This is a genomic window from Roseitalea sp. MMSF_3546 (assembly GCF_030732865.1).
Classification (GTDB): domain Bacteria; phylum Pseudomonadota; class Alphaproteobacteria; order Rhizobiales; family Rhizobiaceae; genus Roseitalea.
On record NZ_JASHKB010000027.1, the window covers coordinates 1 to 51,639 of the forward strand.

Here is a 51,639-nt window from a genome sequence, read left to right on the forward strand (position 1 = left end):
CCGACGGTGCCGGTGGGCACCGAGCGGCTGAGGATCACGCCGACCCCGTTCCACAGCGATGCCGACATCGCCCATCTCTCGGGCGCGCTGTGCGACCTGTGGAGCCAGTGCGCGCTCGCAAGGGCCGTGGCGTAGGGGGCAGAGCGCGCGGATCGCCCATTGTCCTGGCCTGCGCCTGCCCTCGTCCCGCGTGCGGCAAGGTCAGATGAAGTGTATGCGGAGGCTCTCGCTCACCGGAAAGTCTGACTTTCATTGCGTAAGGCATAGGCTACGTTTGGTGGGCCGGCACTGTGGGTCCCCCAAACGAGCGGCAAGGAGCAGCGCACATCGGCATGCAGATCGTCACGCTTTCGCTTTTCCGTTTTTCCTCGCCGACGGGCAGGCTCTGGGCCTTCGCGCAGATGGGCCTGATGCATCCGGCGATAGGGCGCCTTGAAGGCCTGTGCTTTTACAAGCTGCTGGGCACGGGCGCCGGTGCGGGGTTTTCGCTCAAGCCCGATTTTTCGACCTATGCCCTGATCTGCGTGTGGCAGGACATGGCGGCCGCGCGCCGGGCGGTCGGGCAGGGAGAGGTCCATGCCGCCTATCGCCGGCATGCGTCGCAGATGGCGACGCTTTATCTGACGCCCACGCGCAGCCGCGGACAGTGGGCCGGCCAGGCGCCATTCACCGTCGATCCGGAGACGGTGCCGCGGCGACCGATCGTGGCGCTCACCCGCGCCACCTTGCGACTGAAGAAGCTCGTCCCGTTCTGGTCGCAGGCGCCGGGCATATCCGACGAGATCGAGACCGATCCGCACCAGCGCTTCATGATGGGGCTGGGCGAGGTGCCCTACAAGCACATGATGACGTTTTCGATCTGGGACGATGAGGCCGCCATGCGCGCCTTTTCGCTCGACAGTGCCAGCCACGGCGTTGCGGTGCGTCGCGCCTGGCAGGAGGGCTGGTTCGTCGAATATCTGTTCGCCCGCTTCAATCTCATCGCCATCGACGGCGCCTGGCCGGGCCTTGAGCCCTTCGCGCAAAGGGCGCAGGAGACCGCGCCGGCGGGCGCGCGCGAGGCCGCATAGCCATGGACAAGATCAGCGACAACGATATCGTCATCCCGGCCATTGCGGTCGATGGCTCATACTACCCGGTCGGCAAGCTGCAGGCGCATCGCGAGGGGATATTGCACCTGGCGGTGTCGGTGTTCGTGTTCTCGGGCGAGCACCTGCTGATCCAGCGGCGCGCATTGGGCAAGTATCACTGCGGCGGACAATGGGCCAATACCTGTTGCACGCATCCGCATTGGGACGAGCCGATGGCTACCGCCGCGGCGCGCCGCCTGCGCGAGGAGCTCGGCTTCGGCGTCGCGCTGGCCGAGCGCCACGAGGTCGAATACACGGCCGATGTCGGCCACGGCCTGCGCGAGAACGAGCGTGTGACCATGTATGTCGGTCAGGCCGACCGGTCCCGGCTGGAGATCAGGCCGGATCCCGAAGAGGTGGCCGAGGTGCGCTGGGCGACGGCGGAGGAACTGCGCGGCGAGATCGCCGAACGCCCCGAAGACTTCACGCCCTGGTTCCGCATCTACTGCGACCGGTTTCCCGATCTGAAGATCTGAGTGTCCCGGCCAATCGTTGTCGCCTTTCGGCCGGCGATCGGCGTGCCCGGCGCGCGCGCCGCGACGGACCCCATTGCACGGATGCAAAAAACCTCCGCTTCGGAGAAGCGGAGGTCGGGCCGGCCTTCGACGGAGGGGCGAGACCGGCATGTTCGCCGCGTGTGCGGGGCGGACGATCCGTGCACCATGGCATGCACGGATCGTGGAGCCCGCAGGCGAGCGGAGCGGCGGGCGCCCGCTAGCTGCCGTCCTGGCCCCAGGTGGAGACCGTCGAGTCGGGCGTGACCGGCCACCAGTTCGGATCCTCCGGCACGATGCCGTGCTTGATCCCCCACGACGTCCAGTCGTCGACCACGGTTCCGGTGATCAGGATGCCGATCCCACCGGTCAGCACCGTCAGCATGGCGAACCACCAGGCCCAGCGGTGGATTGATTCCATGGTGGCGTTGAAGCCCATGGTCCACCTCCAGAACAGGGCGGCACGCTCGGAGGCGGTGCCGCGGTCGGTGATCTGCTCGATCTCGCGCTCGCCGCCATAGCGGCTGACCGCAAGGATCGTCGCGCCATGCATGGCAAACAGCAGCGCCGAGCCGTAAAGGAAGACGATCGACAGCATGTGGAACGGGTTCCAGAACAGGCTGCCGCCCCAGATCAGCGAGAAGTTGTTGGTCCAGTCCAGATGGGTCAGGATGCCGAAGGGCACGCCCTCGCTCCACGAGCCCATCAGCAGCGGGCGGATGAAACCCAGCACCAGATACAGCCAGATCGCGGCGGCAAAGGCGGCCGGAACATGCAGGCCCAGGCCGAGTTCGACCGCGCGGCGATACATGCGGAACCACCACAGGATGATCGACGCGGTGATGAAGAAACCGGCCAAGAGCCACCAGCCGCCTTCCTCGAGGGGCGGAAGCACCTTGGTGCCATGCTCGGGCAGGGGCGGATCGAGCGACAGCCAGGGCATTTCGAGCACGAAACGCACCGGGTTCCAGTCGACCTGGGCCCAGTAGTTCAGCCCGATGATGACGAAACCGATCGTGAAGGTGATCAGCGAGGCCACTCCCAGAAAGCCCAGATAGATCGGGCCGAGCTGGGCGTTGCCTATCTTGCCGAGCCACCAGGAAAAGGTCGCCGTCTTGGTGCGGTCGATCTGGCTTTCGATCGGCACGCCCATTTCCGGCGCCGTGCGAACCTGGATGGCGGTGAAGATGTTCTGATATTCGCGAAACATGATCGTGCCTCCTCAGCCGGCCCAGCGCAGTGACAGGTTGCGCAGCGGCTCCCACCACTCGATCCACGAGCCGCCATAGATCGGCCCGGCCGAGATGAAGATGCACACCGCACTGAAGAAACCGGACGCCAGCGCCAGGAAAAGCCCGAGCCTGTGGATGCCCAGCGTCCCGATCGAATAGCCGATCGTGTCGCGGAAATAGGTGTCCTCGTATTCGGGCGTCTTGACCTCGACGCGCTCGCCGGCCCGGCGCATGCCCGGCTTGCGCGGGTTGACCGCCGACAGCACCAGACCGCCATGCAGCGCCAGCGCGAAGGTGGTGGTGAAGAAGAACGTGATGGCGACCATATGCGCCGGGTTGTAGTGGAAATTGCCGTACTGATAGCCGGTGTCCCACACCCATTGCAGATGGCTCATGATGCCATAGGGGAAACCATGTCCCCACGCGCCCAGCAGCAGCGGTCGGAAGACGACCAGCGTGACATAGGCGAACACGGCCACGCCGAAGGCGAACGGCACGTGATAGCCGATGCCGAGCTTGCGGCAGATTTCCACCTCGCGCAGCAGCCAGGAGCCGAACGCCCCGATCGCGCAGATTGTTATGATCTGCCACAGCCCGCCTTCCTCCAGCGGGGCCAGGCCAAGACCATACTCGATGGGCGGCGGATTGATCGATATCAGCCAGATGTTCCAGGTCGGGCCAAGCGCTGCACCATAGATGATGAGCACCGTGCCCAGAGCGGCAAAGAACGCCGTGGTGACGCCGAAGAAGCCGACATAGAACGGCCCGACCCAGAAGTCGAACAGATCCCCGCCGATCAGCGTGCCGCCACGAACGCGATATTTGCGCTCAAAGCTTAGCATTGCCATGGGTAACCCTCCGATGGCGGGCCGATGATGGCCGGCCCGCATATTCGAATGCATCGATCGGCGGCGGGCAGGCGCTTCAAGCCGGAGCTCGCAGCGCGGTTGCCCGCCACCATTGGTGAGCCGTCGTCAGCCAAAAAGGCGCGGCGTATCCACCGTGCCTTCCATGGACTGCTCCACGGCAGCGCCGCCGACGGGATTGCCTTCGAGCCAGTTGTAGCGCTCTGTGCTCAGCAGTACGAAGTGAATCAGAACTGCCAGCGAGAAGAGGAAGACGCCTTGTACGACCAGCGTTTTGCGCGGGTCGAAGACCATCCAGATTCTCCACATGTCGCTTCTCCTTTACGAAAGCATTGGCAGGAGTGCCGACACCGTCTGGTTGACGCTCTCAAGGGATGCGTAACCTTCCGGCCCCGGAATCCACGGACGCCAGAACCACACAAGGAGGTGGGCAACCACCGCGATCGCGGTGAAGATGCCGAATCCCTGCATGTAGTATCTGTGGAACTCCTGGGCTTCGCCTTCCGACATGCCGGAAAGCGAAACGCTTTGTGGACTAGACATTGATGGACCTCCTAGTCACGAGTGCCGCGGAACCCCGCGGCCGGGTGCTTCCGGACACGGCCAGGCCGCGCCCTTCCGCTTCCACCGGCTGTCAGGCCGGTGAAGGGTGCACGGTCATGCGATCAGCGCATAACCGGCGGCGGCGCGGGCCGAAGACAGCGCCTCCGCAAAGATCGTCTCGCCCGCCGGGCGGTGCGGTGCGCTCTCGCCGAGGCGTCCGAGCGTCGCCACGACCAGGCAGGGCAGGAAGGACACGGCGACCAGCGCACGATATTCCAGGCGGTCGCGACGCCGGTCGGCGCGATGGTGCCGCGGTGCCTTGATCGAGGGCATGTGTGTCGTCATCTTCGGTCTCCTTTCGTCCGCAGGGGGCGGACAGTTGGCTGGCCGCTACGCGGCCTTGCCCGCCACGATCTGCAGTCGCGCGCGTTCGACATGGCTTTGCTCCACGCGCGGCTGGTTCTCGTTTTGGGCAATGGTTTCGGCGGCATCGCGCAGGCTCTTTGCTGCGGAGATGCGCACCAGAACCGGTTGTGCCTCGACGATCCGGTCGAGGTCGGTCTGTGCCTGCACGCTCCAGGGCATGGAGCGCTCGGCGCGCGCCGGCGTCGCCTCGACCGAGTCGAGATCGGTGGCGAGCGGCAGGATGTTGAACAGCGCGTCGAACAGCCCGTTGCAGACCTCCTGGATCATCCAGGACGCGCCCGAATAGCCCATCACCGGCGTGCCGGTGTGCCGGCGGATGATCGCGCCGGGGAAGGAAAGCGGGATGTAGATCGCCTTGCCGCCGGTCTCGGCCAGATACATGCGCTCGTTGTAGGAGCCGAACAGGATCAGCGGCGGGGTGTCCTTGATCGCCTGGCGGATCGCCTCGTTGTCCGGCTTGACGCCGGCGCGGCGCTGGAACGAGAAGGTGCAGGGCAGGCCCATTTCGTCGGCCAGGAAGTGCCTGACGCCGCGCTCATAGGTCTCGTTGGCCACGATCGCGAAAGAGGCGGTGGCAAAGAAGTCCTGCGTCACCGAGCGCCACAGATCCCACATCGGTTTGAGCGTGGTGTGCTTTTCGCGTTCGATGAACGGTTCGGGATCGAGCCCGAGCATCTCGCCGAGCGTGCGCAGGAAGGCGGTGGTCGAATGGATGCCGATGGGCGCCTGCAGATAGGGCCGGTCGAGCGCCTCGCACAGGCCCCGGCCGAACTCGCGATACATGCACACATTGGCGTGGGCGTTGGCGAGCTTGGGCACGTCGGCCAGATGGCTGCCGAGCGGGAAGGTCATGTTGACCTCGGCGCCGATGCCCTCGATCAGCCGGCGGATTTCGGCCAGGTCCGAGGGCATGTTGAAGGTGCCGTAGATCGGGCCGATGATGTTGACCTTGGGCCTTTCGCCTTCCTTGACCGGCTTGGCGGCGCGCACCTTGCCCTTCTTGGGCCCGTACTCGGTCCACAGCCACTTGATGGCGCGGTCGGCCGACTCCCACTGGTCCTCGTCGATGGTGCGCGGCAGGAAGCGCTGGATGTTGGTGCCCTCGGGGGTCACGCCGCCGCCGATCATCTCGGCGATGGAACCGGTCACGACGACGGCCGGCAGGTCCGCATCGAGCACGGCGCGGGCGTTCTTCATGGCCTGTTCGGTGCCGGTCTTGCCGAGCTCTTCCTCGGCCAGGCCGGTGACGACGATCGGCAGCTCATGCGGGGGAAGGGCGTCGGTGTAGTGCAGGACCGAAGTGACCGGCAGGTTCTCGCAGCCCACCGGGCCGTCGATGATCACCTGCAGGCCCTTGATCGCCGTGAAGGCGTAGACCGACCCCCAATAGCCGCCGGCGCGATCGTGATCGATGATCAGGGTCATGGGGTGGCTCCTGCGACGAAGGGGCCGCCTCCCCCCTGAGGGGAGGCAGCAGAGCCAAGCGGAGCGCAGGCGATGCGGTGGGGGTATCGATCGAGCGCGATGCCGGCTCTTACCCCCACCCGGCTCTGTCGCGCTTCGCGCGCCACTCGCCGACCTCCCCTCAAGGGGGAGGTTGGGAGCGATGTCTTGACCATCCTCATGTCCCCACCGCCTCGCCGGCATCGACGGCGTTCTTCGAGATGTTCATGCGGGCCGCGTACTTCTTGCGGAAGGCGGTGTTGACGGTCGGCTTGTCTTCCCAGACCCCGGCCGTGTCGCCCGTGCCGACGCCGTCGAAGAACTCGGTCATCTTGTCGAAGCGCGCCTTGTTGGCGATGGCCGCGTTTATCACGGTGGCGATCGAGCCGGCGCCGGCCGGTCCCATCAGCGGGCGCGCCGAGATCAGGTTGGTGAAATAGAGCGCCGGGGTCGAGGCCTGCTTGGCGTGCTGGACCACGGGCGTGGTGCCGATGGCCAGATCGGGCGCGAACTCCTCGAAGGCGGCGATGTCCTGTTCGAGCGAGGCGCGATAGCGCACCTCGACGCCATGGGCCTTGAGCCAGTCGGCGTCGTCTTTCGAGAAGGGGGTTCTGGGGCAGGCGGTGCCGACATATTTGAGGTCCGCGCCCGCCTCGACCAGCAGCCGGCCGACGAGCAGTTCCGAGCCCTCATAGCCGGACAGGGTGATGCGGCCCGTGATCGGGTTGGCCGCGAGCGCGCCGCGCGTGGCACCCACGAAGGCGTTGCGCGCCGCGTCGATCTTGCCCCTGGCGACATTGGCCTTGTCGCCGATCGCAGTCAGCCAGGCATCGACGCCGTCGGCGCCGACCGGCGCCGAGCCGACGACGGGGCGGCCGGCGGCGGCGAATTCGCGGAAGCTTGCGGTGTAGAACGGATGGATGCCGGCGACCACGGCGCAGTCGAGCGCCGCATACAGCTCGCGCCATTCGCGCACGGGCACGACCGGGCCGGCGGCCAGACCCATCGGTTCGAGCATCTGGCCGATCACCACCGGATCGGCGGGGAACATCTCGCCGACCAGCGTGACGGTCGGCCGTTCGGAAACGCCCTGGCGCGGCGCCATCACCGGGCCGGCGGCCGCCTCGCCTCGGGCATATTTGAGCATGGCGCCGGACAGCACGTCCTTGGCCTCGGCATGGGTCGGCACGCCGAAGCCGGGCACGTCGATGCCGACGATGCGCACGCCGTCGATCTCCTTGGGCAGCGCGCCCAGCGGAATGCCCGAAGCGGTCGGCACGCACAGATTGGTGACGACGACCGCGTCATAGTCCTCCGGCTTGGCCATCTCGTGAACGGCGTCGCGGATGTCCTCGTAGAGCTTGCCGGTGACGAGCGTTTCGGAGTTGAACGGCACGTAGCCGACCGAGCGGCGCGCGCCGTAGAAGTGACTGGTGAAGGTCAGCCCGTAGACGCAGCAGGCGGACCCGCTGAGAATTGTGCCGACGCGGCGCATGCGAAGGCCCACGCGCAGCGACCCGAAGGCCGGGCACATGGATTGCGGCTGCTCGTGCGGGCCCTTGGGATAGTCGCGCTCGAACCCTTCCATGAGTTCGGCATTGCCGGCGGCCTTGGCGGCCGCCTTCATCTGCTCGGGGCCGGCATGGCAGCCGGCACCGTCGATGGCCGATTGCGCGGCGGCCTGGCGCGCCAGTTCGGCGTCCTGGTCGGGCGCCTGATCGGGCGGCGCGTCGAGATGCGGATTCCTGATCAGCGTTTCCGTCATCTCACACCTCGTCGTAGATCACTTCGAGGGAGGGCTTGTCGATCTTGCCGGCCGCGCACATGTCGGCCTGGGTCGCCGGGGTGAGAACGAAGTCGCCGCCGGTCTCCTCGGTGTCGAACAGGGCAAGCAGGCCGTCCTGGCTCAGCGGTGCGGGCTGATGGGGCGGGGCATCGCAAAGGTTTGTCGCCAGTTCACCGAACAGGTCGCCCCAGCGCCCTTCGGGATAGCCGATGATCTGATAGTTGGCGCTCTTCTTGCGGATGTCGTCGTTCTGCGGGATCGCGGCGAGAACGGGAATGCCGACCGCCTCCGCGAAGGCCTTGGCCTCGCCGGAACCGTCATCCTTGTTGACGACCATGCCGGCGACCCCGACATTGCCGCCCAGCTTGCGGAAATATTCGACCGCCGAGCAGACATTGTTGGCCACGTAGAGCGATTGCAGGTCGTTCGAGCCGACGACGACCACCTTCTGGCACATGTCTCGGGCGATCGGCAGGCCGAAGCCGCCGCACACCACGTCGCCGAGGAAATCGAGCAGGACATAGTCGAAATCCCAGTCGTGGAAGCCCAGCTTCTCCAGCGTCTCGAAGCCGTGGATGATGCCGCGCCCGCCGCAGCCGCGGCCGACTTCGGGGCCGCCGAGCTCCATGGCGAACACGCCGTCGCGCTTGAAGCAGACATCGCCGATGACGACCTCTTCGCCCGCTTCCTTCTTGGCCGAGGAGGTGGCGATGATGGTCGGGCAGGCCTTGCCGCCGAACAGAAGCGAGGTGGTGTCGGACTTGGGATCGCAGCCGATCAGCAGCACCTTCTTGCCCTGGCGGGCGAGCATGTAGGAAAGGTTGGCCAGCGTGAACGACTTGCCGATCCCGCCCTTGCCGTAGATCGCGATGATCTGCGTTTCCTTCTTCACCTCGCCGGTGGGGACGGCATCGGGTTCGTGGCTCGCCTCCTCGCGCAGGTTTTCGTACATTTCGGCGCTTGGCCGGCCGCTTGCGTCGGTCATGCGTCTTGCTCCCAATCAAGGATCATCTTCGTGCAGCCCGGATCATCGAAGGCCGTCCGGTAGGCCGTGTCCGCGCTTCGTGCCGGCGCGGTGTGGGAAATCAGGCCGGAAAGATCGAGCCGGCCGGCCGCCACCAGTTCGAGCACGGCGCGCACGTCGGCCGGCTGGAACTCGGCGGCGATGGCAATCTGCGCCTCGCGCATGAAGGCGGGCGGGAACGTGAAGCTGAGCGGCCTGGCGTAGAAACCGGCGAGGACGATCTCGCCGCGGCGCCGCAGCCGCGAGACGGCCAGATCGAGGATGCCGACATCGCCGCTGGCATCGATGATGCGGGCATAGTCGCGCCGATCGTCGTCGTCGGCATTGGTCAGGGCATAGCCGCGCGCGCCATCGAGCCGGGCCGGGTTGATCTCCCAGAGCGTCGGCGCATCGCCGCCCAGCGCGATCGCGATACGCGCGAGCAGCCGGCCCAGAACGCCATGGCCGACGATCAGATCGGGCAGCGGGCCGCCGCCGAGCACGAGCGCGTGATGGGCCGTGGCGGCGAGCGCCAGCAGGACGGCGTCCTGGCCGAGCGCATCGGTGACCGGATAGACCTTGCCCGCATCGACGACCAAGGTGGCGGCGGTCGCGCCGAACAGCGGGCGCACATCGTCATAGCAGCGCGCGCCGGGCACGAAGACCAGAGTGCCTTCTTCAAGCGCGCAATCCTCGGCGGCCTCGACGACACGGCCCACCGATTCGTAGCCCGGAACCAGCGGATAGCCCATGCCGGGGAAGGTCGGCATGGTGCCGTCCCACAGCATCTTCTCGGTGCCGGTGGAAATGCCGCTCCAGTTGACGTCGACAACCGCCTGGCCCGCCTGCGGGTGCGTCAGCGCCACGTCGCGCAGGGCGATGTGCCTTGGCTGTTCGAGTACGATCGCGGTCGTTTCCATTGCCTTGGGCCTGGCGCCATTTTGTGGCGTCGGCGCTTCCTCCGAGCGTCATCCTAAAATGACAGGCTAAGGTGTCAACTATTTTTTACACCTATTTGTCCGAAGATGCTTCAGATTTGGGCAGAGACCAGGCTCGCCACGACCGGCATTGTCGTTGCGTGGCTGCGCATGCGGATGAAGCCGGCCGCGCGCAGCAATGCGAAGATGTCCGCGGGCGTCCGGCAGCGGCCCGAGCGCATGGCGAGCAGATAGAAGGTGAAATAGGCCGCCACGAGCTTGCCGCCGGGTGTGTCGCCGGCCATGGGCTCGCCGATGATCAGCGTGTCGCCGGGATCCATGGCGCGGCGGATGTTGGTCAGGATGCGAAGGGCCGCCTCGTCGTCGTGGTCGTAAAGGACGCGGATCAGGGCGTAGCAATCGGGCTCGCCAGGAATCGGATCGTCGAAGAACGAGCCGCCATGAATGGTCAGGCGCGGGCCAAGGATGCCGCGGCCGAGGCGATCGCGGGCACGGTTGGCGACCGCCGGCAGGTCGAACAGGTCGAGCTCAAGGTCCTTCCAGCGTTCGCCCGCCGCGGCGATGAAAGCGCCGTCGCCGCCGCCAATGTCGATCAGCCGGGCGTGGCCGGCCATGGAATAGGCATCGAGCACCTCGGCGATGACCATGTCCTGGCTGACGCGCATCAATTCGGAATAGGCGGCCGCGTCCGGGGCGCCCGGCTCGCCGCCGACATAGGACCAGAAGCGCGAGGTCGCGGTCTCGGCCGGCGGGTCGCGCAGCAGCGCCACCGGATCGGCAAGGTCGCGATAGACCATGGCGTGATGGCGGACCATGGCGGCGATGCCGGGGCTGGCCGCGACGACGGCGCCATGGTCGGCGAGCGTCCATCGGCCATCGCCTGTTGTGCAGACGAGATCGAGCCCTTCGGCGGCGCGCAGGAGACGTTCGGTGGCCTCGGGCGTCAGCGCGACCTGCCGGGCGATCTCCGCCACGCCCAGCGGGGCTGGCGCGAGCCGTGCGAACAGGTCCAGCTCGACGCAGGCGAGCAGGATCTGCGCATTGGCAAAGCCGGCGGTGATGGCGAACAGACCGTTGGCGCGGCGATTGGCGATGCGGCGCAGGCCGGGCAGGCGCCGCGACAGGCGCCGGAAGCCCGGATCGCCGATCATGCCGTTGCGCCAGAGCCGGAAGCGGTCGCGATAGGAAAGGGAGCCGGGGGCCGGTTTCGTCGATGGCATGGGCGGGTCGCGCGGGGCGATGCTTGCGCCGCGTTCGTCAAGTCGGGCGGCGTCGGTCACGGCGCTCAGGCGGCGTTGGAGGCCAGGCCCTTGGGCATCAGCCGCTTGGCCTCGCCGGCGATGAGCTGGCGCAGGAGCGGCGCGCCGGGACAGTCGGGAACGGCGGCAACGGTCTGCAGCACCATGTCCTGCAACCTTGCGACCGTCGCGGCGATGCCACCTTCGGCGACCGCGTTGGGCCGGCCATTATGCGCATCCTGGCCGACCGGCTTGCCCAGTTCGGCTTCGGTAGCGGCGGCATCGCGCAGATCGTCGGCCACCTGATAGGCGGCGCCGAGCCGGTCGCCGACGGCCCGCCAGGGCTGCGGATCGGCGCCGGCCGCGATGGCACCGGCCACGGTTGCGCCGGTGAACAGCGAGGCCGTCTTGGCCCGATGGTATTCGGCGAGCGGGGCGTCCTGCTCGCTCTCCCAGGCCTGTCCGGCGACGAGCCCGTGCGGCATGCCGGCGGCGCGCGCCACCGTGCCGACCAGCGGGGCGATCAGGTGCGGGCTGGCCACGCATTCGCGCGCGATCGTCTCGAATGCGGCGATGATCAGCGCATCGCCCGTCAGCAGCGCCAGCGCTTCCGAATAGGCGGCGTGCACCGAGGGCTTGCCGCGCCGCGTCGCCGCATCGTCGAAACACGGCATGTCGTCATGGACGAGCGAGGCACAGTGGATCAGCTCGACGGCGACGGCGGCGGCGTCGGCCGCTTCCGGGTTGTCATCGCCGCAGGCCATCGCCACGGCCAGGCACAGCCGCGGCCGGATGCGCGCGCCGCCCGGAAAGACGGCGTAGCGCAGCGCTTCGGCGATCCGCGGCGGCTGGCCGCCGGCGGTGGACAGCTTTATGCTTCGCTCGAGCGCACGCTCGATCCGCGCGTTCATATCCATGGAGCGTTCTCCCGCGGTTCGCCGAAACGTCAATTTACATCGACATTCGATACTGTAAAATCAAATTGACACATCGAGGCCAAATGTCAACGCGGTACAGCGCAAAGGCAGCATGAACACGATCGGACAGCGCCAGCGAATTGTTGTCATCGGCGCCGGCATGGGCGGGCTGGCGGCGAGCATCCGGCTCGCCGGCCATGGCTATGACGTGCTCGTCATCGAGGCGCAGGAGAGCCCGGGCGGCAAGGCGCGGCATGTGGCGGTGGACGATGCGCACATCGATGCCGGGCCGACGGTGTTCACCATGAAATGGGTGTTCGACCGGCTGCTGGCCGAAAAGGGGCTGGCGCTCGAGGACGAGGTCGAGCTTGGCCAGGCCGGCACGCTGGCGCGGCATGCCTGGCCCGACGGCTCGATGCTCGACCTGCATGCCGACATAGACGCTTCGGTCGAGGCGATCGCCGAATTCTCCGACCGTGCCAATGCCGAGGGCTATCGCCGCTTCTGTTCACACTCGCGGGCGATCTTCGAGACGCTCAAGGAGCCGTTCATCGCCGGCCAGCGGCCGAGCATGGCCGGGTTCATCGCCCGGCTCGGGCCGCTGTCGATCCGCCGGCATCTGATGCTCAAGCCGTTCACCATGCTGTGGCCGGCGCTGGGACGGTACTTCACCGATCCGCGCCTGCGGCAATTGTTTGCGCGCTATGCGACCTATGTGGGCTCCTCGCCCTTCATGACGCCGGCGACGCTGATGCTGATCGCCCATGTCGAGCAGGACGGGGTGTGGACCGTCAGGGGCGGCATGCACGCGCTGGCGCAGGGGCTGGTGCGGCTGGGCGCGCGCTGCGGCGTGCGCCACCGGTTCGGCGCGCGGGTCGAACGCATCGTCACCCATGGCAGCCGTGTCACCGGCGTGGTGCTCGAGGACGGCGAGGCGGTCGAGGCCTCGGCGATCGTCTTCAATGGCGATGTGTCGGCGCTCGCCGGCGGGCTGCTGGGCAAGGCGGCGACGGCCGCCGGCGCCAAGCCCGTGCCGCCGGACAAGCGGTCCATCTCGGCGATCGCGGTGGCCGGGCTGATGGCGCCGCCCGATTTCCCGCTCGCCCATCACACCGTCTTCTTCGGCAGCGACTATCGGGACGAGTTCGCGGCGATCTTCGAGCGGCGCACTGTCACCGCCGAGCCCACAACCTACATCTGCGCGCAGGATCGCGCGTCGGACGGAACGCTGTCCGAGGCGGCCCGCAAGGCCGGGCGGGAGCGCTTCCTGATGCTGATCAACGCGCCGGCGGACGGCGACCTGAAAGACTATACGGCCGGGGAGATCGACCGATGCATGGACAAGGCCATGACGGTGCTGCGCCGGGGCGGGCTGACCCTCGATCGGGCGGCGATGCGCGTGCACACGACCGCGCCGGACGGGTTCGCCCGGCTGTTTCCGGGCAGCGGGGGCGCGATCTACGGGCGGGCGTCGCACGGGTGGATGGCGTCGTTCAAGCGGCCGGGGGCGCGCACGAGGATATGGGGCCTGTACCTGGCGGGCGGCAGCGTGCATCCGGGGCCGGGGGTGCCGATGGCGACCCTTTCCGGGATGCTGGCGGGGGACGCGTTTCTGTCGGACCGGTTTTCGACAGCGCGGTTCCAGGACGCGGCTATCTCTGGTGGTATGTCGACGGAATGAGCGATTGCGGCCGCTACGGCGTGTCGGTCATCGCGTTCGTCGGCTCGGTGTTCTCGCCCTATTACGCCTGGCGCGGCCGGCGCGATCCGGACGATCATGTGTGCATCAACGTGGCGCTCTACGCGCCGGGCGGCAATCGCTGGACGATGACCGAGCGCGGCCGGTCGGCGCTCGATCGGGGGCCGGGCCATTTCCGGGTCGGACCGAGCCGGCTCGACTGGGACGGCCGGGCGCTGACCATCGCCTTTGACGAGATCGCGGTGCCGCGGCCACCGCGCCAGTTCCTGCCGCAGCGCGTGGCGGGGCGGATCACGCTGGTCCCGCACGCGATCACGGGGCGCACCTTCGACATCGACCTGGCCGGCAGGCAGCGCTGGTGGCCGATCGCGCCCTCCGGCGACATCGCCGTCGAGTTCGACAAGGGCGGCATTCCCGACTGGACCGGGCACGGCTATCTGGACAGCAATTGGGGGACGGTCGGGCTCGAGCACAGTTTCGTGCGCTGGGACTGGGCGCGCGGTGCCCTGGCCGACGGCGAGTCGGTGATCCTTTATGACGCCGATCTGATCGACGGGCGCAAGGCCTTTCTCGTGCTGCGGATCGATGCCGAAGGGCGGGTCGCCGAAAAGGGCGAATTGCCATGGAGCGCGCTCGAGCGCGGGTTCTGGGGCGTCGGCCGGGGCGCCCATGCCGATCCCGGACATCGCCCGGTGATCGCGCGGACGCTCGAGGACGGCCCGTTCTACATGCGCTCGCTGGTCGACACCGTGCTGTTCGGCCAGAAGGTTCGGCTGATGCACGAAAGCCTGTCGGGCACGCGCTTTGCCAATCCGATCGTCAAGGCGATGCTGCCGTTCCGCATGCCGCGCCGGGCACACTATCAGCCGCGCGCATGAGGTGCCTTGTCGCCGGCGGCGTCGCGCTCGGCCTCGCGCGCCTTGCGCGCCTTGACGTCGCGGTTCAGCGAGCGCATCTGCCAGACATAGAAGATGGCGAATGCCACCGCGCCGAAGATCACCTCGATGATGCCGACATATTCCATCGAGCGTTCCCCCTTCAGCGCTGGACCGCTTCGAGCGCCTGGCGGCGACTGTGCGCCTCGGCCATGATTTCCAGCATGCGTCCGAACTTGGCATCGAACCCGCGCGGCGCGCTCGGGTCGCGGTCGGCCGCCCATTCGACCAGGCTCTGCACGGACGGGTGGGGCGGATCGGACATGGGCGGGCGCAGCGGAAACGGCGCCAGCGCGGCGACGGCGATCAGCTCGCCCTTGCGACGCGCGGTGGTGTAGGCCCGCGCATCGATGCTGTTGCATCCGGCCCGCCGGATCTCGCGGCCGATCTCCTGATAGATCAGGGCCGCCGAGCGGATGGCGGGGCGACAGTCGAGCGGCAGGCCGGCGACGCCCGTCAGCGCACGGTCATAGAGCTGGTCGGCGATGTCGAGCAGCCGGGAAACGACGGCGCCCAGCGCTGGCGTGAAACGCGGCGCGGCGCGCAACCGGTCCGGATCGATGCCGGCCTCGTCGAGCCATCGCAGCGGCAGATAGATGCGCCCGCGGCGGGCATCCTCGCCGACATCGCGGGCGATATTGGTCAGTTGCATGGCAAGGCCGAGATCGGCGGCGCGGGCCAGGACGGCGCGCTCGCGCGTGCCCATGACCAGCGTCATCATCACGCCGACGGTGGCGGCGACGCGGGCGGCATAGTCCATCAGCGCGTCAAGCGTCTCGTAATCGCGACCGGCCTCGTCCCAGCCATAGCCCTCGATCAGGGCGAGCGGGATCTCGCGCGGGATGCGATATGTGCGGGCGACGGCGGCGAAGGCCCGGTCGCAAACCAGGTCGATCGGCCGGCCGTCATAGATCAGCTCGATACGCCGGCGCAGGCGGTCGGAGGCATGGCCGTCATTGTGCGCGTCGTCGACGAGATCGTCCGAGGAGCGGCAGAAGGCATAAAGGGCGCGCGCGGCCAGCCGCTCGTTGCGCGGCAGCAGGCGCGAGGCGGCGTAAAACGACTTCGAGCCCGCCCGGATGCTCTCATGGCACAGGCGCCGGTCATGGGCGCTCAACAGCGGCGGGCTAGACGCGCTCATGGGCATGGGGGACGAGCTTGTCGAGAATGGCGGCCGAGGAGACGACGCCAGGCAGGCCGGCACCGGGATGAGTGCCGGCGCCGACAAGATAGAGGTCGCTGATCTCCTCGGAGATGTTGTGCGGCCGGAACCAGGCGAGCTGGAAGATGGTCGGCTCCATGCCGAAGGCCGCGCCCTTGGTCGACAGCAGCCGGTCCCGGAAATCGAGCGGCGTCATCATCTTCGAGGTCACCACCGCCTCGGGCAGGCCGGGCAGCAGGGTGCCCGCGAGGTAGGTCTCGATGCGCTTGCGGTAGGGCTCGGCCATTTCGGCCCAGTCGATATCGGCGTCAAGGTTGGGCACGGGCGCCAGCACGTAGAAGGCGTCGCATCCTTCGGGGGCGACCGAAGGATCGGTCGCCGAAGGCCGGTGAAGATAAAGGCTGAAATCGTCGGCGAGCACCTTGCGGTCGAAAATGTCGGCGAGCAGGCCCTGATAGCGCGGTCCCATCAGGATGGTGTGGTGGTCGACATCGTCATAGCGACGGTTCGTGCCGAAATACCACACGAGCAGGCTCATGGAATATTTCATCCGGGCCAGCTTGCGGTCGGTCCAGCGCTTGCGGGTGTGGTTGCGCAGAAGGTGGCTGTAGGTCCAGCCGGCCTCGGCATTGGACACGACCAGATCGGCGCGCAGGCTGTCGCCATCGGAAAGGCGCACACCGCGCGCGGCGTCGCGCTCGACGACGATCTCGTCGACCTCGGTGGCGAGCCGGAACGTCGTGCCGTGGCGCTCGGCGAGATCGGCGATGCCGCGCGCCAGTGCACCGGTGCCGCCCATCGCGTAGTGGACGCCGTATTCGCGCTCGAGATAGGAGATCAGGCTCATCACGCCCGACGTGCGCATCGGATTGCCGCCGATGAACAGCGGATGAAAGCTCAGCGACTGGCGCACCTGCTCGTTGCGCACATATCGGGAGACCAGGCCATGCACGGACCGGTCGGCGCGCCGCGCGATCAGGCCCGGCATGGACCCGATCATCGTCGTCAGCCTGTTGAACGGCCGGTCGATCATCTTCTGAAAGCCGGTCTTGAAGCATTTGTGGCTTTCGACGAGGAATTCCTCGTAACCGCTGACGTCGCCGGGCTCGAAGGCGGCGATCTCCTGGCGCATCTTGTCGCCGTCCGACCAGCAGCGGAACTGGCGGCCGTCATCGAAGCGGATGGTGTAGTAGGGCTCCATCGGCTTGAGCGTGACGTGGTCGGCCATGCGTTCGCCGCACAGCGACCACAATTGCTCGAAGATGAAGGGCGCGGTGATGATGGTCGGCCCGGCATCGAAGGTGAAGCCGTCCTGGCGATGCACATAGGCGCGGCCGCCGATCCGGTCGAGCTTGTCGATCACGGTGACGCGGTAGCCGCGCGCGCAAAGGCGCACGGCCGCGGCCAGCCCGCCGAAGCCGGCGCCGATGACGATGGCATGGGGACGAGCGTCGGTCTGAGCGGGAGCGGCGGTCGGCGGCGGCTGGTGAACGGTCATCATGGCGCGGAAGTAAAAACTGCGGGTACTGGTTTGGCAAGCTGGCCCGAGCCGGGAAGCGGCCTTCACCTGGCGTTGGCGGGCGTCGTCAGGACGCCGGCATCGGTCGCAATTTTCTCAATGATTTCAGAAAATTGCCGTGGATCGCTTTCATGGGCGACATGTCCTCCCTTCGCAAGGGACAAGACCGACGCCGAGTTTGTCTGCCGCGCGGCCTGCCGCGAGACGCGCGCCGGCACCATCGGATCGTCCTCGTTGACCACGAGCGTCAGCGGCGTCTGCAGCGTGTGCATACGGGCGCGGAGCGGCTTCAGATCCCAATTGGCCATCATGCCGAGTGCGCCGGCGACATGGTCGGGCATGCGCATGAGCGTTTCGTACTGGCCGATGCCCGCTTCGTCGAGCTCGGAACCGGTGCGTTCGAGCAGACGGCGGGGCAGATTGGTGTGACGCGCCTGAAACGCCACGGTCTGCGCGGTGAAGGGGTTCAGAAACAGCGCCTTGGCCAGCGGCGACAGGAGCGCGTTGCCCTCGATCGGCTCGAGCGCGGCGTTGAGCCCGACGATGGCGGCCGGATCGATCGATCCGTTCAGGGCCATCTCGATCAGGATGGCGGCGCCGGCGGAGTGGCCGACGGCGATGGCGGGGCGAAAGGAAAGCCCATCGAGCACGATTGCAAGTTCGGCCGCCATGCCGGGCAGGGTGAGCGCCTTGCCGCGCGCGCCGGTGGTGAAGCCGTGGCCGGGCAGGTCCATGGCGAGCACGTCGAAGCGGTCGGCCAGTTGCGGCATCAGGTCGCGATAGGAATGGGTCGAGGCGCCGGTGCCGTGCACGAGCAGGCATGCGGGCGCGGTGTCGGCCCCCATGCGCTGGATGTGCCATGTCAGATTGCCGGCGCGCAGGAAACGGCTGTGTTCGGCATTGGGCCATGTGGCCGCGAGATCGGGCCAGTGCGCGGGCGGCTCGGCGGGCGTGGGGGCGGTCACGGTCACGGCGCCTTGAGATAGCTTGCGACGACCTCCGACATGGCGCCCGCATCGGCGCGCGGCAAGGTGACGTAGTCGGCATGCATCGTTTCGGCGAGCGTGCGGGCGCCCTCGCGCGGGCGCCGGGCGATGTCGATGATCACCGACCGGATGCCGAGCGCGGCGCTCTGGCGGGCCAGATCGAGCGCATCGGCGCGGGCGCCGGCGCGGTCCTGCGTGCCGTCGAGCGCGACATTGCCCTTGCCGTCGGTCAGCATGACCAGCAGCGGCGACTGGCCGCGGCGCTTGGCGCGCACGGACAGGTCCAGGGCAGCCTTGATGCCATGGGCGAGCGGCGTCGGCCCGCCGCCGGGCAGGGCGGTCAGGGCGCGCTTGGCGCGCACCAGCGAGCGCGTCGGCTCCAGAAGCGTTTCGGCGCCGGCACCGCGGAAGGCGACCAGCGCCACCTGGTCGCGGCGCACATAGCATTCGGCGAGCAGCATCTCGACGCAGCCCTTGGCCTCGGCCAGCCGTTCGAGCGCGGTCGAACCGGATGCGTCGACGGCGAAGATGGCCGTCGATTCGGTGTTGTGGGCGTAGCGCGTGTAGCGGAAGTCGGACGGGCGGACATCGAGCGGCTCGCCCGGCGACCACGGGCCGAGCCCGCGCGCCTTGCGGCGGATGGCCTGCCAGGGCGCAGCGGTGCGCAGCGTGGCGGTGACGTTGGGCCGGGCGCCCGGAAAGGGCGGGCGCGCGACGAGCCCGGAGGGACGGCCGCGCCGGGCACCCTGGCGCAGGGCGCCGGACTTGCCCGCCGCGCTGTCCCCGCGGGTGCGCGTCATGCCGGTCTTCTCGAAGGCTTGAAGATCGAGCCCGGCCGACCGGGCCGCATTGACGAGGATGTCGTTGAGAAGGTCGGGATCGAACTCGGGCGCCTCGCGCTCATCGGCGTCGCCCCGATCGGCGCCTTCGGCGGGCGGGGGCGGCTCGGGCGGCGGCGCGTCATCGCCATCGCCGGAGGTCTCGGCCTGGTCATCGGCGTGCTCGGGCGCCTCGATCGCCGCGCCGCAGGTCAGGCGGAGCGCGACGGCCACATCGGCCTCTTCGGCGGCGCTTCGGCCGGCCATGGCCGCATGGATGCGGGTCGCCAGCATGGCCTGGACCGGCGCGCGCATGGAGGCGCCGCGCAGCATCGCGGTGGCCTTCACGACGGTGTCGGCCAGCGGTGCGGCGACCGCGACATCGGCGATGGCCGCCGCGTCGGGCAGCGCGACGCAGCCCGGATCGGCGATGGCGCCGCGCAGGGCGATGCCGTCGAGCCGGATCCGCAGTCCGAGCCGGTCGGCGATGGCGCCGGGCAGGTGATGGTCCTCGTCATGATCGTCCGATTCGTCGAGCGCGATCAGGCCGAACCGGGCCGGCCGTCCGCCGTCGAGCGCATGGCTGTCCATGGCGCGCGCGATGATGCCGGCAAGGGCCGGGGTCATGCGCTCGGCCATGGCGACGATCAGCCAGCCGCCATCGAGCGTTTCGAGCAGGCCGGCGTCGCGCACCGGCCGGCCCTTTGCAAGCGTTGCGGCGACATCGATGCCGCCGGTCAGCCGGGCGGGCGCGATGGACGGGGCGATGCGGCGGACCGGCGCGTCGCCGGGCCGGCAGCGTCCTGCGACATCGAGCCACCGGTCGCGCACCGGCGAGGCGCGGCCGAGGACGTGAATGCCGCCCATGGCGACCGGCGCGCAGGCGAAGATCCGGGCGGCCAGGCACGCATCGGCAAACGCCGCGTCCGGGGCGTCGCTGCGTGCCGCGGTCCCGGTCGCGGACGCTGTGTCCGCGCTTGCCACCCGGTCAAGCATGGCCGGCGGCGCCGTTGGCGACCTCGCCCACCGCCCGCTCGACACGGGCGGCCGAGCCGGCCTCGTCGAGCGGGTCGCGGCGCAGGCGATGGCGCAGCGCCATGGGCGCGATGGCGACGATGTCGGCCTTTTGCGTCTCGGTGCGGCCGGCCAGCGCGGCGCGGGCGCGGGCGGCGCGCATCAGCGTCAACTCGCCGCGCAGGCCGTCGACGCCGAGCGCCATGCAGATCCGGGAGGCAAGCTCGAGCACATCGTCGGGCACCGAAACGTCGTCGATCAGGCCGCGCGCCTTGTCGATCTTGCGCCGCACGGCCGCATCCTTGCGCTTGTAGGTGTCCACGAAGCCGTCCCGGTCGCGCTCATAGGCCTCGCGCCGGCGCACGACCTCGACCCGGTCGGCGAGATTGCCGGGCGAGGCGACATCGACGGCGAGACCGAAGCGGTCGAGCAGTTGCGGGCGCAACTCGCCCTCCTCGGGGTTGCCCGAGCCGATCAGCACGAAGCGCGCCGGATGGCGTACCGACAGGCCCTCGCGCTCGACGACGTTGACGCCCGAGGCGGCGACATCGAGCAACAGGTCGACCAGATGGTCTTCGAGCAGGTTCACCTCGTCGATGTAAAGAAAGCCGCGATGGGCGCGCGCCAGAAGGCCGGGCTCGAAGGCCTTTTCGCCGGCGATCAGCGCGCGTTCGAGGTCGAGCGCGCCGCACACGCGATCCTCGGTCGCGCCCAGCGGCAGGTCGACGACCGGGGCCGGCCGCTTCTTCGGCCGGCCGGGCGTGTCGGCATTGCATACCGTGCAGATCTCGACCGGCCTGTCGGGCTCGCAATTGTAAAGGCAGGACGGCCGTGTCTGGATGCCGGGCAGAAGCGCGGCCAGGGCGCGGATGGCTGTCGACTTTCCGGTTCCGCGATCGCCGAAGACGAGCACGCCCCCAAGAAGCGGGTCGACGGCCGTCATCAAAAGGGCCTGTTTCATTTCCTCTTGGCCGACAATGGCGGCAAAGGGGAACGGCGCTGACATCGGTTTCTCCTTCAAGGTGTCAATTCCGGTTGACATTGTGGCATGGTGCCGATGCGATTTCCACGGCGTTTTTCGCAACCCCGGTCGCCATGCAACCGGCCGTGCGCGTGCGTGCCGGGCGCCTGGCGTCAACCACGCCGGACCAGTCCGGTTGACGGGCACATTTGACATGCTAAGTCATTGCGGCGAAGGGCTCGATTTGGAGGAAACCACGTGAAATCGTTCAATATATTGATTTTGGCGGCGGGGGCTGTCGTCGCCTCGACGGCCGCTTTCGCATTTGAAGATGGCGATCCGGAAGCCGGCGAACAGGTCTTCCGGACGTGTTCGACCTGCCACAACGTCGAAGACGAGCGCAACAAGGTCGGCCCGCATCTGGTCAACGTGATCGGGCGGACGCCGGGCACGGTCGAGGGATTTCGCTATTCGCGGGCGATGACGCAGTTCGGTGAGGAAGGCAATGTCTGGGACAAGGAGACGATCGCCGCCTATCTCGCCGATCCGCGCGGTTACGTTCGCGGCAACCGGATGGCTTTTGTCGGTCTTCGCAGCGACGAGGAGATCGCCGACGTGATCGCCTATCTGGCGCAGTTCTCCGAAACGCCGGCCGAGGAGGAAGCCGCCGAGGCGGAGGACGCCGAGGACGCCGGCGCGCAGGACGATGCTGCCGCACAGGAAGGCGACGAGGAGGCGAGCGACAGCCAGTAGGCTTTCGCGTCCTGATCGCATTGAAAAGCCCGCCGCTGGTCCGGCGGGCTTTTTGCTTTGCAGCGAAAAATGCCGCAATGCGGCGCCGCCGACCTACGACTCATGTCTAATGCGGCGAATGCCGGCCGGGACGGTGCGGCGCGCCCGAAATCGGGCTCGCGGCAGTCGCCGGATGGCGCGTTCGGGGCGTGGCCACATGGCAGCAACGCTCTGTTTTCCTTGCGGTTCCGGAAACGGTGGCAAGGCGGTGCGAAGCCGTGTGCAGGTGCGCCGTCCACAACCTCACCGGCGCGCCGAAATCGGTGCGACAACCCTCGCCAGCGGCGCCAATTCGCCCTATCATGGCCGACGGATGAGGAGTTATCCGCGTGTGAGGAGGCACGATGTCAGGTCACCGGGACGGGCCGGATGACCCAGTGGGTGCCAGCGACCAGCCGGGGAGACCGGCGCCGGATTTTCGATATTCGGTGGTCGCCACGCCCACTGTCGATCGTCGGCTGGATACAGATCTTCTCGAGCGCGCCATCAGACGTCATGTGGCCACCCAGGTCGTCGCCACCAACAACGGGGCCAGAGAGGGAACCGCCGCTGCCGGCAATGCCCGCAGCGAGGAGGTCAAGGGCGTGGCCGGCATAGAGCCCGACACGCTGCTCGAGGCGTTCCTTGTCTCCGATCAGACCTTTCTGGACACTGTGGTGCCGACGCTGTTGTCGCACTCGGTCAGCCTGCTGGTGTTCTACCGGGCCATCGTCAGGCCGGTCGCCACGCGGCTTGGCGACATGTGGTGCGAGGACGAAATCGACTTCGTGAAGGTGGAGGTGGTGTCGACGCGGCTGCGCCTGATGTGCAACCAGCTCGTCAGCCGCCGGATGACCGGTCACGCGCCATTGCTGGAATCGCCCGACAAGCGCGTCCTGCTGGCCAATGCCGGCGGCGACCAGCATACGCTCGGCTTTTCGCTGGCCGAGGCGTTCTTTCAGGATGCGGGCTGGTTCGTGGGCGGGGGCTTCACGCTCACGCCGGGGGAGGAGTACTTCGATGCGCTGGCCCAGGGTGACTACTTCATCGTGGCGCTGGCGCTCAATCGCGACGATGTCTGCGATCCCGCCGATCTGGTCGCGCGCAGCCGCGCCGCCTCGTGCAACCGCGATATCCTGATCTGCCTTGGCGGAACGGCGGTGAGCGGCAATCCGGACCGCTACCGGGTGGCCGGCGCCGACGTCGTTGCGGTGGACGCGCCCGATGCGGTGCGGCAGGCCGAGGCGGCGCTGGGGCGCCGGTCAGGGGCCGGCAACGAGGAGCGGGTCGGCGAGCCGATGCTCGACAAGGTTGTCTCCGGGGCCGATGCGGTCGACGACCGCAAATAGGCCCGGTTCGCCCAGCGGCGTGAGCACGCCGTGCCAGACATTGCGGCCGATATTGATGCCCTGGCCGGGGCTGGCGAGGAAGGCGCGCGGGGCGACCGGCTTGTCGCTTTCGTCGCTGGCGACGCAGACCAGATAGGGCGAGGCCGCCATGGGAATGAAGGCCTGGCTGCCCAGCGGATGACGCTCGAACAGGGCGAGCGTGTAGGGCAGGGACCGTGGCCGGGCCTTGAATATGCTGATGCCGGCGCGGCCGTTTGGATCGAAATCGAGCGCGGCGCGATCGTGCCAGCGCCCGCAATTGCCCTGATTGATGATCAGGTCCGCCTCGCCGCTTGCCTCGAGCACCTCGCCATAGGGCGCAAAGGCGGCCGCGGTCAGGGGCATGCCGATCAGGTCGGGCGCGCTCAATCGGCCAGTCCGAACAGGCGCAGGCGGCTGACGCCGCCATCGGGATAGATGTTGAAGCGCACATGGGTCACCGAGCCCAGATCCGCCAGGTCGGCGAAGACGTGCTCGGTATTGGCGCTCAGCGCGGTCTCGTCGAGCACAGTCGGCCAGAACATGGAATCGGTGACCAGCGCATCGCTGAGCAGGTCGCCGAAGCTGCGCATGTCGGCGGCCTGAATCGAGCAGCGGTCAGGGTAGTTGCCCTTGAAATGCAGCGTGTCGACGATGGCGCGGGTGATGCGGCCGCGCGCGCCGAGCGCGACGATGATCCAGTCATAGCCCGGCTCGCGGCGGCGGCGGGTCTCCCAGGCATCGCCCATATTGTGCGCCCGGCCGGGCGCCAGAAGCCGCTCATAGGCGCCGAAATGGGCGTCGGAATAAGCCAGGATCCGGCCGCCATTGAGCGAGGCGGCCAGGTCGATCTCGCCGCTCGGCCCGTCCCGGTGCAGGTCCGGAACGCCATAGGCGCGAAAACGCGCAATGCCGCCATCGGGGAAGATGTGCACGCGCAGATGCGTCCAGGTCTCGTAATTCTCGCAGGCAAAAAAGTGGTGCGCGCTCGGCCCGAGCGGCTTGTGCGGCAGGATCGTCACCCAGTTCGTGGTCTCGTCGGGATCGCCGTCCGAAAGGCAGGCCTCCACCATGGCGGCGGGCGCATAGTTGCCGGTGAAATGGGCGGTGTCGACGTCGAACCCCAGAATGCGGCCCGAGGTGGCGAGCGCGATCACGCAGTGGTCGTGGCCGCCATCGCGGCGCCGGCGCGTCTCCCAGCCGTCCATCCACTTGCCGTTGTCGTCGAACCGGTCGGGGATGAAGACGGGCGGGGTGTCCGCAAGCATGCGCGCGAGCGGCGCGAAGAACTCGTCGGTGGCATGGATGCCGCGGGCGCCCAGCCCCGCCGAGGCGAGATTGATGCCGGTGCGCACGAAGAGCGGCTTGTCGGGCTGGAGACTTTCGATGGTCGGCATGGCGGTGGTGATGTGGTGAATGGTGAATGGTGAATGGTGAATGGTGAAGGTGGTCAGGTCTCTGGCAGCAACGATGACAGGCGCAGCAAGGCGATCCGCTCGACCTGCCGGCACGCCTGTGCGAACTCGGTTGCCCGGTCATTGGCGATGCGGCGCTCGAAGGCGGCCAGGATCGACGCCTTGTCGTGATCGCGCACGGCGATGATGAAGGGAAAGCCGAACTTGTCGGTATAGCGGTCATTGAGCGCGGTGAATCGGGCGCGCTCGGCATCGGTGAGCGCATCGAGCCCGGCCGAGGCCTGCTCGGCGGTGGACTGAGCCGTCAGGCGCCGTGCGGCGGCGAGCTTGCCGGCGAGATCGGGATGGGCCTTGAGGACAGCGAGGCGCTCGTCTTCGCTTGCGGCGCGGAACTTGTCGGCGAGCGCGGCGTGCAGGCCGATGGCGGTGTCGTTGGCCGGGCCGAGTTCGCCATCGAAGGCGCGCTCGGCGATGAAGGGCGAATGCTCGAAGATCGACCCATAGGCATCGACAAAGGCCTGCCGATCCATCGTCGAGGGCCGGTTTGCGCGCGCGGGCGGCGGGAAACGGGCGATCCAGTGCTCGGCGATATCGATGCGGCGGGCGAACCAGACATCGGGCTTGGCGCTTGCATGGTCGATGAAGCGCCTGAGCGCCATGATGCGGCCGGGCCGGCCGGCCAGGCGGCAATGCAGGCCCACCGACATCATCTTCGGGCGGCCGGCCCGGCCCTCTTCGTAAAGCGAATCAAACGCATCGCGCAAGTAATTGAAAAACTGATCGCCTGCGTTGAAGCCCTGTGCGGTGGCAAAGCGCATGTCGTTGGCATCGAGCGTATAGGGCACGATCAGCTGGTCGCGCCCGCCATGATGGTGCCAGTAGGGAAGATCGTCCGCATAGCTGTCGGCGAGATAGGCAAAGCCGCCAAGCTCGGTCGCGATGTCGACCGTGTTCACCGAACAGCGGCCGGTATACCAGCCGCGCGGCGGGCTGCCGGTGACGTGCTCGTGCAGCGCGATCGCCTGACGCATATGGGCGCGCTCGTCGTCGGGCGAAAAGTCCTTGTACTCGATCCATTTCAGGCCGTGGCTGGCGATCTCCCAGCCCGCTTCGGCCATGGCCGCTACCTGCGCCGGCGCGCGGGCGAGCGCGGTGGCGACGCCGAACACCGTGACCGGGATCCCGGCTTCGGTGAAAAGCCGGTGCAGCCGCCAGAAACCGGCGCGGGCGCCATATTCGTAGATCGATTCCATGTTCCAGTGACGCTGGCCGGGCCAGGGCGCAGCGCCGACAATCTCCGACAAAAAGGCCTCGGACGCCGCATCGCCATGCAGGAGGTTGTTCTCGCCGCCTTCCTCGTAATTGACGACGAACTGCACCGCGATCAGCGCGCCGCCGGGCCATTGCGGGTCGGGCGGGGTCTGGCCATAGCCATGCATGTCGCGCGGGTAGCGGATCAACGGGCGGTGTCCATTGCCTCGGAGACGGGTTCACATCGACCGGCGATGCTGTCAGATAGGGCTCTGTTTGCCGTTTTTTGGCGGCGCTGACAAGCGAGAGGCGGCCTCGACCATGAGCCAAGGCGGGTTTCTGACCACCCATGTGCTCGACACCGCGCGCGGCGTGCCGGCGGCGGGCATGGGCATCCGCCTTTATCGGATCGAGGGCGGAAGCGTGGAACTGCTCGCCGACACGGCAACCAACCAGGACGGTCGCACGGACACGCCGATCCTGCCGGCCGACAATTTCGCGGCCGGCGAATACGAACTCGTCTTTTCGGTCGGCATCTATCTGAGGGCGATTGGCCTGGCCGGCCCCGAACCGATGTTCCTCGATGTGGTGCCGATCCGCTTCGGCATCGCCGACCCGGCGGCGCACTACCACGTGCCGCTGCTGGTTTCGCCCTATGGCTATTCGACCTATCGGGGGAGTTGACCGCGCGTTTCGCCAAACGCGCGCTGCTGCGCACGATTTGCCCTTCCAACATGCGTCGAACCGGCTAGCTTGGCGCGGTCGGAAGGGACGAAGGCATGTACGATTTCGCCGTCATCATGGAGTGGATCGAGTTCGCGGTGCGCTGGGCGCATGTCATCACCGCGATCGCCTGGATCGGCTCGTCTTTCTATTTCATCGCGCTCGATCTGGGCCTGAACCGGGACATTGCCGGCCCCGCCGATGGCGAGGAATGGCAGGTCCATGGCGGCGGGTTCTACCACATCCAGAAATATCTGGTCGCGCCCGACGCGCTTCCCGAACACCTGACGTGGTTCAAGTGGGAGGCTTATTCGACCTGGTTGACCGGCTTTGCCATGCTGGTGCTGGTCTATTATCTGGGCGCCGATCTGTATCTGGTCGACCCGAACGTCGCCGACATTCCGATCTGGCTGGCCATCGCCGTCTCGGCGGCCTCGCTCGGCCTTGGCTGGGTCATTTACGACCAGTTGTGCAATTCGCCGCTGGGCGAGCGCCCGACCGTGCTGATGGTGCTCTTGTTCGTGCTGCTGGTCGCCATGGCCTGGGGCTACACGCAGGTGTTCTCCGGCCGGGCGGCGATGCTGCACCTTGGCGCGTTCACCGCCACGATCATGAGCGCCAATGTGTTCTTCACGATCATCCCCAACCAGCGGATCGTCGTCGCCGACCTGAAGGCTGGGCGGACGCCGGACGCCAAATACGGCAAGATCGCCAAGCTGCGCTCGACGCACAACAACTATCTGACGCTGCCGGTCCTGTTCTTCATGCTGTCGATCCATTATCCGCTCGCGTTTGCCAGCGAATACAACTGGCTGATCGCGGCGCTGGTATTCCTGATGGGCGTGACGATCCGGCACTATTTCAACACGCGCCACGCGCGCGCCGGCAACCCGACCTGGACGTGGCTGGCGACCGCGATCCTGTTCATCGTGATCATGGCGATCTCCACCTGGCCGCTGTTTTCGAACGATCCGGAGAACCCCGAGAACGCCAGGGCAACGCCCCGTCAGGCGCGCATCATGGCGTCCGAAGGGTTCGACCAGGTCGCCTCGATCGTGCAGGGGCGCTGCGCCATGTGCCATGCCAGAGAGCCGTTCTGGGACGGTGTCGTCTTTCCGCCCAACGGGGTGCGGCTGGAAACCCATGCGCAGATCGCCGCCCATGCCCACGACATCTACATCCAGTCGGGCCTTACCCATGCCATGCCGCCGGCGAACGTGTCGTGGATGGAGGACGACGAGCGCCGCGCGATCGTCGAGTGGTACCGCTCTATCCGTTGAGCGCCTGGCCGACGGCGCCCGCCATCACCGCTTCCTCGTCGGTCGGCATGACCAGCACGCGCACGCGGCCGGTGCCGATGTCGCGGGCGTTGTCGCCGTTTGCGACCGCGTCGACGGAAAGGCCGAGCCAGTCCATGCCGGCGCAGACCTTGCGGCGGATCAGCACCGAATTCTCGCCGATGCCGCCGGTGAAGACCAGCGCGTCGAGCCCGCCGAGCACGGCGGTCATGGCGCCCAGTTCGCGCCGTATGCGGAAGACGAAATAGTCGATCGCCTCGATGGCGCGCGGGTCGTCGCTTGCCTCCAGCGTGCGCATGTCGTGGCTGATGCCGGACATGCCCTTGAGCCCGCTCTGCCGGTAGAGGAGATCGGATATGGCGTCCGCGTCCATCCCCTCCTGCTGCATCATGTACAGCAGCACGCCCGGGTCGATCTGGCCGCAGCGCGTGCCCATGGGCAGGCCGTCGAGCGCGGTGAAGCCCATGGTCGAGCCGACGCTGCGCCCGTCCCGGACCGCGCACATGGAGGCGCCATTGCCCAGATGGGCGATCACCAGCCGGCCTTGCGCGAGAGCCGGCTCGGTGCGTGCGATCTCGGCGGCGATGTACTGGTAGGACAGGCCGTGGAAGCCGTAGCGGCGAACGCCCCTGTCATACCACTGCCGGGGCAGGGCGAAGGTGTCGTTGACGAAGGGATGGGTGCGGTGAAAGGCGGTGTCGAAGCAGCCGATCTGCACCGCAGCCGGGAAGGCGGCGATCGCCGCTTCGACGCAGGCCAGATTGTGTGGCTGGTGCAGCGGGGCGAGCGGTTCGAGCGCGCGCAGCGCGGCGATGGTGTCGGGGTCGAGCCGCGCCGGTTCGGTGAAGCCGGTACCGCCATGGACGATGCGGTGGCCGATGCCGGCAACGGCGGCGCCGTCGAGCAGATCGTCGGCATTGTCCAGGATCGCGGCGAGCGCGCCGGCATGGTCGTCGGCCTCGATGTCGGTTGTCAGGTCCTCGCCGTCCCTGTCCACCGTCAGCCGTGCCTGCCGGCCCGGCGCGATGCTTTCGACCTGGCCGCGCGCGACCGGTTCCGGCGCGGCGGGATTGCGATAGATGGCGAACTTGATCGAGGACGAGCCGGCATTGAGCGTGAGGATCACACGGGCCATCGGTCAGCGGCCCGCCGCCTGCTGGTGCTGCCATGTGTGAAACAGCGCCGCCACCGCGCAGGAGGCAAGGCGCGCCTTGTCGTCATCGGCGCGCGAGGACAGGATCACCGGGCACTTGGCGCCGAGCACCAGCCCGCCCGCCTCGGCATGGGCCAGGAAGGTCAGTTGCTTGGCGATCATGTTGGCCGATTCAAGGTTCGGTGCCATCAAAATGTCGGCATGGCCGGCGACCAGCGAGCGGATGCCCTTGGTCTTCGCCGCTTGCTCGTCGACTGCATTGTCCATGGCGAGCGGGCCGTCGACCACGCCGCCGCGGATCTGGCCCCTGTCGGCCATCTTGGCGAGCGCGGCGGCCTCGATGGTCGAGGGAAGCTTGGGGTTGACCGTCTCGACCGCCGACAGGACGGCGACCTTGGGCACCTCGACGCCGAGCGCGCGGGCGAGATCGATCGCGTTCTGGATGATGTCGATCTTCTCGTCGAGGTTCGGCGCGATGTTTATCGCCGCATCGGTGATCATCAGCAGGTGGTCGAGGCCCGGCACGTCCATGACGAAGACATGGGACAGCCGCCGGCGCGTGCGCAGCCCGCCATCGGATTTCACCACCGCGCGGAGCAGGTCGTCGGTATGAAGATGGCCCTTCATGACGGCGCCGGCCCTGCCTTCGTTGACGAGCGCGACGGCGCGCATGGCGGCCATCGCCTCGTCGGGCTCGTCGATCAGCTCATGGCCCGTCAGGTCGGCGCCGATCTTGTCGGCCGCCGCCCCGATGCGCGCCTTGTCGCCGATCAGGATCGGCTCGATCAGCGTATGGCGGTGAGCGAGCAGGGCGCCGCCGAGCGAATTGGGATCGTCGGGAGCAACGACGGCCGTCGGCAGGGCAGGCAGCGGCTCGGCCAGTTCGAGAAGCCGGTCGAAGTGGACGTGACGCTGTACGGTCAGGCCCGGCAGGTCGCCGGCGGCAAAGCGCATCGCCGTCGCCGGTGCGATGACCGTGGCGACCCCTTCGACGATGCGGGTGCCGTCGGCCTTTTCGATGACCGTGTCGAAGACGGCGACGCGATCGGGGCGCTTTTCGGTGAGCGTGACGGTGGTGGTCAGTTCGTCGCCGGCATGGGCGCGCCCGCGGAATTCGAGATTCTGGGAGAGATAGAGCGTGCCGGGTCCGGGAAGCTGGTTGCCGAGCACGGTCGAGATCAGCGAGGCGACCCACATCGATGGCGCGATCGGCTCGTCCGGGGCGCCATCGCCGTCATGGTCGGCCCTTGGCAGGTGCACCGGATTGTGGTTTCCCGAGGAGGACGCGTAGACGAGGAAATCCTCGGCCCGGCACAGGCGCCTGGCCGAGGCCTGCATGCCGGTCTCGAGCGCGTCATAGGGCGTGTTGGCATAGGTGTTCATGGCGTGAGCCGTCTTTGGGCGGAAGTTGGGTGCCTGATCTCCTCCACCGATCCCCTGTCATAGTCAACCGCCGGCCGTGCCCCTTCGGAAAGCGGGGAGGACGTGGCGGCTGCGATGGTGTAGTCTGGCCGGATCGGAAAGGAGCCAGCTATGCGGCGGGTCGCATTTGCTCTGTGGTTGGCGGTGGCCGGTGCCGCCGGGGCGCAGGCCACGGGTCTGCCCGCGCCGGTCACCGACGCCCTTTACGCTCCGGTAGACAGGGCCGAAGCCGAGCTCGGCCGACTCCTGTTCTGGGACCCGATCCTTTCGGGCAACCGCAACATTTCCTGCGCAAGCTGCCATCATCCGCGCTTTGGCACCTCGGACGGGGTGTCGCTGTCGCTCGGCGAGGGCGGGATCGGGCTCGGCCCGGACCGGCGCGTCGACCCCGACAATCCGCCCGAACAGCGCATTGCGCGCAACGCGCCGGCCCTGTTCAATCTCGGCGCGCGCGAGTTCACGGTGATGTTCCATGACGGGCGGATCGAGGCCGACCCCGACCGGCCCTCCGGCCTGCGCACGCCGATGGAAGACGAAATGGTCGAAGGCTTTGCCAACGTGCTTTCGGCGCAGACCATGTTCCCGGTGCTCTCTCAGGACGAGATGGCCGGCCATTACGGCGAGAACGAAATCTCCAGGGCCGTGCGCCAGGGGCTGATCACCGGCGAGGGCGGCGCATGGGACCTGATCGCCAGGCGCGTGGCGGCAATCGACGAATATCGGGCGCAGTTCGAGGCGGTCTATCCGCACGTCGCCGAGGGCGCGCCAGTGCGCTTTACCGACATCTCCAACGCGATCGCGGCCTTCATCGCCTTCGAATGGCGATCCGACGACAGCCTCTTCGATGCGGTCTTGCGCGGCGAAGCGGAACTGGACGGGGTGGCGGCGCGCGGCATGAAGCTGTTCTATGGCGAAGCGGGTTGCGCGGACTGCCATTCGGGGCCGTTCCTGACCGATCACGGTTTCCACGCCATGGGCCAGCCGCAGATCGGACCCGGAAAGGCCGAACGGTTCGAAAGCCATGCCCGCGATGTCGGCCGCATGCGGGTGACGGGCGATCCGGCCGACGCCTACAGATTCCGCACGCCGTCGCTGCGCAACGTGGCGCTGAGCGCGCCCTACGGACATGCGGGTGCCTATCGCGAGCTGTCGGCCTTTGTGCGCGACCATGCCGACCCGAAGGCGGGCCTTGCGGGCTATGACGCTTCGCAGGCCGTGCTGCCGGTGCTCGACGGTGCGGACGATTACGCGGTTCTCAACGATACGGGCGAAGTGTCGGCGATTGCCGGGGCGGTGCAGATCGCGCCCGTCGCGCTCGTCGACGACGACATCGCCGCGCTCGTCGCCTTCCTGAACACGCTGACCGACGAGGCCGCCGCCAAGGGACGCCTGGGCATTCCCGACACCGTGCCGAGCGGGCTCGAGGTAGAGCGTTAGGCTGTTTGCGATCGGCTGCGGACGCGCTGGAATACGATTGTGAGCCAGACGGACGAAAAGCCCGACTTCGGGAACTGACCGAGCCGCGCCCCGCGGCGGGAGATCAGGATTACCTCGACTGGGCCGATCGCAAGATACGCCGTTCGCTTGCCAATGCCGACGCGAATCCGGAACGACGAAATCCCCTTGCGGCGGTCATGAAGCGAATTGGCCTCCGTTGAGCTTTGCAGGTCGGCCCGTCGTCACCGCGATCTTTCACGACCGGCAGCAATATCCACCCGATGATGCCGATACGCAGCCTCTGCGCCTCAATCGCGTTCGATGACCCAGGCGCGGTTGGCGGCCAGGGTCTGCCATGGCGAAATCGCCCCGTCGGGCCAGATCACCCGCACCTGGGCCGTCTCGGCGTCGCCGAGGCCGAAATGCTCGGGCAGAGCCGTGCCGCCGGCATGGCCGCCGCCGACGGTGATCTCGCGGGTTGCCAGCCGGTCCTTTGTCCTTGATTCAATGAACGCGCCGACCGCGTTGATATTGCTGCCTTCCTGGCGCACAGCGACGGTCATCCAGTTGCCGGTGACCGGCGTTGCGTTCTGATAGACCTCCAGCGGCGCGCGGCGGTTGACCACGATCAGATCGAGCTTGCCGTCGGCGTTCAGATCGGCGAGCGCGGCGCCGCGGGCGCGCTCTGTCGTGGCGACCCCGGCCAGATGGGCGGTTTCGACGAAGGTGCCGTCCGCTTGCTGCATCAACAGATTGTTGGGGTCGTGGATTGCGTTGGACGGCATCTGGTCGACATTGCCCTTGGCGATGAACAGATCGTCCCGGCCGTCATTGTCGACATCGCCGAACTGGGCGTGCCAGCCGGTCGATGGCCGGCCGTCATCGCCGATGAAGGGCCGTTGCGCATAGGTGCCCTTGGAAAAGGGCGCGGCCCGATAGCCGTCGCGGGTGGCGATCTGCAGAAGCTGATCGCCCATGGAGGTCGACATGACCTCGGCGCGGCCGTCACCGGTGATGTCGCGCGCGGCGATGCCCATGCCCCACAGCGACACCTCGGGCCAGCCGTCGTCTTCATCGAGGAATGTCAGCGTGCCCAGATCGAGTTTCTGCTCGGCGCCGCCGCGCACGTAATAGTGACGGTCATTGGAAATGCGCAGGTAACGCTCGCCAAGACGCCGTTCGTCCGAGATCAGCATGGACAGCGCGCAGAACCCCGGTTCAAGCACGATGGGCGGGGCGAAGCGGCGGCTGGCCGGGCGGTGCAGTTCATTGGTGTCGCACGCCTCGAACGGGCCGTCCGGATCGGCGCGATCGACATAATTGCCGATGGCGAGCGTCGGCCAGGCGGCGCCGTCCTCCCAGGTCGCCGAGAACGATGTCGACCAGTGATCGCCCGCGCTGAAGCTCCACGCATCGCTCGCGTCGGTGAAGGTGCAGCCGGGCCCGCCGCGCAGCAGCACGTTCGGTCCGACACGCAGCACGACGAGGTCCATATGCCCGTCGCCGTCGATGTCGAGCGGATAGGCGCCGGCGACGCCGGTCAGGTCGGGCGCGCCATCGCCCGGTACGAAACGGATCGGCGCGCCGGGTCCTTCGGTTGCGTTGACGAGAAGCCGCGCGGGATTTTCCCCGCCGGCGACATAGGCATCGGCCAGCCCGTCGGCGTTGCAGTCGAAGACCGCGACGCCGCCGCCGACGAAATGCTCCCAGCCACCGCCATAGACATGGGCGACCGGCAGGTCGGCGGAGCGGTCGACAAAGGCCGGGTGATGGGTCGGCTCGCCGGCCATGGCCGGGCCGGCCAGCGCCAGGACGAGGGCGGCGGGGCGCGCTCTCACCGGCCCGTGCCCTGGGCGCCGAGCGTTGCGTCGGTCACCGCGGCAAGGGCGAGGGCGGCGGCGCCCTGGGCCCAGACCATGTCGCCCCAGGCATGGGTTTCCACCCTCGGTCCGGCCCGGTGCGCCGCCGACGAAAGGCTGGCGATCTCGGTCATCACCTCGCGCGCGTAAAGATAGTCGTAGCGCATGCGCGCGCCCGACAGGATGATCAGCCCGGGGTCGAACATGGTCACCACATTGGCGATGCCGAGCGCCAGGTAGCGGCCGGCACGGTGGAAGATGGAACGGGCGGCGGCATTGCCGGCCTTGGCCTGGCTGAACAGGCTTTCGAGCACGATGTGGGGCTCGCGCGTGCCGTCGGGCCAGTTGAGCGCGGTCGATGCTTCGCGCACGAGCGCGTAGTCGGCGACATAGGCTTCGAGGCAGCCGCGCTGGCCGCAGCGGCACAGGGCGCCATCGAGATGCACCTTGGTGTGGCCCAGTTCCATGCCCATGCCGCCACCGCCGCGGTAGATTTCGTGATTGACGACAAGGCCCATGCCCACGCCGTGTTCGATCGTCACCACGGCGAAATCGGCGAGCGCCCGGCCGGCGCCGAACCACAATTCGGCCATCGTCAAAAGGTTGGCGTCGTTGTCGATGCAGACATTCAGGCCCAGCCGTTCGGCGACCATGGCCTGAAGCGGAACCTCGCGGTCGGCCATGATCGGCGACCAGGATACCCGGCCCGTCCCGGTGTCGACGAAGCCGGGTATGCCCAGCCCCACCGCGGCCAGATCGGCGCGGTCGAGGCCGCTCTTTTCGAGCGCCGAATCGAGCATGCGCACGGCTTCGGCGATCGTGTCGGCGCTCGAGTGCCGGGCGAAGGCACGTGGCGCGCTGGCCTGGCTGAGCCTGTTGCCGGCAAAGTCGACGATCACCGCCGAATGGGTCGGCGAGGACAGCTTGATGCCGGCGACAAAGCGCGCTTCGGGCCGGACGCGCAGGGCCACCGGCGGACGGCCGCGAGCGGCTTCGGTCTCGCGCTGGGAGGCGCCGCTCTCGCCGATCAGGCCGGCATCGATGAGTTCGGACGTCAGGGCCGTCACCGAGCCCGGGCTGATGCCCACCGTCCGGGCGACATCGACACGGGCGATGGAGCCGGCGGCGCGGATCGCCTCGAACACCTGCTGGCGCAGCGGCTTGACCGAGCTCGAAAGCGGCGGCGTCAGCGGCCCGCAGCCATTGGGCTGCTCCAGCGTGTCGATCGCGATGGCTTCCGCCTGAATCCGCATTTTCTTCAGTCGCCGACAAAAATGCCGCGCCACGGCAACGGCGATGCTGCAATTGCGAACGTGTCGGCGATGCTCCCTGCCAGAAATCTAATCCCAACTCCGAAAAGAGGTCAAATTAATTTTGACAAATGAATTTAATGTGGCATTGTCCGCTCCAGCGGCGTTGAGGCCGTCGCGCCCGCAGGAGGGCGCTGGAACCCGGGAGGAATCATCATGCGCAGTGCAATCGTGCTTGCGGCGGCCATGGCCGTGGGCCTGTCGTCAACCGCCATCGCCCAGGACATCACCGTCGGCGTGAGCTGGTCCAATTTTCAGGAAGAGCGCTGGAAGACCGACGAGGCGGCGATGAGGGCCGCGCTCGAAGAGGGCGGCGCCGAATACATCTCCACCGACGCGCAGTCGTCGTCGGCCAAGCAGCTTTCCGATGTCGAGAGCCTGATCGCGCAGGGCGCCGACGTGCTCGTGCTGCTCGCCCAGGATACGCAGGCGATCATTCCGGCCGTCGAGGCGGCGGCGAACGAGGGCATTCCGGTGATCGCCTATGACCGGCTGATCGAGGATCCGCGCGCCTTCTACCTGACCTTCGACAATGTCGAGGTCGGCCGCATGCAGGCCCGCGCCGTGCTCGAGGCGCAGCCCGAAGGCAACTATGTCATGATCAAGGGCTCGCCCACCGACCCGAACGCCGACTTCCTGCGCGGCGGGCAGCAGGAAGTGTTGCAGGACGCCATCGACGCCGGCGACATCACCATTGTCGGCGAGGCCTACACGGACGGCTGGCTGCCGGCCAACGCGCAGCGCAACATGGAGCAGATCCTGACCGCCCAGGACAACGATGTCGACGCGGTGGTCGCCTCCAATGACGGAACGGCCGGCGGCGTCGTCGCCGCGCTGACGGCGCAGGGCATGGAGGGCATTCCCGTCTCCGGCCAGGATGGCGACCATGCCGCGCTCAACCGTGTCGCGCAAGGCACGCAGACCGTCTCGGTGTGGAAGGACGCGCGCGATCTGGGCAACCGGGCCGGCGAAATCGCCATCGAACTGGCCGGCGGCACCGCGATGAGCGAGATCGAGGGCGCCGAGCAGTGGACCTCGCCGGCCGGCACGACGCTGTGGGCCGAGTTCCTCGAGCCGGTGCCGATCACCCAGGAGAACCTGGAAGTCGTCGTCGATGCCGGCTGGATCGACCAGGAGACGCTGTGCCAGGGCGTCGAGGACGGCCCGGCACCGTGCAACTGACCGGATCGATCCGGCTCGACTGAACCGAAACCGACCGCCCTCCGCGCGGAGGGCGGCCAACCTCTTTCGGGAGACACGCCGTGGTCGACACGCCAGCCATGTCCGGCTCCGCGCCCGGTGTGAAGGGTCTTGTCAGAACGCTCGAGATCGACACCCGCCTTGTCGGCATGATCGGTGCGTTCATCGCCCTTTGCCTGGTGTTCCACTTTCTGACCGACGGCCGGTTCCTGACGCCGCGCAACATCTTCAACCTGACCATCCAGACCGTCTCGGTGGCGATCATGGCGACCGGCATGGTCTTCGTCATCGTCACCCGGCATATCGACCTGTCGGTCGGCTCGCTGCTGGCCACGTGTTCGGCGATGATGGCGATGACGCAGACGGTGGTCACCCCCGACTGGCTGGGGCTTGGCCTCAACCATCCGGCGACCGCGCCGATCGCCATCGGCGTCGGCGTGCTGACCGGCCTGGTCATCGGGGCCTTTCACGGCTGGCTGATCGGCTATCTGACGATCCCGGCCTTCATCGTCACGCTGGGCGGGCTGCTGGTCTGGCGCAATGTCGCCTGGTATCTGACCAACGGACAGACGATCGGCCCGCTCGACGAGAACTTCCTTTTGTTCGGCGGCATTGGCGGCACGCTGGGGGAAGCCGCGAGCTGGGTCTTCGGGGCGCTTGCGGTCGCGGCGGCGCTGGCCGCGCTATGGCAGTCGCGGCGCAACAAGATCGCCCATGACTTTCCCGTCAAGCCGCTGTGGGCCGAGGGCGTGATGGGCGCGATCATCGCAGCCTCGATCCTGGGCTTCATCGCCATCCTCAATGCCTATGACATTCCCGAGCGCCGTCTTGCGCAGATGTTCGAGGCGCGCGGCGAAGTCATGCCCGAGGGCTTTTCGGCCGGCTACGGCCTGCCGATCTCGGTGCTCGTGCTAATCGCGGTCGCGGTCGTCATGACGGTCGTTGCCAACCGCACCCGGCTGGGGCGCTACATCTTCGCCGCCGGCGGCAACCCGGACGCGGCCGAACTGTCGGGCATCAATACGCGCATGCTGACCGTCAAGGTGTTCGCCATAATGGGCGTTCTGTGCGCGGTCAGCGCGGTCGTCGCCTCGGCGCGGCTGTCGTTCCACTCGAACGACATCGGCACGCTGGACGAGTTGCGCGTCATCGCCGCCGCGGTGATCGGCGGCACGGCGCTGTCGGGCGGGGTCGGCACGGTCTATGGTGCAATCCTGGGCGCGCTGATCATGCAGTCGCTGCAGTCGGGCATGGCCATGGTCGGCGTCGACGCCCCGTTCCAGAACATCGTCGTCGGCTCGGTTCTTGTCGCCGCGGTGCTGATCGACATCATCTATCGCCAGCGCACGGGAGGCCGGTGATGACGGCACGCGGCACGCCGCTCGTGGAGATGCGCGACATGCACAAGTCGTTCGGCGGCATCAAGGCGGTCGATCACGTCACGGTCGACCTGCATGCCGGCGAAGTGGTGGGCATTCTGGGCCACAATGGCGCGGGCAAATCGGTGCTGATGAAGATGCTGTCGGGCGCCATTCAGCGCGATGGCGGCGAGATCATCATCAACGGCAAGCCCGCCCACATCAACAATCCGCGCGATGCGCGCGACTACAATATCGAGACGATCTACCAGACGCTCGCGCTGGCGGACAATCTGGACGCCGCTTCCAACCTGTTCCTGGGGCGCGAGCTGACGACGCCGCTGGGCTTTGTCGACGATGCGAAGATGGAAGCGGAAACGCGCAAGATCATGAACCGGCTGAACCCGAACTTCGTGCGGTTCTCGGCGCCGGTCAGTGCGCTTTCGGGCGGCCAGCGCCAGTCGGTCGCGATTGCCCGAGCGGTCTATTTCAACGCCAGGATCCTGATCATGGACGAGCCGACCGCCGCGCTGGGCGTGGAGGAGACGCGCATGGTCGCTGAACTGATCGAGGAGCTCAAGAAGCAGGGCATCGGCATCTTCCTGATCGACCACGACATCCACCAGGTCAAGGCGATGTGCGACCGGGCGTCGGTGATGAAGAACGGCCAGCTCGTGGGCACCGTCAATGTCAACGAGGTCACCGAGGACGATCTTCTGGGGATGATCATCCTGGGCAAGCAGCCGCAACTGGCCGCCTGAGCCATGTATATCGGGCTCGATCTGGGCACCTCCGGCGTCAAGGGCGTTCTCGTCGATGCGGGTCAGCGGATCGTCGCCGAAGCCGGTGCGCCGCTGAACGTCTCGCGCCCGCATCCGGGCTGGTCCGAGCAGAGCCCGGCCGACTGGCTCGCCGCCGCCGAAACCGTGCTCGACGCGCTGGCCGCCGAACACCCCCTTGGTGACGTCAAGGCGATCGGCCTTTCCGGGCAGATGCATGGCGCAACGCTGCTCGATGCATCCGAGGCGGTGCTGCGCCCATGTATCCTGTGGAACGACACGCGCAGCCACCAGCAGGCGGCCGCGCTCGATGCCGATCCGGCTTTCCGGGCGATATCGGGCAATATCGTCTTTGCCGGCTTCACCGCGCCGAAGATCGCCTGGGTCCGGGACAACGAGCCGGCGATTTTCGAACGCATCGCCAGGGTGCTGCTGCCCAAGGATTTCCTGCGGCTGTGGCTGACCGGCGAACACGTCAGCGAGATGTCCGACGCGGCGGGCACGAGCTGGCTCGATACCGGCGCGCGCGCCTGGTCGGACACGCTGCTCGCCGGGACCGGTCTCGGCCGCGATCACATGCCGGGTCTGGTCGAGGGCAGCGCGGTGTCCGGCACGCTGCGCGCCGAGATCGCCGCGCGCTGGGGCCTTGCGGACGGCGTTGTCGTCGCCGGGGGCGGGGGCGACAATGCCGCTTCGGCCGTCGGTGTCGGCGTGACCGGGCCCGGCGAGGCCTTCGTGTCGCTGGGCACGTCGGGCGTGCTGTTCGCCGCCTGCGACGCCTATGCGCCGGCCCCCGAGACGGCGGTGCACACCTTCTGCCACGCGCTGCCGCGCACCTGGCACCAGATGGGCGTGATCCTTGCGGCGACCGATGCGCTGAACTGGTATGCAGGGCTCGTGGGCGCCGAACCGGCCGAACTGACCGCCGCGCTGGGCGATCTTCAGGCGCCCGGCCGGACGCTGTTCCTGCCCTATCTGGGCGGCGAGCGCACCCCGCACAACGATGCAAGCGTGCGCGGCGCGCTGGTCGGTCTCGAGCACGCCACCGATCGACGCGCTGTCGCCCGCGCGGTGCTGGAAGGCGTCGTGCACGCCGTGCGCGACTGCCGCGACGCGCTGGCGGCGACCGGCACGCGGTTCGACCGGCTGATCGCGGTCGGGGGCGGGTCGAAATCCGACTACTGGCTCAAGGCGCTGGCGACGGCGCTCGACGTCGCCATCGACCGGCCGGCAGCGGGCGATTTCGGCGCGGCCTTCGGGGCGGCGCGGCTTGCCATGATGGCGGCGGGCGATCTCGGCGTAGACGGGCTGACGCAGCCGCCGATCGATGCGACCTTCGAGCCCGACCGGGCGCTCACCGACGCGTTCACCGAGGCACACACGCACTTCAAGACCGCCTATCAGCACACGAGGACGTTGTGATGACCGATTTCTTCGCCGGCATCGAGCCGATCAGATATGAAGGGCCGGACAGCGACAACCCGCTCGCCTTTCGCCACTACGATCCCGACGCGGTCGTGATGGGCAAGCGGCTCGAGGACCATCTGCGCTTTGCTGTGGCCTGGTGGCACTCCTTTGCCTGGCCGGGTGGCGACCCGTTCGGCGGGCAGACCTTCGAGCGGCCCTGGTTCGGCGACACCATGGACCATGCCAAAATGAAGGCGGACGTTGCCTTCGAGATGTTTTCGATCCTCGGCCAGCCCTTCTTCTGCTTCCACGACGCCGACATCCGGCCCGAGGGCGCCGACTTCGCCGAGAACACTGCGAAACTTGACGAAATGGTCGACCATATCGGCGCCAGGATGGAGAAGGTCGGCACGAAGCTCCTGTGGGGCACGGCGAACCTGTTCACCAACCGCCGCTACATGGCCGGCGCCGCGAGCAATCCCGATCCGGACGTCTTCGCGTTCGCGGCGGCGACGGTGAAGACGTGCATGGACGCCACGCACAGGCTGGGCGGTGCCAACTATGTGCTGTGGGGCGGGCGCGAGGGCTACGAGACGCTGCTGAACACCGATATCGGCCGCGAGGACGCGCAACTCGGCCGGTTCATGAACCTGGTGGTCGAATACAAGCACAAGATCGGTTTCGACGGCACCATCCTGATCGAGCCCAAGCCGCAGGAGCCGACCAAGCACCAGTACGACTATGACGTCGCCACGGTCTATGGCTTCCTCAAGCGGCACGGGCTCGAAGACGAGATCAGGTTGAATATCGAGCAGGGCCACTCGATCCTGGCCGGTCATTCCTTCGAGCACGAGATCGCGCTCGCCACGGCGCTCGGCATCTTCGGGTCGATCGACATGAACCGCAACGACTACCAGTCGGGCTGGGACACCGACCAGTTCCCCAACAATGCGGCCGAGGTGGCGCTGGCCTATTACGAGATCCTCAAGGCCGGCGGGTTTTCCACCGGCGGCACCAATTTCGATGCCAAGCTGCGGCGGCAGTCGCTCGATCCCCAGGATCTGGTCGCCGCCCATGTCGGCGCCATGGATGTGTGTGCGCGCGGGCTCAAGGCGGCCGCGGCGATGCTCGAGGACGGCGAGCTCGAGCGCCTTCGGGCGGAACGCTATGCGGGCTGGGAGAGCGAAAAGGGCAGCAAGCTGCTGGCCGGCGAGTGGTCGCTGGAGGAGATCGCGGACCATGTCCGGCGCGCCGGTGTCAATCCGGCGCCGCGCTCGGGCCGCCAGGAGATCCTGGAAAACCTGGTCAATCGATATGTGTAAGGCGCTTCAATCGGTTTAGGGTCCGGGGGCGGCTTGCCACCGGGGATGGACGTGTTATTTCACGCCTAAAATATCTCTGGACGGGACCCGAAACCATGTTGAAAAGCGCAAAGCCTGACCTTTCCACCTTCGATTGGGAAGACCCGTTCCGGCTCGAGGACCAGCTTGCCGACGACGAGCGGATGATCCGCGATGCGGCGCGCGCCTATGCCCAGGACCGGCTGGCGCCGCGCGTCATGGAGGCCTATCGCGACGAGCGGACCGACCCTGCGATCTTCGCCGAGATGGGCGAGATGGGCCTTCTGGGCGTGACGATCCCGGAAGCGTATGGCGGGGTCGGCGCCGGCTATGTCTCCTACGGCCTCGTCGCGCGCGAGGTCGAGCGCGTCGATTCGGGCTACCGCTCGATGATGAGCGTGCAGTCCTCGCTGGTCATGTATCCGATCCATGCCTATGGCACCGAGGAACAGCGGGAAAAATACCTGCCGAAACTGGCCTCGGGCGAATGGATCGGCTGCTTCGGGCTGACCGAGCCCGACGCCGGCTCCGATCCGGGGGGCATGAAGACCGTCGCGAAGAAGACCGATGGCGGCTATGTGCTGTCGGGCACCAAGATGTGGATCTCCAACTCGCCGATCGCCGATGTTTTCGTGGTGTGGGCGAAGTCGGAGGCCCATGACGGCAAGATCAAGGGCTTCGTGCTGGACAAGGGGATGAAGGGGCTGAGCGCGCCCAAGATCGAGGGCAAGCTCTCCCTGCGCGCCTCGGTCACCGGCGAGATCGTCATGGACGGCGTCGAAGTGGGCGAGGATTCGCTGCTGCCGCATGTGGAGGGGCTGAAGGGCCCGTTCGGCTGCCTGAACCGGGCGCGCTACGGCATCTCCTGGGGCGTGATGGGCGCGGCCGAGTTCTGCTGGCACGCCGCGCGCCAGTATGGGCTCGACCGCAAGCAGTTCGGCAAGCCGCTGGCGCAGACACAGCTTTTCCAGAAGAAACTGGCGGACATGCTCACGGAAATCGCGCTGGGTCTGCAGGGCTCGCTGCGCGTCGGCCGGCTGATGGACGAGGGCGAGGCGGCGCCCGAGATGATTTCGCTTGTCAAGCGCAACAATTGCGGCAAGGCGCTCGATGTCGCCCGCGCCGCGCGCGACATGCATGGCGGCAACGGCATTTCCGAGGAGTTCCATGTGTTCCGGCACATGGCGAACCTGGAGACCGTGAACACCTATGAGGGCACGCACGACGTGCACGCGCTGATCCTGGGCCGCGCGCAGACGGGCCTGCAGGCGTTTTTCTGAGGCGTTGACACCTCCCCCTTGAGGGGAGGTCGGCGAGTGCCGAGAGAAGCGAGGCAGAGCCGAGTGGGGGTATATGCAAGCTGCAGCGTTTGGCTGTCATCCCCACCCGCTCAACCATCGCAAGCTCGGTTTCGCGTGCCTCCCCTCAAGGGGGAGGCGGGGCGCTTGCCAGCTATCGCGGCCGGATCCCGTTCAGCAGGATCGAAAGCACGGCGTGCGAGGCCTGCTCGCTGAAGCCCGGCCCCTTGGCCTGGCTGCCCAGCAGCGCGCCGATCTGCGCCTCGAAATCGGCGTAATGCTGCGTCGTTGCCCAGATGGCGAAGATCAGGTGATAGGGATCGACGGGGGCGAGGCGGCCCTGGTCGATCCAGGTGCCGATCACGGCGGCCTTTTCGTCGACCAGCGCCTTCAGCCGCGTGGTCAGGAACTCCATGACGAGCGGGGCGCCGCGCTGGATCTCGTTGGCGAACAGGCGCGAGGCCTCGGGGCTGGTCTCCGACATCTTGAGTTTGACGGTGATGTAGCGTCGCAATTCCTCGATCGGCTCGCCGTCCGGGTCGATCTGGGCAAAGGGCCGCAGCCAGTCCTCCACGGTCTGCTCGATCACCGTGCGGTAGATGTCTTCCTTGGACGGGTAATAATAAAGCAGGTTGGTCTTGGACATGCCGGCGCGTTCGGCGATGCGGTCGACCGTGGCGCCGCGATAGCCGTCGGTTGAGAACACGTCGAGCGCGGCCTGCGTGATCAGGGCGCGGTTCTCGGTCTGGATCCGGCTTCGACTGCCGCTTCTCGCCTGCGCCGCGCCCGCTGCCACGTGCTGTCCCCGCCTCTGCCTTGAGCTTTCCGGTCGAGACAAATACCATCTTGACCGTGGTCAGTCGCTCCCATAGCGTCCAATTTTGACCAGTTAGTCAAGAAATTTGCCTATCGAGCGGGGATCCCATGAGCGCAGCGACCGATGTCATCAGCAATGCGATCGGCGGGGCGTTGCAGCCGTCGGCGTCCGGCCGGCGCCAGCCCGTGTTCAACCCGGCCACGGGCGAGCCGGTCGCCGAATTGCCGCTGTCCACCGTCGATGAGCTGAACGCGGCCGTCGCCGCCGCCAAGGCGGCCAGCGTCGAATGGGGCCAAACCCCGCCGCTCAAGCGCGCCAAGCACATGTTCCGGTTCAAGCAGCTGCTCGACGAGAACGCCGAGGACATCGCGCGCGCCATCTCGCGCGAGCACGGCAAGACCCATGCCGATGCGCTGGGCGAGGTGAGCCGGGGCATCGAGGTGGTCGATTTCGCCTGCGGCATCCCGCAACTGCTCAAGGGCGAGTTCTCGCGCAATGTCGGGCCGGGCATCGACTCCTATGCCGACCGGCAGCCGCTGGGCGTGGTCGCCGGGATCACGCCGTTCAACTTCCCGGCCATGGTGCCGCTGTGGATGTATCCGATCGCGGTGGCCTGTGGGAACTGCTTCATCCTCAAGCCCTCCGAGCGCGACCCCTCAGCGCCGATGCTGGTTTACGAGCTGTTCAAGCAGGCCGGCTTTCCCGATGGCGTGCTCAATGTCGTGCATGGCGACAAGGAGGTCGTCGACGCCATTCTCGATCATCGGGACATCAAGGCGGTGTCCTTCGTCGGCTCGACGCCGATCGCCCATTACGTCTATACGCGCGGCACCCAGGCCGGAAAGCGCGTGCAGGCGCTGGGCGGGGCCAAGAACCACATGGTGGTGATGCCCGACGCCGACATGGACAAGGCGGCCGACGCGCTGATGGGCGCCGGCTACGGCTCCGCCGGCGAGCGTTGCATGGCGATCTCGGTCGCCGTGCCGGTGGGCGAGAAGACCGCCGATGCGCTCGTCTCCAGGCTCAAGCCGCGCATCGAGAGCCTGAAGATCGGCCCGTATACCGACCCCGACGCCGATATGGGCCCGCTGGTGACCAAGCAGGCGCAGGAGCGCGTGCTCGGCTATATCGACAAGGGTGTCGAGGAGGGCGCGGAGCTTGTCGTCGACGGGCGCGGGTTCTCGCTGCAAGGCTACGAGAACGGCTATTTCGTCGGCGGCACGCTGTTCGACCGCGTCACCACCGACATGACGATCTATCGCGAGGAGATCTTCGGGCCGGTGCTGTCGGTGGTGCGGGCGAAGAGCTATGACGAAGCGGTCGACATGATCGACGCGCACGAATTCGGCAACGGCACGGCGATCTTCACGCGCGACGGCGACACCGCGCGCGATTTCTGCGACCGCGTGGAGATCGGCATGGTCGGCGTGAACGTGCCGATCCCGGTGCCGGTGGCCTATCATTCGTTCGGCGGCTGGAAGCGCTCGCTGTTCGGCGACCATTCGATCTACGGGCCGGAAGGCGTGCGCTTCTACACCCGGCTGAAGACGGTCACAACGCGCTGGCCCGAGGGGATCAAGGAAGGCGCGGTGTTCACGTTTCCGACATAACGGAGTTCCGATTGAACGTAGTCGATATCCTGAACGAACAGCAACGGCTGTTGACCGACCAACTGAATGCGGCTCGCAGAAAGTTCAGCCAATCTGGTAATCGCGGCGACCATCTTGAAGACGCGTTCCGGAGCTTTTTGAATGATCATACTCCAAGCAGCCTTACGGTTGGCACCGGTGAGGTTGTATCGCTGGATGGCTATGACAATCACCGAGTTTCGCGCCAATTGGACGTGGTTGTGAATACAAGAAACCAGCCGTTTCGCAATGATGTGAACGAAGCAGGAGTCTACCTGATAGAAGGTGTTGCAGCGGCTGGAGAAGTTAAATCTGTTCTGAATTCCAGCATGATTGAAACAGAACTATTAAAATCAAGTCAGTTCCGTTCTCTTATTGCGAAACCTGTTTCGAATCTAATCGCGGTTCGAAATCCCGATACGTGGGAGTCGTACTACTGTTTCTACAGGCCATATTTCTTGCTCTGCCTTGAGTCCAAGTTGCCATGGCAGCGTGTTGCTATATCGATTTTGGAGTGCATCCGCGATACGCGGCGTATCCCTATCGACGCAGTATTTTTTCTCGATTCCGGAATGATTTTTTTGATTTCTCCCTTTCAAAAAAGGCCTTGGAGTTACAGCAAGGGTACCCCTTTTGGACACGATATCTATTCTTACAAGAGCGTTGTCGGCTTCTTTGATTTAATGAAAATCAGTTCGCCTTTAGCTATGTTCATAGCGTGGCTTTCATATTTTCGAGGTTCGATGGTGGAGGATATGAACCCTATTCAATATTACATTCAGGAAGGCCTGCCGATTGCAGAAGATATTGTGCTTCCGCAAGGCCGTATTTGTCTGGCTGACGGTGAAGATATCAACAGTTGGGCTGTGCGTAGAGCAGGAGAGTTCGTCGCAGATCCACTCAATGGATTGCTTGACGCTCTGAAGTCGAGCCTGAGGAACTAGATATGAGTATTGCAGCACCCGGCGAAAACCTTCGCATCGACGGCGACCGGCTGTGGGACGCCATCCACGCCATGGCCGAGATCGGGCCGGGTGTCGCCGGCGGCAACAACCGCCAGACCGTGACCGACGAGGACGCCGAGGGCCGCCGCCTGTTCCAGCGCTGGTGCGAGGAGGCGGGGCTTACCATGGGCGTCGACGAGATGGGAACGATGTTCATGCGGCGCGAGGGCACCGACCCCGACGCGCTGCCGGTCTATGTCGGCTCGCATCTGGACACCCAGCCCACCGGCGGGCGCTATGACGGGGTGCTGGGCGTCCTCGCCGGGCTGGAGATCGTGCGCACCATGAACGATCTCGACATCAGGACCAAGCACCCGATCGTCGTCACCAACTGGACCAACGAGGAGGGCACGCGCTTCGCCCCGGCGATGATGGCCTCGGGCGTGTTCGCCGGCGTGCTCGACCAGGCCGATGTCTACGGGCACACCGACGCCGAGGGCAAGACCTTCGGCGCCGAACTCGAACGCATCGGCTGGAAGGGCACCGAGAAGGTCGGCGACCGCAAGATGCACGCCTTTTTCGAACTGCACATCGAGCAGGGGCCGATCCTGGAAGCCGAGGGCAGGGACATCGGCGTGGTCACGCATGGCCAGGGGCTGCGCTGGATCGAGTGTACGGTGACCGGCAAGGAGAGCCATACCGGCTCGACGCCGATGCCGATGCGCAGGAATGCGGGCAGGGGGCTGGCGCAGATCACCGAGCTCGTGCATCGGATCGCCATGGACAACGCGCCCAATGCGGTCGGCGCGATCGGCCATGTCGACGTCTACCCCAATTCGCGCAACATCATTCCCGGCAAGGTGGTGTTCACGGTCGATTTCAGGAGCCACGAGCTCGACCGTCTGAACGCGATGGTCGACCGGCTGCTGGAAGAAGCGCCGAAGCTGTGCGAGGCGATCGGGGTCGGTTTCCAGGCGCAGATCGTCGGCCAGTTCGACCCGCCCGCCTTCGACGAGGAGTGCGTGCGGATGATCCGCGAGGCGGCCGAGCGGCTGGGCTATTCGCACATGGACATCGTCTCGGGCGCCGGGCACGATGCGTGCTGGATCAACCGGGTGGCGCCGACGGCGATGGTGATGTGCCCGTGCGTCGACGGGCTTTCCCACAACGAGGCCGAGGAGATCACCAAGCAGTGGGCGAAGGCCGGCGCGGACGTTCTGTTCCACGCCGTGATGGAAAAGGCGGAGATCGTGGGGTGAGTGCCGCGTCTCCCCCTCACCCAACTGCGGCTAAGGCTTTGCTGTGCAAAGCCAAGCCTCGTATCCTTCTCCCCGGCGGGGAGAAGAAGAACGCGTCGATGCCGGCGACTATTCCTTCTCCCCTCGGGGAGAAGGATACGAAGACACAATGAGCGGAGCGAATTGATGTCGAAGTTGGATGAGGGGGCATATGCGCCCAAACCAAGTCCGCACACCAAAACCTTCGCCCGTGCCATGCGCGCCGCACCGACGGATGCCGAGCATCTGCTGTGGTTCGAGCTTCGCAACCGGCACCTGAACGGCTATCGCTTCAGCCGGCAGGTTCGCATCGGCCCCTTCATCGCCGATTTTGCGTGTCGTGCAAGGAAGTTGGTTGTCGAGCTTGATGGCAGTCAGCATGCTGGCAGCATCCATGATGAGAGGCGAACACGCAGCCCGAAATCGCGTGGATATGCTGTCCTTCGCTTCTGGAACGATGAGGTCGTCTTCGAACGCGGTGCGGTGCTTGATACGATCCTTGCCGTGCTCGACGGCCGCATCCATTCCCCCTCACCCGGCCTGCGCTTTGCGCCGGCCGACCTCTCCCCGATGGGGAGAGGAGAGCAGGCCTTCGGCCGCCACGCCCCAAGATCCGGGAGAAAGCCATGACCACCACCATCATCAAGAACGGCACCATCGTCACAGCCGATCTGACCTACAAGGCGGACGTGAAGATCGAGGACGGGGTGATCGCCGAGATCGGGCCGAACCTGTCGGGCGGGGAGGAACTGGACGCGACGGGCTGTTACGTCATGCCCGGCGGCATTGATCCGCACGTGCATCTGGAAATGCCGTTCATGGGCACCTATTCGACCGACGATTTCGAATCGGGCACGCGCGCGGCGCTGTCGGGCGGCACCACCATGGTGGTCGATTTCTGCCTGCCCAACCCCGAACAGTCGCTGCTCGACGCGATCCAGCGCTGGGACAACAAGTCGACGCGCGCCCATTGCGACTATTCCTACCACATGGCGATCACCTGGTGGGGCGAGCAGGTGTTCAACGAGATGCCCGAGGTGGTGAACCGGGGCATCAACACCTTCAAGCACTTCATGGCCTACAAGGGCGCGCTGATGGTCAATGATGACGAGATGTTCGCCTCGTTTCAGCGCTGCAAGGAGATCGGCGCGGTCCCGCTGGTCCATGCCGAAAACGGCGATGTCGTCGCCGACCTTCAGCGCAAGCTGATGGAAGAGGGCAACAATGGGCCGGAAGGCCATGCCTATTCGCGCCCGCCCGAGGTCGAGGGCGAGGCGACCAACCGTGCCATCATGATCGCCGACATGGCCGGCGTGCCGCTTTATGTCGTCCATACCTCCTGCGAGCAGGCGCACGAGGCGATCCGCCGGGCCCGCCAGAAGGGCATGCGGGTGTGGGGCGAGCCGCTGATCCAGCACCTGACGCTCGACGAGAGCGAATATTTCGACAAGGACTGGGACCATTCGGCGCGGCGCGTGATGAGCCCGCCCTTCCGCAACAAGGCGCACCAGGATTCGCTGTGGGCCGGGCTGCAGGCCGGTTCGCTGTCGGTGGTCGCGACCGACCATTGCGCGTTTTCCACCGAGCAGAAGCGCACCGGCGTGGGCGATTTCACCAAGATTCCGAACGGCACGGGCGGGCTCGAGGACCGGCTGCCGATGCTGTGGACCCATGGCGTGAGCACCGGCCGGCTGACCATGAACGAGTTCGTCGCCGTCACCGCGACCAACATCGCCAAGATCCTGAACATCTATCCGAAAAAGGGCGCGATCCTGGTCGGTTCGGACGCCGACATCGTCGTGTGGGACCCGAACAAGGAAAAGACGATCAGCGCATCCACGCAGCAATCGGCGATCGACTACAACGTCTTCGAGGGCAAGCATGTGAAAGGCCTGCCGCGCTTCACCCTGACGCGCGGGCGCGTTGCCGTGCACGATGGCGAAGTGCGGGGCGAGGAAGGCCACGGCCAGTTCGTCGAGCGCCCGGCCAACAATCCGGTCAACCGGGCGCTGTCGACCTGGAAGGAGCTGACGGCTCCCAGAAAGGTCGAACGCACCGGCATTCCGGCGAGCGGGGTGTGACGGCTGTGAACCGGTACCCCCCTGTGTCCCTTCGGGACATCTCCCCCACATGGAGGGAGAGGAGGCGCCGAGCGCGACCCCAGGCCCCCGCTCTCCCCCCTTGTGGGGGAGATGTCGGCGAAGCCGACAGAGGGGGGTGCTGACGACGATGCTCTCCCCGTCGCCCCAATCGGAAACGGTCATCGCCGCCGACAATCTCGATCTGACCTTCCAGACCGGCGATGGCCCTGTCCACGCCCTGTCGGACATCACGCTCGACATCGCCAAGGGCGAGTTCGTCTCGCTGATCGGGCCGTCGGGCTGCGGCAAGACCACGCTCTTGCGCGTCATCGCCGATCTCGAGCACCCCACGGGCGGCACGATAACCGTCAACGGGCTGAGCCCGCACGAAGCGCGCCTCAAGCGCGCCTATGGCTATGTGTTCCAGGCGGCCGCGCTGTTCCCGTGGCGGACGATCGCCGACAATGTGGCGCTGCCGCTCGAAGTGATGGGGCTGTCGGGCGCCGAGCGCGCAAAGCGCGTTGCCGAAAACCTCGAACTGGTCGATCTGGCCGGGTTCGAGAAGAAGTTTCCATGGCAATTGTCAGGCGGCATGCAGCAACGCGCCTCGATCGCCCGTGCGCTGGCCGTGCAGCCGGACATGTTGCTGATGGACGAGCCGTTCGGCGCGCTCGACGAGATCGTGCGCGATCACCTGAACGTGCAGCTTCTCAAGCTTTGGGCGCGCACCGACAAGACCATCGTCTTCGTCACGCACTCGATTCCCGAGGCGGTGTATCTTTCGACGCGCATCGTCGTGATGAGCCCGCGCCCGGGGCGGATCCACGAGGTCATCGATTGCGATCTGGGGGAAGACAGGCCGCTCGACATCCGCGAGGACCCGAAATTCTTGGAGATCGCGCACCGGGTGCGCGAGGGGCTGAAGGCGGGCCACGCCTATGACTGAGGCACTGGCCCGCGCATATCCCCGCACCGGATCATTCGCCCGGCGCGTTGCTGGTGTGGGAGCGGCTCGAGGTGTCCATCAACGGCTTGAGCAGATAGATGCCGTAGACGCCGGCGATGCCGACCAGAATGTAGATGATGGCGCTGAGCGCGGAAACCGTTCCGAGTTCGCCGCCAAAGATCAGGCGGACGAGATCGAGGCGGAAGAGCCCGACAAGGCCCCAGTTGATGGCGCCGACGATGATCAGGATCATCGCGGTTATGTTCAGTGCACGCATGAAATGCCTCCGTTTGATCTGACGCGGACGCGTGTGTTGGTGCGGTGCCGCGTCCTTGCCGACTTCAACGGGTTGGATGCCCGGTCGTTCCGGGGTTTTTCGGCACTCTTTGACACTGCGGCGATGTGGCGCCGGACGCACTGCGCCCCGGCCGTAGCCAGGTGCGGTCCGGCGGGCGTGCCTGTTGCGGAGATATCGGCAAAGTCGACGGCGCGGGGCATGGCCGCATGATCCGCGCGCGCCTCATCCCCATCGCCACCGTCGTCGCCGTGATCATCGGCGTGTGGTACCTGGCCGCGATGCTGCTGAACGCGCCGTTCGAATACAACCGCGCCGATCGATCCGGCGAGACGCTCACGCTGACCCAGGTCATCCCGCTGACGATGGCCCAGCAGCGTCCCGTGCTGCCGGCGCCGCACCAGGTGGCCGCCGAGATCTGGGACACGACGGCGATGAAACCCGTCACCTCCAAGCGCTCTCTGATCCATCACGCCTGGATCACGCTGTCGGCGACCCTGCTCGGCTTCGTTCTGGGCACTGCGCTCGGCATCGCGCTGGCGGTCGGCATCGTCCATTCGCGCGTGCTCGACAAGTCGATGATGCCGTGGATCATCACCTCGCAGACGATCCCGATCCTGGCGCTGGCGCCGATGATCATCGTGGTCTTCAACTCGGTCGGCGTCACGGGGCTGCTGCCCAAGGCGCTGATCTCGACCTATCTGTCGTTCTTTCCCGTCGCGGTCGGCATGGTCAAGGGGCTGCGCTCGCCCGAGACCATGCATCTGGACCTGATGCGAACCTATTCGGCGAGCCGTGCCCAGACCTTCTTCAAGCTGCGCTGGCCCTCCTCCATGCCGTTCCTGTTCACCTCGATGAAGATCGGCATCGCCGCGAGCCTTGTCGGCGCGATCGTCGGCGAATTGCCGACCGGCGCTGTCGCCGGGCTCGGCGCAAGGCTGCTGGCCGGCTCCTATTACGGGCAGACCGTGCAGATCTGGTCGGCGCTGATCGTCGCGGCGATCATGGCCGGTCTCCTGGTCGGGCTGATCGGCTGGATCGGCGGCCGCGTGAACAAACGCATGGGCGTCCAGGAGGTGGCAGCCTAATGTTTGAGTCAAGCAGCATTTTTGAAGTTTGTCGCGTAGGGCGTCCGGTTGCTGACGATGGCCCA

The 51,639-nt window shown here is 66.8% G+C and carries 48 protein-coding genes and 1 pseudogene; 23 read left to right on the top strand and 26 right to left on the bottom strand.

Annotated features, from left to right (window positions below; translation table 11 throughout):
• The 3 genes and pseudogenes from RBB34_RS16765 to RBB34_RS16775 form a co-directional block, all read left to right on the top strand.
• Positions 1 to 135 (top strand): annotated as a pseudogene (locus RBB34_RS16765) (5-aminolevulinate synthase); the annotation flags it as partial.
• Positions 136 to 332: 197 nt separating this feature from the next.
• On the top strand, positions 333 to 1,070 hold the full coding sequence (locus RBB34_RS16770; RefSeq protein ID WP_306120395.1) for a hypothetical protein: 738 nt from the start codon (positions 333 to 335) through the stop codon (positions 1,068 to 1,070).
• 2 nt (positions 1,071 to 1,072) lie between these two features.
• The gene (locus tag RBB34_RS16775) at positions 1,073 to 1,606 is read left to right on the top strand and encodes an NUDIX domain-containing protein (protein WP_306120396.1); all 534 of its coding nucleotides are present in this window, start codon (positions 1,073 to 1,075) and stop codon (positions 1,604 to 1,606) included.
• Between the two features lie 238 nt (positions 1,607 to 1,844).
• Here the strand turns inward: RBB34_RS16775 and pufM are convergent, their stop codons facing one another.
• The 11 genes from pufM to RBB34_RS16830 form a co-directional block, all read right to left on the bottom strand.
• Positions 1,845 to 2,834 (bottom strand): photosynthetic reaction center subunit M, encoded by a 990-nt coding sequence (gene pufM / locus RBB34_RS16780; protein ID WP_306120397.1) that lies wholly within the window; start codon positions 2,832 to 2,834, stop codon positions 1,845 to 1,847.
• 12 nt (positions 2,835 to 2,846) lie between these two features.
• Entirely contained in the window at positions 2,847 to 3,704 is an 858-nt protein-coding gene (pufL, locus tag RBB34_RS16785; protein ID WP_306120398.1) for a photosynthetic reaction center subunit L, read from the bottom strand.
• A gap of 126 nt (positions 3,705 to 3,830) precedes the next feature.
• Entirely contained in the window at positions 3,831 to 4,031 is a 201-nt protein-coding gene (gene pufA / locus RBB34_RS16790; protein ID WP_306120399.1) for a light-harvesting antenna LH1, alpha subunit, read from the bottom strand.
• A 12-nt stretch (positions 4,032 to 4,043) separates the two neighbouring features.
• Entirely contained in the window at positions 4,044 to 4,265 is a 222-nt protein-coding gene (pufB, locus tag RBB34_RS16795; protein WP_306120400.1) for a light-harvesting antenna LH1, beta subunit, read from the bottom strand.
• Between the two features lie 114 nt (positions 4,266 to 4,379).
• Positions 4,380 to 4,610: a hypothetical protein gene (locus RBB34_RS16800; RefSeq protein WP_306120401.1), complete on the bottom strand. Its 231-nt coding sequence runs from the start codon at positions 4,608 to 4,610 to the stop codon at positions 4,380 to 4,382.
• A gap of 45 nt (positions 4,611 to 4,655) precedes the next feature.
• Entirely contained in the window at positions 4,656 to 6,116 is a 1,461-nt protein-coding gene (bchZ, locus tag RBB34_RS16805; RefSeq protein ID WP_306120402.1) for a chlorophyllide a reductase subunit Z, read from the bottom strand.
• A gap of 196 nt (positions 6,117 to 6,312) precedes the next feature.
• Positions 6,313 to 7,899 carry a chlorophyllide a reductase subunit Y gene (bchY, locus tag RBB34_RS16810; RefSeq protein ID WP_306120403.1) on the bottom strand — a complete coding sequence of 529 codons (1,587 nt, stop codon included), beginning with the start codon at positions 7,897 to 7,899 and terminating at the stop codon, positions 6,313 to 6,315.
• 1 nt (position 7,900) lies between these two features.
• Positions 7,901 to 8,905 (bottom strand): chlorophyllide a reductase iron protein subunit X, encoded by a 1,005-nt coding sequence (locus RBB34_RS16815; RefSeq protein WP_306120404.1) that lies wholly within the window; start codon positions 8,903 to 8,905, stop codon positions 7,901 to 7,903.
• Positions 8,902 to 9,843: a chlorophyll synthesis pathway protein BchC gene (bchC, locus tag RBB34_RS16820; RefSeq protein ID WP_306120405.1), complete on the bottom strand. Its 942-nt coding sequence runs from the start codon at positions 9,841 to 9,843 to the stop codon at positions 8,902 to 8,904. Before bchC ends, RBB34_RS16815 begins: the two co-directional genes overlap by 4 nt.
• Before the next feature lie 110 nt (positions 9,844 to 9,953).
• Positions 9,954 to 11,081: a methyltransferase gene (locus RBB34_RS16825; RefSeq protein WP_306120406.1), complete on the bottom strand. Its 1,128-nt coding sequence runs from the start codon at positions 11,079 to 11,081 to the stop codon at positions 9,954 to 9,956.
• Positions 11,082 to 11,146: 65 nt separating this feature from the next.
• Positions 11,147 to 12,016: a polyprenyl synthetase family protein gene (locus RBB34_RS16830; RefSeq protein ID WP_306120407.1), complete on the bottom strand. Its 870-nt coding sequence runs from the start codon at positions 12,014 to 12,016 to the stop codon at positions 11,147 to 11,149.
• 112 nt (positions 12,017 to 12,128) lie between these two features.
• Between RBB34_RS16830 and crtD the strand changes: the two genes are divergently transcribed.
• Both crtD and RBB34_RS16840 read left to right on the top strand, forming a co-directional pair.
• On the top strand, positions 12,129 to 13,697 hold the full coding sequence (gene crtD / locus RBB34_RS16835; protein WP_306120408.1) for a 1-hydroxycarotenoid 3,4-desaturase CrtD: 1,569 nt from the start codon (positions 12,129 to 12,131) through the stop codon (positions 13,695 to 13,697).
• On the top strand, positions 13,694 to 14,593 hold the full coding sequence (locus RBB34_RS16840) for a carotenoid 1,2-hydratase (protein ID WP_306120409.1): 900 nt from the start codon (positions 13,694 to 13,696) through the stop codon (positions 14,591 to 14,593). Before crtD ends, RBB34_RS16840 begins: the two co-directional genes overlap by 4 nt.
• On the opposite strand, the gene RBB34_RS16845 is transcribed toward RBB34_RS16840, so the two are convergent.
• From RBB34_RS16845 to bchI, 6 genes are all read right to left on the bottom strand, one after another.
• Complete coding sequence (locus RBB34_RS16845) at positions 14,578 to 14,739, bottom strand: hypothetical protein (RefSeq protein ID WP_306120410.1); 162 nt, start codon at positions 14,737 to 14,739, stop codon at positions 14,578 to 14,580. The genes RBB34_RS16840 and RBB34_RS16845 overlap by 16 nt on opposite strands.
• Positions 14,740 to 14,753: 14 nt before the next feature.
• On the bottom strand, positions 14,754 to 15,791 hold the full coding sequence (locus tag RBB34_RS16850; RefSeq protein WP_306120411.1) for a phytoene/squalene synthase family protein: 1,038 nt from the start codon (positions 15,789 to 15,791) through the stop codon (positions 14,754 to 14,756).
• Positions 15,778 to 17,313, bottom strand: coding sequence for a phytoene desaturase family protein (gene crtI / locus RBB34_RS16855; protein ID WP_306120412.1), 1,536 nt, complete (start codon positions 17,311 to 17,313; stop codon positions 15,778 to 15,780). Before crtI ends, RBB34_RS16850 begins: the two co-directional genes overlap by 14 nt.
• A 62-nt stretch (positions 17,314 to 17,375) precedes the next feature.
• On the bottom strand, positions 17,376 to 18,296 hold the full coding sequence (gene bchO / locus RBB34_RS16860; RefSeq protein WP_306120413.1) for an alpha/beta fold hydrolase BchO: 921 nt from the start codon (positions 18,294 to 18,296) through the stop codon (positions 17,376 to 17,378).
• 2 nt (positions 18,297 to 18,298) lie between these two features.
• On the bottom strand, positions 18,299 to 20,131 hold the full coding sequence (locus RBB34_RS16865; RefSeq protein WP_306120414.1) for a VWA domain-containing protein: 1,833 nt from the start codon (positions 20,129 to 20,131) through the stop codon (positions 18,299 to 18,301).
• Entirely contained in the window at positions 20,124 to 21,155 is a 1,032-nt protein-coding gene (gene bchI, locus RBB34_RS16870) for a magnesium chelatase ATPase subunit I (protein ID WP_306120415.1), read from the bottom strand. The genes RBB34_RS16865 and bchI overlap by 8 nt, the downstream gene beginning before the upstream one ends.
• Before the next feature lie 213 nt (positions 21,156 to 21,368).
• Between bchI and RBB34_RS16875 the strand changes: the two genes are divergently transcribed.
• Positions 21,369 to 21,863: a cytochrome c family protein gene (locus RBB34_RS16875; protein WP_306120416.1), complete on the top strand. Its 495-nt coding sequence runs from the start codon at positions 21,369 to 21,371 to the stop codon at positions 21,861 to 21,863.
• Positions 21,864 to 22,399: 536 nt separating this feature from the next.
• The gene (locus RBB34_RS16880) at positions 22,400 to 23,230 is read left to right on the top strand and encodes a cobalamin-dependent protein (protein ID WP_306120417.1); all 831 of its coding nucleotides are present in this window, start codon (positions 22,400 to 22,402) and stop codon (positions 23,228 to 23,230) included.
• On the opposite strand, the gene RBB34_RS16885 is transcribed toward RBB34_RS16880, so the two are convergent.
• The 3 genes from RBB34_RS16885 to puuE are packed head-to-tail and all read right to left on the bottom strand — an operon-like array spanning position 23,144 to position 26,120.
• Complete coding sequence (locus RBB34_RS16885; RefSeq protein WP_346432549.1) at positions 23,144 to 23,638, bottom strand: ureidoglycolate lyase; 495 nt, start codon at positions 23,636 to 23,638, stop codon at positions 23,144 to 23,146. The two genes, RBB34_RS16880 and RBB34_RS16885, sit on opposite strands and share 87 nt — an antisense overlap.
• Positions 23,635 to 24,645, bottom strand: a complete 1,011-nt coding sequence (alc, locus tag RBB34_RS16890; protein WP_306120418.1) for an allantoicase — start codon at positions 24,643 to 24,645, stop codon at positions 23,635 to 23,637. The genes RBB34_RS16885 and alc overlap by 4 nt, the downstream gene beginning before the upstream one ends.
• Before the next feature lie 53 nt (positions 24,646 to 24,698).
• Positions 24,699 to 26,120, bottom strand: coding sequence for an allantoinase PuuE (gene puuE / locus RBB34_RS16895; RefSeq protein ID WP_306120441.1), 1,422 nt, complete (start codon positions 26,118 to 26,120; stop codon positions 24,699 to 24,701).
• Between the two features lie 115 nt (positions 26,121 to 26,235).
• Here puuE and uraH point away from each other — a divergent pair, with 115 nt between their 5' ends.
• Positions 26,236 to 26,598: a hydroxyisourate hydrolase gene (gene uraH, locus RBB34_RS16900; protein WP_306120419.1), complete on the top strand. Its 363-nt coding sequence runs from the start codon at positions 26,236 to 26,238 to the stop codon at positions 26,596 to 26,598.
• Between the two features lie 95 nt (positions 26,599 to 26,693).
• Positions 26,694 to 27,917 carry a urate hydroxylase PuuD gene (locus RBB34_RS16905; RefSeq protein WP_306120420.1) on the top strand — a complete coding sequence of 408 codons (1,224 nt, stop codon included), beginning with the start codon at positions 26,694 to 26,696 and terminating at the stop codon, positions 27,915 to 27,917.
• Here the strand turns inward: RBB34_RS16905 and RBB34_RS16910 are convergent.
• Positions 27,907 to 29,070, bottom strand: a complete 1,164-nt coding sequence (locus RBB34_RS16910) for an acetate/propionate family kinase (protein ID WP_306120421.1) — start codon at positions 29,068 to 29,070, stop codon at positions 27,907 to 27,909. The two genes, RBB34_RS16905 and RBB34_RS16910, sit on opposite strands and share 11 nt — an antisense overlap.
• 3 nt (positions 29,071 to 29,073) lie before the next feature.
• On the bottom strand, positions 29,074 to 30,471 hold the full coding sequence (locus RBB34_RS16915) for a bifunctional enoyl-CoA hydratase/phosphate acetyltransferase (RefSeq protein ID WP_306120422.1): 1,398 nt from the start codon (positions 30,469 to 30,471) through the stop codon (positions 29,074 to 29,076).
• Between the two features lie 150 nt (positions 30,472 to 30,621).
• On the opposite strand from RBB34_RS16915, the gene RBB34_RS16920 reads away from it, so the two are divergent.
• Entirely contained in the window at positions 30,622 to 31,947 is a 1,326-nt protein-coding gene (locus RBB34_RS16920; protein ID WP_306120423.1) for a cytochrome c peroxidase, read from the top strand.
• A 308-nt stretch (positions 31,948 to 32,255) separates the two neighbouring features.
• Here the strand turns inward: RBB34_RS16920 and RBB34_RS16925 are convergent, their stop codons facing one another.
• Together RBB34_RS16925 and RBB34_RS16930 are read right to left on the bottom strand one after the other, a co-directional pair.
• Positions 32,256 to 33,785: a CRTAC1 family protein gene (locus RBB34_RS16925; protein ID WP_306120424.1), complete on the bottom strand. Its 1,530-nt coding sequence runs from the start codon at positions 33,783 to 33,785 to the stop codon at positions 32,256 to 32,258.
• Positions 33,782 to 35,059 (bottom strand): ROK family transcriptional regulator, encoded by a 1,278-nt coding sequence (locus RBB34_RS16930; RefSeq protein ID WP_306120425.1) that lies wholly within the window; start codon positions 35,057 to 35,059, stop codon positions 33,782 to 33,784. Before RBB34_RS16930 ends, RBB34_RS16925 begins: the two co-directional genes overlap by 4 nt.
• A 213-nt stretch (positions 35,060 to 35,272) precedes the next feature.
• Between RBB34_RS16930 and xylF the strand changes: the two genes are divergently transcribed.
• The 6 genes from xylF to RBB34_RS16960 all read left to right on the top strand — a co-directional run bounded on the left by xylF (position 35,273) and on the right by RBB34_RS16960 (position 42,480).
• Positions 35,273 to 36,298, top strand: coding sequence for a D-xylose ABC transporter substrate-binding protein (xylF, locus tag RBB34_RS16935; protein WP_306120426.1), 1,026 nt, complete (start codon positions 35,273 to 35,275; stop codon positions 36,296 to 36,298).
• 80 nt (positions 36,299 to 36,378) lie between these two features.
• Positions 36,379 to 37,677, top strand: a complete 1,299-nt coding sequence (locus tag RBB34_RS16940; protein WP_306120427.1) for a sugar ABC transporter permease — start codon at positions 36,379 to 36,381, stop codon at positions 37,675 to 37,677.
• On the top strand, positions 37,677 to 38,435 hold the full coding sequence (locus RBB34_RS16945; RefSeq protein WP_306120428.1) for an ATP-binding cassette domain-containing protein: 759 nt from the start codon (positions 37,677 to 37,679) through the stop codon (positions 38,433 to 38,435). The genes RBB34_RS16940 and RBB34_RS16945 overlap by 1 nt, the downstream gene beginning before the upstream one ends.
• 3 nt (positions 38,436 to 38,438) lie before the next feature.
• Positions 38,439 to 39,875 (top strand): xylulokinase, encoded by a 1,437-nt coding sequence (gene xylB / locus RBB34_RS16950; RefSeq protein WP_306120429.1) that lies wholly within the window; start codon positions 38,439 to 38,441, stop codon positions 39,873 to 39,875.
• Positions 39,872 to 41,182 (top strand): xylose isomerase, encoded by a 1,311-nt coding sequence (gene xylA, locus RBB34_RS16955; protein WP_306120430.1) that lies wholly within the window; start codon positions 39,872 to 39,874, stop codon positions 41,180 to 41,182. The genes xylB and xylA overlap by 4 nt, the downstream gene beginning before the upstream one ends.
• A 95-nt stretch (positions 41,183 to 41,277) precedes the next feature.
• Positions 41,278 to 42,480: an acyl-CoA dehydrogenase gene (locus RBB34_RS16960; protein WP_306120431.1), complete on the top strand. Its 1,203-nt coding sequence runs from the start codon at positions 41,278 to 41,280 to the stop codon at positions 42,478 to 42,480.
• 172 nt (positions 42,481 to 42,652) lie between these two features.
• On the opposite strand, the gene RBB34_RS16965 is transcribed toward RBB34_RS16960, so the two are convergent.
• The gene (locus RBB34_RS16965) at positions 42,653 to 43,294 is read right to left on the bottom strand and encodes a TetR family transcriptional regulator C-terminal domain-containing protein (protein ID WP_306120432.1); all 642 of its coding nucleotides are present in this window, start codon (positions 43,292 to 43,294) and stop codon (positions 42,653 to 42,655) included.
• Positions 43,295 to 43,422: 128 nt separating this feature from the next.
• On the opposite strand from RBB34_RS16965, the gene RBB34_RS16970 reads away from it, so the two are divergent.
• The 6 genes from RBB34_RS16970 to RBB34_RS16995 all read left to right on the top strand — a co-directional run bounded on the left by RBB34_RS16970 (position 43,423) and on the right by RBB34_RS16995 (position 50,191).
• Positions 43,423 to 44,925, top strand: coding sequence for a CoA-acylating methylmalonate-semialdehyde dehydrogenase (locus tag RBB34_RS16970; RefSeq protein ID WP_306120433.1), 1,503 nt, complete (start codon positions 43,423 to 43,425; stop codon positions 44,923 to 44,925).
• A gap of 11 nt (positions 44,926 to 44,936) precedes the next feature.
• Positions 44,937 to 45,887 carry a DUF6602 domain-containing protein gene (locus tag RBB34_RS16975; RefSeq protein ID WP_306120434.1) on the top strand — a complete coding sequence of 317 codons (951 nt, stop codon included), beginning with the start codon at positions 44,937 to 44,939 and terminating at the stop codon, positions 45,885 to 45,887.
• 8 nt (positions 45,888 to 45,895) lie between these two features.
• Positions 45,896 to 47,146: a Zn-dependent hydrolase gene (locus RBB34_RS16980; protein ID WP_306120442.1), complete on the top strand. Its 1,251-nt coding sequence runs from the start codon at positions 45,896 to 45,898 to the stop codon at positions 47,144 to 47,146.
• 165 nt (positions 47,147 to 47,311) lie between these two features.
• Positions 47,312 to 47,794, top strand: a complete 483-nt coding sequence (locus RBB34_RS16985; protein WP_306120435.1) for a DUF559 domain-containing protein — start codon at positions 47,312 to 47,314, stop codon at positions 47,792 to 47,794.
• Positions 47,791 to 49,245 carry a dihydropyrimidinase gene (gene hydA, locus RBB34_RS16990; RefSeq protein WP_306120436.1) on the top strand — a complete coding sequence of 485 codons (1,455 nt, stop codon included), beginning with the start codon at positions 47,791 to 47,793 and terminating at the stop codon, positions 49,243 to 49,245. The genes RBB34_RS16985 and hydA overlap by 4 nt, the downstream gene beginning before the upstream one ends.
• A gap of 148 nt (positions 49,246 to 49,393) precedes the next feature.
• A complete protein-coding gene (locus tag RBB34_RS16995) occupies positions 49,394 to 50,191 on the top strand; it encodes an ABC transporter ATP-binding protein (protein ID WP_306120437.1) in 798 nt (265 codons plus the stop codon).
• A gap of 31 nt (positions 50,192 to 50,222) precedes the next feature.
• Here the strand turns inward: RBB34_RS16995 and RBB34_RS17000 are convergent, their stop codons facing one another.
• Positions 50,223 to 50,468 carry a DUF378 domain-containing protein gene (locus RBB34_RS17000; protein WP_306120438.1) on the bottom strand — a complete coding sequence of 82 codons (246 nt, stop codon included), beginning with the start codon at positions 50,466 to 50,468 and terminating at the stop codon, positions 50,223 to 50,225.
• Positions 50,469 to 50,695: 227 nt separating this feature from the next.
• Here RBB34_RS17000 and RBB34_RS17005 point away from each other — a divergent pair, with 227 nt between their 5' ends.
• Complete coding sequence (locus RBB34_RS17005; protein ID WP_306120439.1) at positions 50,696 to 51,574, top strand: ABC transporter permease; 879 nt, start codon at positions 50,696 to 50,698, stop codon at positions 51,572 to 51,574.
• Positions 51,575 to 51,639: the final 65 nt, after the last annotated feature.

What these genes read in the sequence shown, in the direction of transcription:
- bchZ (WP_306120402.1), bottom strand. Translation starts at nt 6,116, where the DNA reads ATGACCCTGATCATCGATCACGATCGCGCCGGCGGCTATTGGGGGTCG.
- RBB34_RS16970 (WP_306120433.1), top strand. Translation starts at nt 43,423, where the DNA reads ATGAGCGCAGCGACCGATGTCATCAGCAATGCGATCGGCGGGGCGTTG.
- pufA (WP_306120399.1), bottom strand. Translation starts at nt 4,031, where the DNA reads ATGTGGAGAATCTGGATGGTCTTCGACCCGCGCAAAACGCTGGTCGTA.
- RBB34_RS16830 (WP_306120407.1), bottom strand. Translation starts at nt 12,016, where the DNA reads ATGGATATGAACGCGCGGATCGAGCGTGCGCTCGAGCGAAGCATAAAG.
- RBB34_RS16800 (WP_306120401.1), bottom strand. Translation starts at nt 4,610, where the DNA reads ATGACGACACACATGCCCTCGATCAAGGCACCGCGGCACCATCGCGCC.
- RBB34_RS16825 (WP_306120406.1), bottom strand. Translation starts at nt 11,081, where the DNA reads ATGCCATCGACGAAACCGGCCCCCGGCTCCCTTTCCTATCGCGACCGC.
- uraH (WP_306120419.1), top strand. Translation starts at nt 26,236, where the DNA reads ATGAGCCAAGGCGGGTTTCTGACCACCCATGTGCTCGACACCGCGCGC.
- RBB34_RS16915 (WP_306120422.1), bottom strand. Translation starts at nt 30,471, where the DNA reads ATGAACACCTATGCCAACACGCCCTATGACGCGCTCGAGACCGGCATG.
- pufM (WP_306120397.1), bottom strand. Translation starts at nt 2,834, where the DNA reads ATGTTTCGCGAATATCAGAACATCTTCACCGCCATCCAGGTTCGCACG.
- RBB34_RS16840 (WP_306120409.1), top strand. Translation starts at nt 13,694, where the DNA reads ATGAGCGATTGCGGCCGCTACGGCGTGTCGGTCATCGCGTTCGTCGGC.
- xylF (WP_306120426.1), top strand. Translation starts at nt 35,273, where the DNA reads ATGCGCAGTGCAATCGTGCTTGCGGCGGCCATGGCCGTGGGCCTGTCG.
- RBB34_RS16910 (WP_306120421.1), bottom strand. Translation starts at nt 29,070, where the DNA reads ATGGCCCGTGTGATCCTCACGCTCAATGCCGGCTCGTCCTCGATCAAG.
- RBB34_RS16865 (WP_306120414.1), bottom strand. Translation starts at nt 20,131, where the DNA reads ATGCTTGACCGGGTGGCAAGCGCGGACACAGCGTCCGCGACCGGGACC.
- RBB34_RS17000 (WP_306120438.1), bottom strand. Translation starts at nt 50,468, where the DNA reads ATGCGTGCACTGAACATAACCGCGATGATCCTGATCATCGTCGGCGCC.
- hydA (WP_306120436.1), top strand. Translation starts at nt 47,791, where the DNA reads ATGACCACCACCATCATCAAGAACGGCACCATCGTCACAGCCGATCTG.
- RBB34_RS16920 (WP_306120423.1), top strand. Translation starts at nt 30,622, where the DNA reads ATGCGGCGGGTCGCATTTGCTCTGTGGTTGGCGGTGGCCGGTGCCGCC.
- crtI (WP_306120412.1), bottom strand. Translation starts at nt 17,313, where the DNA reads ATGATGACCGTTCACCAGCCGCCGCCGACCGCCGCTCCCGCTCAGACC.
- bchC (WP_306120405.1), bottom strand. Translation starts at nt 9,843, where the DNA reads ATGGAAACGACCGCGATCGTACTCGAACAGCCAAGGCACATCGCCCTG.
- RBB34_RS16995 (WP_306120437.1), top strand. Translation starts at nt 49,394, where the DNA reads ATGCTCTCCCCGTCGCCCCAATCGGAAACGGTCATCGCCGCCGACAAT.
- RBB34_RS16960 (WP_306120431.1), top strand. Translation starts at nt 41,278, where the DNA reads ATGTTGAAAAGCGCAAAGCCTGACCTTTCCACCTTCGATTGGGAAGAC.
- RBB34_RS16770 (WP_306120395.1), top strand. Translation starts at nt 333, where the DNA reads ATGCAGATCGTCACGCTTTCGCTTTTCCGTTTTTCCTCGCCGACGGGC.
- xylB (WP_306120429.1), top strand. Translation starts at nt 38,439, where the DNA reads ATGTATATCGGGCTCGATCTGGGCACCTCCGGCGTCAAGGGCGTTCTC.
- RBB34_RS16775 (WP_306120396.1), top strand. Translation starts at nt 1,073, where the DNA reads ATGGACAAGATCAGCGACAACGATATCGTCATCCCGGCCATTGCGGTC.
- RBB34_RS16850 (WP_306120411.1), bottom strand. Translation starts at nt 15,791, where the DNA reads ATGAGCGCGTCTAGCCCGCCGCTGTTGAGCGCCCATGACCGGCGCCTG.
- pufB (WP_306120400.1), bottom strand. Translation starts at nt 4,265, where the DNA reads ATGTCTAGTCCACAAAGCGTTTCGCTTTCCGGCATGTCGGAAGGCGAA.
- RBB34_RS16985 (WP_306120435.1), top strand. Translation starts at nt 47,312, where the DNA reads ATGTCGAAGTTGGATGAGGGGGCATATGCGCCCAAACCAAGTCCGCAC.
- RBB34_RS16845 (WP_306120410.1), bottom strand. Translation starts at nt 14,739, where the DNA reads ATGGAATATGTCGGCATCATCGAGGTGATCTTCGGCGCGGTGGCATTC.
- RBB34_RS17005 (WP_306120439.1), top strand. Translation starts at nt 50,696, where the DNA reads ATGATCCGCGCGCGCCTCATCCCCATCGCCACCGTCGTCGCCGTGATC.
- RBB34_RS16815 (WP_306120404.1), bottom strand. Translation starts at nt 8,905, where the DNA reads ATGACCGACGCAAGCGGCCGGCCAAGCGCCGAAATGTACGAAAACCTG.
- alc (WP_306120418.1), bottom strand. Translation starts at nt 24,645, where the DNA reads ATGCCGACCATCGAAAGTCTCCAGCCCGACAAGCCGCTCTTCGTGCGC.
- RBB34_RS16930 (WP_306120425.1), bottom strand. Translation starts at nt 35,059, where the DNA reads ATGCGGATTCAGGCGGAAGCCATCGCGATCGACACGCTGGAGCAGCCC.
- bchY (WP_306120403.1), bottom strand. Translation starts at nt 7,899, where the DNA reads ATGACGGAAACGCTGATCAGGAATCCGCATCTCGACGCGCCGCCCGAT.
- RBB34_RS16945 (WP_306120428.1), top strand. Translation starts at nt 37,677, where the DNA reads ATGACGGCACGCGGCACGCCGCTCGTGGAGATGCGCGACATGCACAAG.
- bchI (WP_306120415.1), bottom strand. Translation starts at nt 21,155, where the DNA reads ATGTCAGCGCCGTTCCCCTTTGCCGCCATTGTCGGCCAAGAGGAAATG.
- RBB34_RS16905 (WP_306120420.1), top strand. Translation starts at nt 26,694, where the DNA reads ATGTACGATTTCGCCGTCATCATGGAGTGGATCGAGTTCGCGGTGCGC.
- pufL (WP_306120398.1), bottom strand. Translation starts at nt 3,704, where the DNA reads ATGGCAATGCTAAGCTTTGAGCGCAAATATCGCGTTCGTGGCGGCACG.
- crtD (WP_306120408.1), top strand. Translation starts at nt 12,129, where the DNA reads ATGAACACGATCGGACAGCGCCAGCGAATTGTTGTCATCGGCGCCGGC.